At 41.0% G+C, this 52,596-nt stretch carries 42 protein-coding genes and 2 pseudogenes; 27 read left to right on the top strand and 17 right to left on the bottom strand.

The window, feature by feature from the left end:
- The 4 genes from CKY02_RS16385 to rlmD all read right to left on the bottom strand — a co-directional run.
- On the bottom strand, nucleotides 1–325 hold a 325-nt coding region (locus CKY02_RS16385), incomplete at its 3' end, for a helix-turn-helix domain-containing protein (RefSeq protein ID WP_146747463.1).
- 804 nt (nucleotides 326–1,129) lie between these two features.
- A complete protein-coding gene (mazG, locus tag CKY02_RS16380) occupies nucleotides 1,130–1,915 on the bottom strand; it encodes a nucleoside triphosphate pyrophosphohydrolase (protein ID WP_112896126.1) in 786 nt (261 codons plus the stop codon).
- Between the two features lie 23 nt (nucleotides 1,916–1,938).
- Complete coding sequence (gene relA / locus CKY02_RS16375) at nucleotides 1,939–4,170, bottom strand: GTP diphosphokinase (RefSeq protein ID WP_112896125.1); 2,232 nt, start codon at nucleotides 4,168–4,170, stop codon at nucleotides 1,939–1,941.
- A 41-nt stretch (nucleotides 4,171–4,211) separates the two neighbouring features.
- Nucleotides 4,212–5,543 carry a 23S rRNA (uracil(1939)-C(5))-methyltransferase RlmD gene (gene rlmD / locus CKY02_RS16370; protein ID WP_112896124.1) on the bottom strand — a complete coding sequence of 444 codons (1,332 nt, stop codon included), beginning with the start codon at nucleotides 5,541–5,543 and terminating at the stop codon, nucleotides 4,212–4,214.
- A 53-nt stretch (nucleotides 5,544–5,596) separates the two neighbouring features.
- Here rlmD and CKY02_RS16365 point away from each other — a divergent pair, with 53 nt between their 5' ends.
- Nucleotides 5,597–7,948, top strand: a complete 2,352-nt coding sequence (locus tag CKY02_RS16365) for an ATP-binding protein (RefSeq protein WP_112896123.1) — start codon at nucleotides 5,597–5,599, stop codon at nucleotides 7,946–7,948.
- Here the strand turns inward: CKY02_RS16365 and dgt are convergent.
- Complete coding sequence (dgt, locus tag CKY02_RS16360) at nucleotides 7,932–9,458, bottom strand: dGTPase (RefSeq protein WP_112896122.1); 1,527 nt, start codon at nucleotides 9,456–9,458, stop codon at nucleotides 7,932–7,934. The two genes, CKY02_RS16365 and dgt, sit on opposite strands and share 17 nt — an antisense overlap.
- A 127-nt stretch (nucleotides 9,459–9,585) precedes the next feature.
- On the opposite strand from dgt, the gene mtnN reads away from it, so the two are divergent.
- Together mtnN and btuF are read left to right on the top strand one after the other, a co-directional pair.
- Nucleotides 9,586–10,287 carry a 5'-methylthioadenosine/S-adenosylhomocysteine nucleosidase gene (mtnN, locus tag CKY02_RS16355; RefSeq protein WP_112896121.1) on the top strand — a complete coding sequence of 234 codons (702 nt, stop codon included), beginning with the start codon at nucleotides 9,586–9,588 and terminating at the stop codon, nucleotides 10,285–10,287.
- Between the two features lie 80 nt (nucleotides 10,288–10,367).
- Nucleotides 10,368–11,195 (top strand): vitamin B12 ABC transporter substrate-binding protein BtuF, encoded by an 828-nt coding sequence (gene btuF / locus CKY02_RS16350; RefSeq protein ID WP_112896120.1) that lies wholly within the window; start codon nucleotides 10,368–10,370, stop codon nucleotides 11,193–11,195.
- Nucleotides 11,196–11,281: 86 nt separating this feature from the next.
- On the opposite strand, the gene erpA is transcribed toward btuF, so the two are convergent.
- On the bottom strand, nucleotides 11,282–11,626 hold the full coding sequence (gene erpA, locus CKY02_RS16345; protein ID WP_036781943.1) for an iron-sulfur cluster insertion protein ErpA: 345 nt from the start codon (nucleotides 11,624–11,626) through the stop codon (nucleotides 11,282–11,284).
- A 341-nt stretch (nucleotides 11,627–11,967) separates the two neighbouring features.
- On the opposite strand from erpA, the gene CKY02_RS16340 reads away from it, so the two are divergent.
- Together CKY02_RS16340 and hemL are read left to right on the top strand one after the other, a co-directional pair.
- Nucleotides 11,968–12,753 carry a DUF1460 domain-containing protein gene (locus tag CKY02_RS16340; RefSeq protein ID WP_112896119.1) on the top strand — a complete coding sequence of 262 codons (786 nt, stop codon included), beginning with the start codon at nucleotides 11,968–11,970 and terminating at the stop codon, nucleotides 12,751–12,753.
- Nucleotides 12,754–12,803: 50 nt separating this feature from the next.
- Entirely contained in the window at nucleotides 12,804–14,087 is a 1,284-nt protein-coding gene (hemL, locus tag CKY02_RS16335; protein ID WP_112896118.1) for a glutamate-1-semialdehyde 2,1-aminomutase, read from the top strand.
- A gap of 75 nt (nucleotides 14,088–14,162) precedes the next feature.
- On the opposite strand, the gene CKY02_RS16330 is transcribed toward hemL, so the two are convergent.
- Both CKY02_RS16330 and CKY02_RS16325 read right to left on the bottom strand, forming a co-directional pair.
- Nucleotides 14,163–14,561: a type II toxin-antitoxin system VapC family toxin gene (locus tag CKY02_RS16330; RefSeq protein ID WP_112896117.1), complete on the bottom strand. Its 399-nt coding sequence runs from the start codon at nucleotides 14,559–14,561 to the stop codon at nucleotides 14,163–14,165.
- A complete protein-coding gene (locus tag CKY02_RS16325; protein ID WP_112896116.1) occupies nucleotides 14,558–14,818 on the bottom strand; it encodes an antitoxin in 261 nt (86 codons plus the stop codon). Before CKY02_RS16325 ends, CKY02_RS16330 begins: the two co-directional genes overlap by 4 nt.
- 86 nt (nucleotides 14,819–14,904) lie before the next feature.
- Between CKY02_RS16325 and CKY02_RS16320 the strand changes: the two are divergent.
- Nucleotides 14,905–15,087, top strand: a pseudogene (locus tag CKY02_RS16320) (type II toxin-antitoxin system RelE/ParE family toxin); the annotation flags it as partial.
- Nucleotides 15,077–15,277 carry a transcriptional regulator gene (locus CKY02_RS16315; protein WP_112896114.1) on the top strand — a complete coding sequence of 67 codons (201 nt, stop codon included), beginning with the start codon at nucleotides 15,077–15,079 and terminating at the stop codon, nucleotides 15,275–15,277. The pseudogene CKY02_RS16320 and the gene CKY02_RS16315, both read left to right, overlap by 11 nt.
- 264 nt (nucleotides 15,278–15,541) lie before the next feature.
- On the opposite strand, the gene CKY02_RS16310 is transcribed toward CKY02_RS16315, so the two are convergent.
- The 4 genes from CKY02_RS16310 to CKY02_RS16295 form a co-directional block, all read right to left on the bottom strand.
- On the bottom strand, nucleotides 15,542–20,398 hold the full coding sequence (locus CKY02_RS16310) for a non-ribosomal peptide synthetase (protein ID WP_112896113.1): 4,857 nt from the start codon (nucleotides 20,396–20,398) through the stop codon (nucleotides 15,542–15,544).
- Nucleotides 20,395–25,116 carry a non-ribosomal peptide synthetase gene (locus CKY02_RS16305; protein WP_112896112.1) on the bottom strand — a complete coding sequence of 1,574 codons (4,722 nt, stop codon included), beginning with the start codon at nucleotides 25,114–25,116 and terminating at the stop codon, nucleotides 20,395–20,397. The genes CKY02_RS16310 and CKY02_RS16305 overlap by 4 nt, the downstream gene beginning before the upstream one ends.
- A complete protein-coding gene (locus CKY02_RS16300) occupies nucleotides 25,113–28,619 on the bottom strand; it encodes a non-ribosomal peptide synthetase (RefSeq protein WP_112896111.1) in 3,507 nt (1,168 codons plus the stop codon). The genes CKY02_RS16305 and CKY02_RS16300 overlap by 4 nt, the downstream gene beginning before the upstream one ends.
- A 937-nt stretch (nucleotides 28,620–29,556) precedes the next feature.
- On the bottom strand, nucleotides 29,557–29,784 hold the full coding sequence (locus CKY02_RS16295; RefSeq protein WP_193493145.1) for a hypothetical protein: 228 nt from the start codon (nucleotides 29,782–29,784) through the stop codon (nucleotides 29,557–29,559).
- On the opposite strand from CKY02_RS16295, the gene CKY02_RS24790 reads away from it, so the two are divergent.
- Nucleotides 29,774–29,944, top strand: a complete 171-nt coding sequence (locus CKY02_RS24790) for a hypothetical protein (protein WP_162119835.1) — start codon at nucleotides 29,774–29,776, stop codon at nucleotides 29,942–29,944. The two genes, CKY02_RS16295 and CKY02_RS24790, sit on opposite strands and share 11 nt — an antisense overlap.
- Nucleotides 29,945–30,332: 388 nt before the next feature.
- On the opposite strand, the gene mrcB is transcribed toward CKY02_RS24790, so the two are convergent.
- Nucleotides 30,333–32,786 carry a bifunctional glycosyl transferase/transpeptidase gene (mrcB, locus tag CKY02_RS16290; protein ID WP_112896110.1) on the bottom strand — a complete coding sequence of 818 codons (2,454 nt, stop codon included), beginning with the start codon at nucleotides 32,784–32,786 and terminating at the stop codon, nucleotides 30,333–30,335.
- A 93-nt stretch (nucleotides 32,787–32,879) separates the two neighbouring features.
- Nucleotides 32,880–35,318, bottom strand: coding sequence for an ATP-dependent helicase HrpB (hrpB, locus tag CKY02_RS16285; protein WP_112896109.1), 2,439 nt, complete (start codon nucleotides 35,316–35,318; stop codon nucleotides 32,880–32,882).
- A gap of 323 nt (nucleotides 35,319–35,641) precedes the next feature.
- On the opposite strand from hrpB, the gene cpmA reads away from it, so the two are divergent.
- The 18 genes and pseudogenes from cpmA to panD all read left to right on the top strand — a co-directional run bounded on the left by cpmA (nucleotide 35,642) and on the right by panD (nucleotide 49,382).
- On the top strand, nucleotides 35,642–37,147 hold the full coding sequence (gene cpmA, locus CKY02_RS16280; RefSeq protein WP_112896108.1) for a carbapenam-3-carboxylate synthase: 1,506 nt from the start codon (nucleotides 35,642–35,644) through the stop codon (nucleotides 37,145–37,147).
- Nucleotides 37,148–37,149: 2 nt separating this feature from the next.
- Complete coding sequence (gene cpmB / locus CKY02_RS16275) at nucleotides 37,150–37,911, top strand: carboxymethylproline synthase (protein ID WP_112877014.1); 762 nt, start codon at nucleotides 37,150–37,152, stop codon at nucleotides 37,909–37,911.
- Nucleotides 37,912–38,733, top strand: a complete 822-nt coding sequence (gene cpmC, locus CKY02_RS16270; RefSeq protein WP_112896107.1) for a (5R)-carbapenem-3-carboxylate synthase — start codon at nucleotides 37,912–37,914, stop codon at nucleotides 38,731–38,733.
- Between the two features lie 76 nt (nucleotides 38,734–38,809).
- Nucleotides 38,810–39,995, top strand: a pseudogene (gene cpmD, locus CKY02_RS16265) (carbapenem biosynthesis protein CpmD).
- The gene (gene cpmE / locus CKY02_RS16260) at nucleotides 39,982–40,236 is read left to right on the top strand and encodes a carbapenem biosynthesis protein CpmE (RefSeq protein WP_112896105.1); all 255 of its coding nucleotides are present in this window, start codon (nucleotides 39,982–39,984) and stop codon (nucleotides 40,234–40,236) included. The pseudogene cpmD and the gene cpmE overlap by 14 nt, the downstream one beginning before the upstream one ends.
- Before the next feature lie 8 nt (nucleotides 40,237–40,244).
- Nucleotides 40,245–41,093, top strand: a complete 849-nt coding sequence (gene cpmF / locus CKY02_RS16255; RefSeq protein ID WP_112877017.1) for a carbapenem biosynthesis protein CpmF — start codon at nucleotides 40,245–40,247, stop codon at nucleotides 41,091–41,093.
- Nucleotides 41,083–41,619: a carbapenem biosynthesis protein CpmG gene (gene cpmG, locus CKY02_RS16250; RefSeq protein WP_011145247.1), complete on the top strand. Its 537-nt coding sequence runs from the start codon at nucleotides 41,083–41,085 to the stop codon at nucleotides 41,617–41,619. The genes cpmF and cpmG overlap by 11 nt, the downstream gene beginning before the upstream one ends.
- Entirely contained in the window at nucleotides 41,616–42,170 is a 555-nt protein-coding gene (gene cpmH / locus CKY02_RS16245; protein WP_112896104.1) for a carbapenem biosynthesis protein CpmH, read from the top strand. Before cpmG ends, cpmH begins: the two co-directional genes overlap by 4 nt.
- Before the next feature lie 187 nt (nucleotides 42,171–42,357).
- Entirely contained in the window at nucleotides 42,358–42,513 is a 156-nt protein-coding gene (locus CKY02_RS24785) for a hypothetical protein (protein ID WP_162119833.1), read from the top strand.
- Nucleotides 42,514–42,558: 45 nt separating this feature from the next.
- Entirely contained in the window at nucleotides 42,559–43,266 is a 708-nt protein-coding gene (gene sfsA, locus CKY02_RS16240; protein ID WP_112896103.1) for a DNA/RNA nuclease SfsA, read from the top strand.
- Between the two features lie 195 nt (nucleotides 43,267–43,461).
- Nucleotides 43,462–43,917 (top strand): RNA polymerase-binding protein DksA, encoded by a 456-nt coding sequence (gene dksA / locus CKY02_RS16235; protein ID WP_011145244.1) that lies wholly within the window; start codon nucleotides 43,462–43,464, stop codon nucleotides 43,915–43,917.
- A 62-nt stretch (nucleotides 43,918–43,979) separates the two neighbouring features.
- Nucleotides 43,980–44,930 carry a tRNA glutamyl-Q(34) synthetase GluQRS gene (gluQRS, locus tag CKY02_RS16230; RefSeq protein WP_112896102.1) on the top strand — a complete coding sequence of 317 codons (951 nt, stop codon included), beginning with the start codon at nucleotides 43,980–43,982 and terminating at the stop codon, nucleotides 44,928–44,930.
- 90 nt (nucleotides 44,931–45,020) lie between these two features.
- The gene (pcnB, locus tag CKY02_RS16225; RefSeq protein ID WP_240002069.1) at nucleotides 45,021–46,523 is read left to right on the top strand and encodes a polynucleotide adenylyltransferase PcnB; all 1,503 of its coding nucleotides are present in this window, start codon (nucleotides 45,021–45,023) and stop codon (nucleotides 46,521–46,523) included.
- A gap of 6 nt (nucleotides 46,524–46,529) precedes the next feature.
- A complete protein-coding gene (gene folK, locus CKY02_RS16220) occupies nucleotides 46,530–47,024 on the top strand; it encodes a 2-amino-4-hydroxy-6-hydroxymethyldihydropteridine diphosphokinase (RefSeq protein WP_112896100.1) in 495 nt (164 codons plus the stop codon).
- A gap of 89 nt (nucleotides 47,025–47,113) precedes the next feature.
- Nucleotides 47,114–47,905, top strand: coding sequence for a 3-methyl-2-oxobutanoate hydroxymethyltransferase (gene panB / locus CKY02_RS16215; protein WP_112896099.1), 792 nt, complete (start codon nucleotides 47,114–47,116; stop codon nucleotides 47,903–47,905).
- Complete coding sequence (locus CKY02_RS24780) at nucleotides 47,871–48,041, top strand: hypothetical protein (RefSeq protein WP_162119830.1); 171 nt, start codon at nucleotides 47,871–47,873, stop codon at nucleotides 48,039–48,041. Before panB ends, CKY02_RS24780 begins: the two co-directional genes overlap by 35 nt.
- Nucleotides 48,042–48,079: 38 nt before the next feature.
- The gene (gene panC / locus CKY02_RS16210) at nucleotides 48,080–48,934 is read left to right on the top strand and encodes a pantoate--beta-alanine ligase (protein WP_112896098.1); all 855 of its coding nucleotides are present in this window, start codon (nucleotides 48,080–48,082) and stop codon (nucleotides 48,932–48,934) included.
- Nucleotides 48,935–49,001: 67 nt separating this feature from the next.
- On the top strand, nucleotides 49,002–49,382 hold the full coding sequence (gene panD / locus CKY02_RS16205) for an aspartate 1-decarboxylase (protein WP_112896097.1): 381 nt from the start codon (nucleotides 49,002–49,004) through the stop codon (nucleotides 49,380–49,382).
- Nucleotides 49,383–49,481: 99 nt separating this feature from the next.
- Here the strand turns inward: panD and CKY02_RS16200 are convergent, their stop codons facing one another.
- Both CKY02_RS16200 and CKY02_RS16195 read right to left on the bottom strand, forming a co-directional pair.
- Nucleotides 49,482–50,252: an ABC transporter permease gene (locus CKY02_RS16200; RefSeq protein ID WP_112896096.1), complete on the bottom strand. Its 771-nt coding sequence runs from the start codon at nucleotides 50,250–50,252 to the stop codon at nucleotides 49,482–49,484.
- 11 nt (nucleotides 50,253–50,263) lie between these two features.
- Entirely contained in the window at nucleotides 50,264–51,175 is a 912-nt protein-coding gene (locus CKY02_RS16195; protein ID WP_112877027.1) for an ABC transporter ATP-binding protein, read from the bottom strand.
- A 187-nt stretch (nucleotides 51,176–51,362) separates the two neighbouring features.
- Here CKY02_RS16195 and can point away from each other — a divergent pair, with 187 nt between their 5' ends.
- The gene (gene can / locus CKY02_RS16190; RefSeq protein ID WP_011145235.1) at nucleotides 51,363–52,016 is read left to right on the top strand and encodes a carbonate dehydratase; all 654 of its coding nucleotides are present in this window, start codon (nucleotides 51,363–51,365) and stop codon (nucleotides 52,014–52,016) included.
- 65 nt (nucleotides 52,017–52,081) lie between these two features.
- On the opposite strand, the gene CKY02_RS16185 is transcribed toward can, so the two are convergent.
- Nucleotides 52,082–52,596 (bottom strand): IS630 family transposase (locus CKY02_RS16185; RefSeq protein WP_112896095.1); only part of this gene is annotated, 515 nt, incomplete at its 5' end.

Raw genomic sequence — 52,596 nt, 5'->3', positions numbered from 1 at the left:
GCTGAGCAACATAGGCCACGATTTCATGGGTGTGATGGAAAAGATGTTGAGATAAGTGATTGATTAAAAAATCAGTTTGTTCTCGGGAAAGCAAACTATCAGACCCTCCATTGTCAGATTTAAGTTTACCTTGATTAAGGTAATCACTGATATGGCGGTCAACGGTGGTCTGATGGAGTCGCAATGCCTGGGCTATCATGACAGAACTCCACCCTTCAGAAGCCAGAAGGATAGCTTTTATTCTGTCTCGTACTTGACCATCACGAGTGGTGTCGTGAAGACGTTCAAGTTTGATTTTTTGTTCTGATGTAATAAATATTTTCATAACGAGGATAATGATCTCCATTTCGGATAAAATCAAGCATCTTCAATGATTACGGGTATATATTGGGGAGTGCTCCTTTCAGACCATCCATTCTCTTTATTTTTTGAAAAATTGATGAGTTAACAAATCTTCCGCCATTTTTTCTAAAAAAATTAATCAAGACCTCTCTATTTTCCAGAGCAACATGATATTTATCCATAAACTTATTTGGATTTTCATACATTTTTATTGAATACTTTGGATTTGATATTAATTTTTATAAATATATATTTATTTCTCTTTTATTCATAATTATATGCCTTTCCCCCTAATTCAATAAGGGGGGATTAATTTAGTTATTATGGACAATCAACACTATTACAAAGGACCTCAACTTCTGGTTCAGACTCTTCAATTAATTCGATTTCCATTTTAATCCCCTATTACTGATACATAATTGTTTCAAAAACATTAACTTATAACTAAATGTTAATATTTATAATATTAGATGCATGTTACCATATGTCAAATTTTTATCTAAAAGTGATGATAATAAAACAATAATTTCAACCATATGAAAATAAAAGAATTATAATTTCATATGAATGTTTTGATATTACAACATGAAGAAATTTCATATTACTTTGTAGAGATAATTAGGTTGGGTAAATTCTCATAATGAAGTTAAACAGGTCAGATATGTTTAATAAAAAATTAATTTATCAACGCTTAACACTATCTCAAACAGAGCTCAGGGAAATTTATTCAACACAAATTTCCCTCTCAAAAAAATAAAAATTCCAGCTTTCATGCTACTCTTTGCGATTATTGCTTCTTAACCCGTTGCCACATTTGTTCCATTTCTTCCAATGTCGCCGCTTCCAAGGTCTGGCCTTGGTTTAGGATCAGCTTTTCTACTTCTCTAAATCGGCTCTCAAACTTATTGCATGCTTTTTGCAATGCAATTTCTGGTTTGTAACCCAGATGACGCGACAAATTCACAACAGCAAACAACAAATCGCCAATTTCCTCTTCCAGATGTTGTTGATCAACCACCGCCTGATGAGCTTCATCCATTACTTCGTCGATCTCTTCATAAACTTTGTCCAGCACCGGCCCCAGGGTATCCCAATCAAAACCGACCGCTGCACAACGTTTCTGTATTTTATACGCTTTCATCAACGCCGGCAGACTTGCCGGAATATCATCAAGGAGTGAATGCAGATCTTTTTGTGCTCTTTCCTGTGCTTTATGTTTTTCCCAACCACTGATAGCTCTGTCACTGCTGATATTCTGCTGCTGACCGAAAATATGTGGATGGCGGCGCTCCAGTTTATCGCTAATCGCATGGCAAATATCATCAAAATCAAACAACTGCTGCTCTTTGCCCATTTCAGCATAGAACACCACTTGGAATAACAGATCGCCCAATTCTTCTTTTAGATCAGAAAAATCACCCCGTTCAATGGCGTCAATGACTTCATAACTCTCTTCTAATGTATAAGGTGCGATGGTTTTGAATGTCTGTTGCTTGTCCCAGGGACATCCCTGTTGAGGATGGCGCAATTGCGCCATAATCTCCAATAATCGTTTTATAGCAGATGATTTCATTTTTTATCCAAATTTTCCCGCGGTTAGTTGCCATGAAGGCGCTTGGCTTCAATAACATCCGGTAACTGATTGATTTTCGCCAAGATCCGTCCTAGTACTTGCAGGTTATAAATCTCAATATTCATGTCAATGGTAGCAATCTGCTGTTTTACATCACTACGGCTACTCACCCCAAGTACGTTCACCTTCTCATTCGCCAAAATCGTGGTGATATCACGCAGTAATCCACTGCGATCATTGGCAACGACACGCACAATCAATGAGTAACCGCTGGAGTAACTCTCTCCCCAAACCGCATCGACTACCCTTTCAGGCGCATTTGCCTGCAACTCCGCCAGTTGTTCACAATCAACCCAATGGATAGAGATGCCCCGCCCTCGCGTGATAAAACCGACAATCTCATCGCCGGGAATGGGCTGGCAGCAACGGGCAATGTGATGCATCAAGTTACCCACACCTTCTACCACAATCCGCCCATCATTTTTAGCAGAACTGCGCTGAGGATGTGATTTACTCTCTAAATTGCGAAGCGCTTCCCGATCTGCATCTTCTGCGGTGGTTTTATTAAATTTGCTTTGCAAGAAATTGGTTAACTGGTTAATGCGGATATCACCCACACCAATGCCCGCCAGCACTTCGTCAAGTGTATGGACGTTATAACGCGCAATCAGCAACTTTTCCGCTTCTTTTAGGCTGAGATCCAGATGTGCCAGTTCATTATCCAGCATCTGACGACCCGCGATAATGTTTTTATCCCGATCCTGTTTACGGAACCAGTTGTGGATTTTCGCCCGACCACGGCTTGTGGTGACATAGCCCAAGATTGGATTTAACCAATCACGACTTGGGTTCGGATGTTTCTGTGTGATGATTTCAATCTGATCGCCCATTTGCAATTGATAGCTGAACGGCACAATGCGACCACTAATTTTCGCACCAATACAACGATGTCCCACATCGCTGTGAATATGGTAAGCAAAATCCAGCGGCGTAGAACCTGCTGGGAGATCAATAACATCCCCTTTCGGTGTAAATACATATACCCGATCATCAAACACCTGGCTGCGAACTTCATCCAACATCTCACCAGAATCAGCCATCTCTTCCTGCCATGTGATCAGTTTACGTAGCCATGCAATTCGTCCTTCATATCCCGCACGACTACCCGCCATTGTCCCCTCTTTATATTTCCAGTGGGCGGCTATTCCCAATTCTGCATCTTCATGCATCTGGCGGGTGCGAATCTGGATTTCTAATGTCTTACCACCCGGCCCAAGCACGACGGTATGAATAGATTGGTAGCCATTAGGCTTCGGATTAGCAACATAATCATCGAATTCATCCGGCAAATGACGATAGTGAGTATGTACTATCCCCAGTGCCGCATAACAATCCTGCAAACGTTCAACCACAATCCGTACAGCCCGAACATCAAACAACTCATCAAATGCCAGCGATTTTTTCTGCATTTTGCGCCAGATGCTGTAGATATGTTTAGGACGTCCGTATATCTCCGTGGTGACGCCCTCCTTGAGCGTATGCTTACGTAATGTATTGACAAAGTGATCAATATACTGCTCACGATCAATGCGCCGCTCATGCAGTAATTTAGCAATTTTTTTATATTCATCAGGATGGAGATAACGGAAGCAGTAATCCTCAAGTTCCCATTTAAGTTGACCAATACCTAGTCGGTTAGCGAGCGGCGCATAAATATTGGAACACTCTTTCGCAGCCAGTACACGCTCATCTTCAGTCGCCTCTTTAACTTCCCGCAAATGGGCAATCCGCTCTGCCAATTTGATAATGACACAGCGAAAATCTTCCACCATTGCCAATAGCATCCGGCGAACATTATCAACCTGTACGGAACAAATTGAATCGTTATGAGTGGCTTTCAACTGACGAATAGCATCCATTTCCATAACGCCTTTCACCAGATTGGTAATTCCACTACCAAACGCCTCAGTGACCGTTTGATCGTCAAGTAATTTGGCATCCATCAATGGGAACAGCAACGCCGCACGCATACTGTCATTATCCATACTCAGCGTGGAGAGGATCTCAACCATCTCTACACCACGCCATAACAGAAGTTCTGAATCAGGATGATTTTGCGCTTTTTCGTGACAATAACGCCAGGTTTTGGCTAATTTCTCACCCAATTGAAGATTCGCTATATTTAAACTCGCGATCCACCTGTTTACTGCAAACTCTCCCGCAGGGGTTAAATGAGCACTTCTTACCGCAACCATAATCTCTCCCGACGACTTCATAGCTTTCATCTAGCCATGACCTAACGGCTAAATAGCACCATTGACTCCAAATGGCTTGTATGTGGAAACATGTCCAGCATCCGCACACTGATAATATGATAGCCAGCCTCAAGCAGAATCTTACTGTCCCGTGCCAATGTTGTTGGATTACAAGAGACGTAGACCACTTTTTCAGGGGCCAGCTTGACAATGTGTGACATGACTATTGTCGCACCAGCACGCGCCGGATCTAATAAGACTTTATTAAACCCCAACTTTGCCCAAGGTTGATGACGTATGTCAGCTTCCAAATTTTCATGGCAGAAGGATATGTTATCCAAATTATTTAATCTGGCATTATATTGCCCATTAGCTACCAGTGTGGCAACCCCTTCGACGCCAACCACCGACTGCACTATTTGACCAATAGGTAAAGTGAAATTCCCCATTCCACAGAACAGATCAAGCACGTTGTCATTCGGTTGTAAATCGAGCCACTCTATCGCCTGAGCAACCATTTGTTGATTCACCTGATCGTTAACCTGAATAAAATCTCTTGGACTGAAAACCAGTTTCAGTCCACCTACCTGATACCAGGGTTCCGGCGGTTCATTCAACGACTCAAGTGAAGTTTCATCCGCCGCCAGATAGACCGCGACATTATGTTGCACGGAAAATGTGCATAGTTTCTCTTTATCTTCCCATTTCAAGGGATCAAGGTGGCGCAATAGCATCAATGGACCATTATCTGCCAGCACCAATTCCACATGCCCCAACCGTTTAACCGCTTTCAAATTATTCAGACACTGAGATAATGGCTGCAATAACTGTTCCAATTCAGGCCGCAAAACAGGGCATTCTTTTATAGCAACTAATTCATTGGATTGATTTTGACGAAATCCCATCACCAGTTGGCGCTGTTTTATTTGATGCTGTTTGACTTGATAATGTAAACCAAGCCTTGCCCGGCGCCGATAACCATATTCAGGGCCAAGAATCACCGGCTTGGCAGAAACCGTTACACCAGTTTCCCGCCTGATCAGGTGTTCGAGAACATTGGCTTTACTTTCACGTTGTAAATCGGGTGCAACATGTTGTTGCTGACAACCGCCACATACTCCAAAATGAGGACAACGGGGATTCACACGATATGGACTGTCAGATAAACGCTTAACCAACTTTGCTTTTGCAAACTGTCGCTTCTCTTCCGTTAGTTGTACCTGTGCCTGTTCACCGGGCAATAACCCGGCGACAAAAATAGTTTTACCCTGATGGCGAGCTACGCCCTGCCCCTGGGCATCGAGATTATCAGCAGTAACTGTGATGATATGCCGATTTACTGTTCGGCGATTGGGGGAATAAAATTGCACCATGATTCTTACGGACTATGAATTATTAAGTTCTTATTTTCCCATAATGGACGATTATGACCAAATATAGCTTACGCATCCGCATGATGAGCCTGATCCTAGTTCCAATTTTACTGGTTGGCATGTTTTTCAGTATCTCATTTCTCTGTTATCACTATCGTGAACTGGAAAACCAAATTGTTCGATCTGGGATCAGTATTATTGAACCCCTGTCCATCGCCAGTGAAATTGGCATCAACCTGCATAACCGTGAAAGCGTCAATTCATTGATCACCCGGCTTCATCGCAGACATTCGGAGATAGTCCGAGCGATTGCCATTTTTAATGGTGATAATCAGCTATTTGATATATCAAATTATAAATACAATGCCGTTCAACTACAGATTGCGCCGAGTATGCCACTCCCCACTACCCTGACAAAAACGGAAGTCAAAAACAGTATTATTTTACGCATGCCAATTATCTCAGAGCACCATCTGTCTCATAAGCAACAGAATTCTCACTCCCCATCTCTACATCCGATCGGTTATATTGCCATCGATCTCGATTTACATTCAGCTCACTTACAGCAATATAAAGAGATCGTTATCTTCATATTGCTATTACTGATTTGCCTTGGATGGGCATCACTGTTCGCCTACCATTTGGTGCGTAAGATCACAAAACCTATCAGCGATATTGTCAGTACTGTCGATAGAATTCGCCAAGGACAATTAAACAGCCGTGTCAGTGGGAAATATTTTGGTGAATTAGATACGCTGAAAAATGGCATTAATGCAATGGCAAAATCGCTTTCCCGCTATAAAGAAGATATGCAAAATGATATTGATCAGGCCACGTCGGATCTGCGGGAAACAATGGAGCAATTCGAAATTCAGAACGTTGAACTGGCAATAGCGAAAAAACGCGCGCAGGAAGCGGCCAGAATAAAAACGGAATTTCTGGCAAATATGTCTCATGAATTACGTACTCCACTCAATGGCGTCATTGGCTTTACCCGCCAAACACTGAAAACACCTTTAACAATACAGCAAACTGAATATCTGTATATTATCGAGCGCTCCGCTAATCATCTACTGAATATTATCAATGATATATTGGATTTTTCGCGGCTTGAAGCGGATAAATTGGTATTGGAAAACGTTCCATTCCTTTTACAGGATATGATTGATGAGATCATGGTGTTACTGACACTCAGCGCCAAAAGTAAGAATATTCAGCTAACTCACCATATTGATCCCCAAATACCGAATCTGGTTGTAGGTGACCCTATGCGCCTCCAGCAAATACTCACCAATATCATCGGTAATGCAATTAAATTCACGGACCAAGGTTCTGTGGAGATAAAGATCAATCTGCTACAACAGCAACACCATAAAATCAATTTAGAGATTATTGTCAGCGATACAGGCATCGGTATCAGCCCTGAGCAGCAACCTCATCTATTTCAGGCTTTTCACCAAGCAGATGCCAGTATTTCTCGCCGTTATGGCGGTACCGGCCTCGGTTTGGTCATTACAAGGAAACTGATCCGAGAAATGGGCGGAAATATTAGTTTTACCAGCGAGCCAGAAAAAGGTTCTGTTTTCCATTTTGATTTATGGCTAGGGAAAGATGATTTCATTCTGACCGACTCAGTGGTACCACAAAAAGCACTTATCCACCCACCTCGTTTACCCATGACAGTCATGGCCGTTGACGATAATCCAGCTAACCTCAAACTAATAAGTTCATTACTAGAAGAAATCGTGGAAAAAACCGTGCTATGTAGCAGTGGAGAAGAAGCTTTGCAATCAGCAACCTCTCACCATTTTGATCTTATTTTGATGGATATTCATATGCCAAGTATGGATGGCATCCGTACTTCCAACCGCATCCACCAGCTACCGCAACACCGCAGTACACCGATCATTGCGGTTACAGCTTATACCTGCCGACCAAAGAGCGATACAGATCAATCTCCATTTGAGGATTTCCTGACCAAACCTCTCGATGAAGATCGTCTGAGAGCAGTGTTAGATCGCTACGTTAAGACGACAAAATCACAACATATTAACTGGTCATTAGCGTTACAACAGGCCATCGGAAAAGAACAGTTGGCTATAGATATGCTACAAATGTTAGTAGATTTACTGCCAACAATTAAAACAATCACAGAAAAAGTTTTGTCAGGGGAAACGGTGGAAGATTATCAGCAGCAGATCCATAAACTACACGGTAGCTGCTGTTATAGCGGCGTGCCACAACTTAAAGCTCTCTGCCAATTAATTGAACAACAATTACAACAAGGCGTTCAATTAACCGATATAGAACCTGAATTGTTGGAACTGACAGATGAAATTGATCATGTCCTTACCGCCGCAAAAAAAATATTGAGTCGCGGCGAGAATCTTAACTACACACAATAAACTTACGATACTCTTCATAAGCATAATTATCTGTCATGCCACTGATGTAATCCTGAATAAGACGAGCGCGATAATAGAATTCGAGCAGGTCTTTTTCAGCTTGGTCAGTGGCAACAATTTTCTCTACTGCTTCACCATAAGCGAGACGATGCTTGGTGGAAAGTTTGTGTAGCAGCCGAGTTTCCATAAAATAATCTTTGTGGAAATTGTTCTGGTTCAGTTCCATAAAATCCTGACGGGACATCTTCAATAATGGGCAATAAAAATCTAATAACCCATTAATGACTCGGTATCCCTGCAACTCTAATTTTTCAATCTCTGGATGATTAAACACTCTCTTACAAGCAATGTTTTTCAACGTCCTAAGCAACCGATGCTCCTCGCTCTTATCTTCAAGTAGTGCTTGATTAAATGAGCCCTCAAAAACAGCCGGCAGATGATCAATAAAACGACGAGCAGTATAAGGAACAAGTTTGCCGGTAATATAAACCCGCAAATACATAAAAAATTGATCCTGCTGGCTTCGACGTAATTCGTTACCGTGAGTTCCCTTGTACGCCTTTCTGACCGTTAAGTCGAATAGATCCCCAGCCCGATGACCGCCATTTTCTTGCCACTCCTGTTCCAAATATCCCATCAGTGTATCGACGCTGAAAATCGTTTTTTCAACAGCATCATCCAAATCAGCAATGCAATAAGAGATATCATCTGCTGCTTCCATAATATAAGTCAGTGGGAAGCGACAGAACTCACCCAGTTTAAGCTCACGACGTAATTCGCGAACAAAATGCTCCTCCGACCAATAAAAACCTGGCTTTTTCATCAAATAATTAAATTGATTTGGTGTTTCTTCAAGACGAAAAGCAGGGCAAGTATATTTTAGAATACAACCAACCTGGGCATAAGTCAGATTGAGTTTTAATAAGCTATGCACCATACGGATAGCCTGAGCATTCCCTTCAAACTGACATAAATCTTTACGCAACTGGCGACGAAAGAGATCTTTTTTCACATCACCACATAAACGCAATTCGAAGATTTCGCATCGATCTTCTCGCTTAATATTTTCCAAGGAAAAATTAAGATCGAGCTTTTTGGCAAACCAATCTTTAATTGCCGCTTCACCAAAATGACCAAATGGTGGATTACCAATATCATGCATTAAACAAGCCATTTCAATCAAACTTTCAAATGATAATAGCCGTTTATCCAACCCGTAATCAGCCAGCAAATTACGCGTTTTCAATTCATTAATAATTGTTTTCGAAATATAGCGCCCAACCTGTTGCACTTCCAATGAATGCGTTAAGCGACTGCGGACAGCGGCATTATTTTCCAGCGGAAAAACCTGTGTTTTTTGCTGTAAACGACGAATAGCCGCTGAATTCATAATCCGCCCACGATCGCTTTCAAACTGGCGAATAACCTGCTCTTCATCATTAGAATCAACATGATACTGACGGTATTTACGCTGATAGTTAAGCTTTTGACTAAAGTCTATCCCGGACATTTATCCCCCCGACTTGTGAGATAACACAGTTTTACACTACAGATTATCTGATTGTTCCGTATTAGATGTTAAACTCAAACACGGAATGATTTTATATGATTAATTAATCAACTGCGAGTATGACATCATGAAAGTAGGCGTGATAGGTGCTATGGAGCAAGAAGTGACTTTACTGCGCGATCAAATTGAAGATCGCCAAACATTGTCACGAGGTGGCTGCGAAATCTATACCGGTAAGCTCAACGGCGTGGAGATCGCACTGTTAAAATCTGGTATTGGTAAAGTTTCTGCTGCAATTGGTACAACTTTACTGCTTGAACATTGTCAGCCTGATGTAATTATTAACACCGGATCAGCGGGTGGCCTTGATCCAAAACTGCAAATCGGTGATATCGTGATATCCCGCGAAGTTCGCTATCATGATGCTGATGTTACCGCTTTTGGTTATGAGCCCGGCCAGATGGCGCAATGCCCCCCAGCTTTCGTGGCGGATGACCAGCTAATTGATCTGGCGGAAAAATGTATTCATTCACTAAATCTGAACGCAGTACGTGGGCTGATTTGCAGTGGTGATGCATTTATTAATGGTGCGGAACCACTAGCGCGTATCCGGGAAATTTTCCCACAAGTGACGGCGGTAGAAATGGAAGCCGCAGCAGTAGGGCATGTCTGCCATCAATACAACACCCCATTTGTAGTGGTACGTGCTATCTCTGATGTGGCGGATAAAGAATCTCATATCAGTTTTGATGAATTTCTTGCCGTGGCAGCTCGCCAATCTACATTAATGGTCAACGCAATGCTGACAACTCTGAATAAAGACAAATAATATATTACTGACACGCCCTGATGAATATTTTCGGGCGTGTTTGCGGGCGACATATTTAATGTTTTAAAGAGCACCCTTCAATGAAATGGATAAAAAGCACGGGTTCAATTGGATTATCGCTTTTACTGTTTCTCAGTAGTTTCAGCCATTCTCTGTATGCAGCTCCCTTACGGGTAATCAGTTTATCTCCATCAACGACAGAATTAGCCTATGCCGCCGGGCTAGGTGACAATCTGATTGCCGCCAGCGCCCACTCTGATTATCCCCCTCAGGCCCGTAAACTTGAGCAAGTAGCTAACTGGCAAGGCATCAATCTGGAACGCATTATTACCCTTAAACCTGAGCTGATTCTGGCATGGCGTGGCGGTAATCCCCAACGCCCACTGGAACAACTTGCTACTTTTGGCATTAAAATCTTTTATTCCGATCCCACAACCACCGAACAGATAGCGCAGGATTTAGAACGACTCGCTGAATATAGTCCTCACCCAGAACAAGCAAAAAAATCTGCGACTGAACTTCGTCAACGATTTGCCAATTTGCAACAAAAATATGCCACTACAACCCCCAAACCGGCCTTTTTACAATTCGGCACTTATCCTCTGTTCACTGCTTCAGGACATACACTGCAAAGTGAAGTGCTTTCTATCTGTGGCGGCAGAAATATTTTTGCCAACAGCCCTGTTTCCTGGCCTCAAGTCAGTCGTGAACAAGTACTCATCAGGAAACCTGAAATAATTGTTATCAGTGGTGGACAAGAACAGGTCAAATTAATTGAAAATTTCTGGCATCCACAATTGCGTGCCAAAGTCATTACATTACATGAAGATTGGTTTCACCGCGCGGGACCGCGCATCATTCTGGCAGCCGAACAGCTATGCCAGCAATTGAATGACAAAGATTCTTGATAAAGCAAAATCGTTTAATAGGATTGCAAGAGGACTCCCGAAAATGGGTCATAATATTCAGACCCATTACGGGAAATCGCCTGGAATCAGATACTGAAAGAAGAACCACAACCACAAGTTGTCTTAGCATTAGGGTTCGTGACGATAAAACGTGAACCTTCCAGACCTTCGGTATAATCAACACAACCGCCAACCAAATATTGTAGGCTCATCGGATCAACAACCAACTCCACACCTTGTTTCTCAATGGTCATATCACCTTCATTTATTTGATCATCAAAGGTAAAACCATACTGAAAGCCACTGCATCCACCACCGGTGATATAAACCCGTAAACGCAAGTTCGGGTTTTCTTCATCCGAAACCAAAATTTTCACTTTGTTAGCTGCGGCATCCGTAAACTGCAAAGGTAATGCGATATCATCGCTCATCATTTTTACTCCAGACTGGAACTCGGCAAAAATATTCAGAAGACAACAAAAATTTGCCGATCATTAATAACTCGAATTATCCAATACCTGATTAGTTCGTTCAAGTATTGTCATTTTGACAACACACTAACCGCCAAAAAATTATCACACATTTGTTTACCATCGCGGCTACCTTAGCGACAAACGCTGGCTTTTTACGATAGCTTCAAAGAGCAGTAAACCGTCACGTGTAGTTAAACCCTCCGTCAATCAATTAACAATTAAGAAAGAAAAAATATTGATTTATCATCATGATTAGTTACTTTATTGAATATTTTTCAAAGTAACCATATGGAGTTCCTATGCGAAAAATGTTGCCACTGATGCTTGCTATCACCTTGACAGGTTGTGCCGCTCATAGCAAACAAACCGATATTGACAGCTATACCTCGAAAAAAATTAATGAAATTATAGAAAACCAAGTAAAACCGGGAAACAAAGATAATCCCGGAGAAATAATAAAAAACGTCTCTTATCAATTACTGGGCACACCTTATGCCGCCAACAAACTTATTGGCTCCCCTACTGAACCTGAAAAATTAGTTATAGACTTCAACGGGCTAGACTGTTTTACTTTCCTTGATTATGTAGAATCGCTAAGAAAATCCAACGACCAAAATGATTTTGTAAAAAATCTCATCCAGACAAGATATATCGACGGAAAGATTAGCTTTTTACAAAGAAAACACTTCTTTACAGATTGGTCAATCAGAAAAAAATTAAATGCCAAAGATGTAACGGATGAAATAAGTTCTTCTTACATAAAAATCACAAAAAGCCTGAATAAAAAGGCTGATGGTAGCGAATATATCCCCGGACTGGGTGTTACCAAAAGAGATATCAAATATATTCCAGGCGATAAAGTCAACGATGCCGTTATTAAGAATCTAAAAACGGGCGATTATATAGGAATATATACCCATCTTGCCGGATTGGATGTCACACATACAGGGATTTTTATTATGACAGATCATGGCCCAATGCTGAGGAATGCATCCTCACTTGCTGCGAATAAAAAAGTTGTCGACTCACCATTTCTTGATTACGTAAAGAATAAACCCGGAATTATCGTTCTAAGAGCATTATAATCCGAGGGGCAAACGACAACCCCACTTAAAAATAGATTCAGGAGCCTTTCATGAGCCAATCCGACATCCTCTATTCTCAGGCAAAGCAACTTATTCCCGGCGGCGTCAACTCTCCGGTACGTGCATTTAATGGTGTTGGCGGTACTCCGTTGTTTATCAAACATGCTGATGGCGCTTATCTCTATGATGTTGATGGTAAAGCCTATATCGATTATGTCGGTTCCTGGGGGCCAATGGTACTGGGACATAACCACAGCACTATCCGTAATGCCGTTATCAAAGCCGCAGAACAAGGATTGAGTTTTGGTGCACCAACTGCCGCCGAAGTAGAAATGGCACAGTTGGTGACTGAACTGATGCCATCAATGGATATGGTGCGCATGGTTAACTCAGGCACAGAGGCGACCATGAGTGCTATCCGTCTGGCCCGTGGCTATACCCATCGCGATAAGATCATCAAATTCGAAGGTTGCTATCACGGCCATGCTGATTGCTTGCTGGTGAAAGCCGGTTCTGGCGCATTGACCATCGGCCAACCAAACTCGCCAGGCGTTCCGGTTGATTTCGTCAAACATACGCTGACCTGTACCTATAACGATTTGAGTTCAGTTCGAGAAGCGTTTGAACAATATCCCGAAGAGATCGCCTGTATTATCGTCGAACCGGTTGCGGGCAATATGAACTGCGTACCGCCACAACCAGAATTCCTACCCGGTCTGCGCGCACTGTGTGATGAGTTCGGTGCTCTGTTGATTATCGATGAAGTGATGACAGGTTTCCGGGTCGCCCTCTCCGGCGCACAATCTCATTACGGTGTCGAACCCGATATAACTTGCCTTGGCAAAATCATTGGTGGCGGTATGCCCGTTGGCGCTTTCGGTGGACGCTATGAAGTGATGGAGAAATTAGCCCCAATTGGCCCTGTTTATCAGGCAGGAACCCTATCCGGTAACCCGATTGCAATGGCTGCCGGCCTTGCTTGCCTGAAAGAAGTTTCTCAACCTGGCGTTCATCAACGTTTAACCGAGCTAACAGATAATCTGGCTGCCGGCTTGACGAAAGCAGCAAAAGCGGCTGGTATTCCTCTGGTGGTTAACCATGTCGGCGGGATGTTTGGCATTTTCTTTACTGATGCAGAAACCGTCACTTGCTATCAGGATGTGATGAATTGCGATATTGAGCGTTTTAAACATTTCTTCCACCTGATGCTTGATGAAGGGGTTTATTTAGCGCCTTCCGCATTTGAAGCGGGTTTTATGTCTATTGCTCATACTGATGAAGATATTCAGCGTACTGTTGATGCTGCCGCTCGCTGCTTTGCCAAGCTAAAATAATTTCTTTTTTTTCAAATAATAGCGCCGTATTTTTACGGCGCTCATAACATCAGGTAACTACTCGGTTTACTCAATTTAAACAGTCCAATCTTCGATATGCAATCCCGGTACATATTGAAAAGCACGATCATTTGTAACCAATATCATCTTCATATTTAGCGAGTGTGCTGCAATAAGTAAATCAAGTGGTGCTAATATCTTACCCTGTTTTTGCATCTCAGCCTTGATCATACCATAGTGTTCAGCAACAGAATTATCCCAAGGTAAAACATCAATACGCATGAGAAACTCTTTTACTGCTATACGGAGTCGCTTTGCTTCTGGGCGACGCGCCAACCCAAACAATAATTCACCTTCTGTAATAGCTGAAATACAAAGTGACGACATTGGCACAGACAGAACATGCTGCACGACTGAATAGCGCCCTCTGATAAAATGCCCTACTACATTTGTATCAAGCATATAATGCTTCATTCTTCCCATCCCTCGAACGGATCACGAGATTGCTCTTGCTGGTACCGTTCTCCTTCACTCAGAAAATCATCGGGGATAGCTGTTCCCTTCAATGCCGCAAAAAATCCATCCCAGTTGTGTGGCTTACGGGACAGTATTACATCTCCTGTCTCAGGATCCTTTCGGATAAAAACTTCATCAGAATCAAATCGATAAGCCGCTGGCAGACGTACCGCTTGACTCCTCCCATTCATAAACAATTTAGCTATATGCCCCATACAACCTCCTAATATTGATTGGTATATATCAAAGCATATTACAAGTATGGATACATATCAAGATATAGATCAAATATATAGAGCCGCTAAGAGACGGGCTATTTCAACTGATAGTAGGCAACAAAGACATCACCAGAACAATTTTTGCTTATGCTAAGGGAAAAAGAATTTATATACTTCGCACATTGATAAAGAAAACCCCGAAGACTCCACCGACAGAAATCAAACTGGCATTACAAAGATTAGAGGAAATGACAGATGAAAGTTAAGGGTATTCCATTTTCAGAAGTGAAGGCGCAAGCCCTCTCATCCCCCAAAGCTCAGGCCGCTTATGAAGCAGCTAAACAGGAAGAAGAATTCTACAAACTCATTCAAAACATGAAACAGAAAGCAGGTATTGCAACACTTGAACGCTATGCAACAGCCTGTGGAGTAAATCTCAAAATTACTATCGCATAATACGTTAATCCCAATACCTGATATCTTAATCAAACTTCATGGTAAAGATATCGGGTAATCTGACCAAAGTTATAAACGTTATCTGGGGATTGCTCAGGCACAACAGATAAAAGTACCTATGCCAGCTTTATTAATATTGCTTTCTATGTGAGAAACTATCAGCAACTTAACTCCTATATATTCCGCCACTTGAATGCGTGTGATGATAATCTTATATGTATTAGCCTCATCCCTGAAGCCAATCTCTTCATGTCTCAGAAAAATTTAGTCATAAAACTGACTAATACTCTCTTTTTCTTGGCCGGATACGATGACATTTAACAACCGTTCATAATATGTAGCCATCCTATCAATGACTGATTCTGTATACAGTTCAGGATTGTAATTGAGTTCACAACTGATATTTTGTGGCATATATAAGAAATTCATCCCAAGTGATTCAAAAGGAATTATTTCGGTCTCTATCACTTCCACATCAAGATTTGGCAGTGATAATTTTTCATCTTTAGACATGTCGATAAAATCATAGAAACTTTGTGCATCCAAATAGTTAAACAGAACGTTAAATATATTATCCCTCGCCTTTTCTCCCACCGCGTCAATCACGACAGACATGTGGATATTAGAATTCTCTATGGCGCGATGAATAGACTGACTAACCTGCTTAATGATTCCTTGTAGGCCCATTTCCTTACTGATATTTGATTTTACTATCAAGTCACCCAAGAATAATCCTATTGTTTGATGGCTTTCTATGCGAGTTCGGTCAGCTTTTGGTGAGGTAACAATATGTTGTGATTCACCAGAGTGCATAAAAAGACAAGTGTGGAACAAAGCCATAAATAACATATAAGGTGTGATCTTCTGGGTTTCACAATATTGCAAAACAGCTTTATCCAGCGAATCTGGTATTTTGATATGACGGGCGTGAGACCGATATTTTGAAGCCAGATGTTTTCTGAAAGAAACAGGAAAGTCGCGTTCTGGATTAACATCAGCAAATTGTTGTTGCCAGAATTTAATTTGTTTTTTAGCTGCCTCAGTCGCATGGATTTCTTGTAAGTCATAAACATAACCAGAATATTGCATGGCAACGGGTGGCAACGTGTTTTCTTGCTCTTGTGAATAAGCCGTATATAACTGTTTAAACTCATTCATAATGATATTGACAGACCACCCATCGGAAATAATATGGTGCACATCAATAAATAATACCGTGATTGTTTCCGAAACAGGCAACAGGAATGTCTTAATTAGCGGGCCATTATAAACATCAAAAGGTGTTCTTAATTTCTCTTCCCAGAGCTTATTAATTTCAATAATGATTTGTTCTCTCTCGATTCCTCTTGGTAACGCTTCAATAACTTGAAGATTAATTTTCATACTATTATCAGGCTGCATGAAAATTTGCCCATTTTCTTTATAAAACTTAAAACGCAAACTTTCATGTCGCGCTAAGATGGTATTTAAACTTTTTTCCAACGCACTGTGATTCAACTCTCCTTCCATCAGCAAAGTAATGGGTACGTGGAAACTGTCCTCCAACAGCGCTTCTTGAATAAAATACCAATACATTTTCTGACAATAAGAAATAGGCATTTTTCCATCAAATGTATTGTGATCAGATATATTGTGTGTTGTCTTCGGTGCGGATATTTCATGCTTATGACTATGACGAATTACACTGGCAATCTGAGCAATGGTTGGATTTGCAAATAACTCATGCATACTGAAATTATTGGCCAAAGTATTTCTTATGGAAGCGGTTATTTTAACGGCCAAAAGTGAGTGACCACCGAGTGAGAAGAAATTATCATAAATACCAATTTGATTGATTTTTAGATGTTCTTGCCATAACTGACAGAGTTTTTCCTCAATTTCATCTCTCGGTGCGATATAAGCCTGACGACGTAAGTCATTTTCATCTGGAATAGGTAACGCTTTTTTATCCACTTTATTGTTAAAATTCAGTGGAATACGTTCCAATGGGATATAGAGACTGGGCACCATATAGTCAGGCAGTTGTTTTTTCAAGGCGGATTCCAGTAGCTCCGCAAGTTCTCCACTAATAGCAGGAAGTCGCAGGTAATCAGCTAAATGCGTTTGGCTGTAATCTGCATTAAAAGCGGTTGCTTTCTCCGCCAGCCAATGCGTACTCGGGCAAACATAAGCAATGAGTTTCCTATCCTCACTGTCATCACCATCAGCGATCACCACAGCATTACTTAAAATCTCCTGCCCCGCCAGCACCGATTCGATTTCCCCCAATTCAATACGATGGCTGCGAATTTTAACCTGCGAATCCAGGCGGCCAATGAATTCCAACTCACCTTCTGGCGTCCAGCGTACTAAATCACCAGTACAGTAAAGTCGGTCTGCCGGGTTGGTACTGAAGGGGTCTCGGATAAATTGTTTTTCCGTGATATCCGGTGCATTCCGGTAACCGCGTGCCAGTTGAATGCCACCGATATGCAGTTCCCCGACAGCCCCAAGAGGCACCAGATTACCGTCGGAATTCAGGATACGCATCACAGTATTCGGCAGCGGTTTTCCAATCGTCACTCGCTTATCTGCTGTTAATAAGGCGGAGGTCACAATCGAAGTACACTCTGTTGGGCCATAAACGTTAAACAGCTTTCTGCCCTGTGACCACTGCGCAGCGATATGCGGTGCCACCGCTTCCCCTGCCAACAACAAGGTTGAAACTGTACGCCATTTGTTGAAATCCAAATAAGGCAACAGCGCCGGCGGGAGTACGGCATGGGTAATTTGGTGTTTTTCAACCATCTCATCCAACCATTCAGGCGAACGGCGGTGTGTTTCTGAAATCAAATACAATGTGGCACCATAGGCCAAGGTCATTGCCATTTCCAACACTGCGGCGTCGAAGCTCCAGGAAGCAAACTGCAACCCGCGAATATCAGCATCCGCACCAAATAACGTGGCTTGTGCTTGTACCAGATTCACCCAACCCTTGTGCTCCAGCATCGCTCCTTTTGGTCGGCCAGTAGAACCAGAGGTATAAATGACATAGGCCAGATGATTTTCTGTCAGGGGCACTGAACGATGAACGATATTGCCAGTGGGCAGGTTTTGCACATGTGACTGTACCGTTCCGGCATCCAGACAGATAACGTGTTGCTGACTGATAGGCAATTTATCAACCAGCGGTGTTTCGGTCAGGATAAATTCAGCACCGCTGTGCGCCAACATGTATTGCAGGCGGGCTTGCGGATAACTGGCATCCAAAGGCACATAAGCTCCACCCGCTTTGAGGATGCTCAGCAGTGCAATCACCGTTTGCAATGACCGGGGAAGGCAAATTGCCACCAGAATATCTGGCTGGATACCCTGCTCAATCAGGTAATACGCCAACTGATTGGCCTGAGCATTAACAGCTTGATAACTTAAAGCCTCTTCACCAAAAACCAGCGCGGTTTTTTCAGGATTCAGTGCTACTTGTTCTTCAAACAACTCATGAAAGCAGCGCCCTTGTGGGTAATGGTTCTGTGGCCCATTTAATTCATACAGTAAAGTATGCTTTTCAGCCTCTGCCAATAATGGAAGTTCATGAACGGAGGGCTCTTTATTGACTGAATCATCTGTCATCACCTCAACAATGCCAGAAAGCAAGGTTGCGTAATTGGCGATAAATCTTTCAATGGTACTGCTATAGAACAGACTGGTATTTGAAATCCATACTATAGATAATTCTCCTGTCTGTTCTTCTTCAAAAACATGGATTTCCAAATCAAACCGAGTTGTTCTAAGTAAATTATCCCCGAGTTCAATAACATCATCCTGTCCCAGTATTGCGTCACGTCGGTTATTCTGTACTGCAAACATGATCTGAAATATCGGATTATAATTTAAGCTTCGTTCTGGGCTGAGCTTTTCCACTAACATCTCAAACGGCAAAGCTTGATGTTCATAAGCATCCAGAATGGTACGGCTGTTTTGTTTTAATAATTCACTGAACGTCGGCTGACCAGATAAATCTGTTCTGATAACCAATGAATTAACAAAAAAACCGATCAGCGGTTCAATATCAGGATGTTGTCTGCCGGCAATGACGGTTCCAACCAGAATATCTTTTTCATTACTATAGCGGCTCAACAATACGGCAAAAGCCGTTTCCAGGAACATAAATAGTGTAACGTTATGTTTGGTGCATAATGCTCTGATTGCCTGAGTAAGATGTGCTGAAATGCGCTGTAGATGAATCCGCCCTTCGATATTTTGTTTCTCTGGCCGTGGATTATCCAGCGGCACACGGTGGACGGGTGAAATTCCGGCTAACTGCTTCTGCCAATATGTCAGCTGTTTTTTCAGCACATCACCTTGCAGCCAGCCCTGTTGCCACTGGGCATAATCGGCATATTGAATTCTCAGCGGCGGTAGCGGATTTGTCTCACCCTGACAATAAGCTTTGTATAACGTGAAAAATTCATGGAGAAATATTGCCATCGACCAGCCATCGAAGGCGATATGATGTATCGTATAAATGATGAGGTAATCATTTTCTGCCAATTTTATTAACCTAATGCGTAGCATCAGATCGGTATTAAGGTTGAAAATTAGATTTTCTTCTTTCTTGCTAATTTGTTTTACCTGTTCGTTTTTCTTAATTTCAGACAACGCAGATAAATCATGATGTGTAATTGGTAAATCGAAATCCGTGGCAATAAATTGCCTCGGTTCGTTATTGATGATTTTGAAATGGGTCCGCAAGATTTCATGGCGTTCAAGTAATAATTTAACGGCCGCCTCAAACGCTGCTATGTTAATGGATTCCCGCAGTCTGAAATCCCCCATACAGTTATATTGGCGACTGCCTCCATCCAGTTGATCAATAAACCATAGTCGTTGTTGGGCAAATGAAAGCGGATAATGTTCCGCTTTGCCATCACGCTGAATATCTTGCAAAAAGTGATGAGTTTGCTCTTCTGAATCGAGCTGGTTCAGAAAATCAATCAACTCTTGTTTATGCCGTTTCCATTCACTGAACAAAGCTGGTGGAATACTGCCGCGGCTAGTCTCGTATTGTAAACGGTTATCAGTCACGAACAGAGTAATTCCCTGATCTAAAGACTCATTGATAATTCGCGCGGCATTTTTCATATATCACCTTTCAATAGTTCTTGCGCTGTTTCTTTCCCGGCCTGGAAATGTTTTCTTTTTTCTTTGATAAGATGAATAGTGACAATCTGTGATAGCTGCTCAAGTGTCGGGTGTTCAAAAACACTTCTCAACGGAACTTCTATTTCTAATTCGTTACGTATTGAACTAATAAGGCGCGTTGCCTGAAGTGAATGTCCACCCAATGTGAAGAAATTGTCATAGATACCTACTTGACTGACATTCAATAATCGTTTCCATAACTGACCGATCTTAATTTCTATTTCATTTCTTGGCACCACATAGTTTTGTCGGCGTAAATCGTCTTCATTTGGGATCGGTAACGCTTTTTTGTCCACTTTGTTATTTAATGTGAGTGGCATTCGTTCCAAAGGAATATAAAGACCTGGAACCATATATTCTGGCAATTGTTGTTTCAGTACGGATTCGAGTAATTCTGAAAGTTCCCCACTAATGGCCGAAATTTGCGGATAATTAGCTAAATGGGTTTGATTATAGTCAGTACGTGCTTGTACAGGTGGTAACTCACCACGACTAAAAACTACATCCAGCAAATCAAGTTGCTGTTGTGACCATGTAATGCCGCATTGATAACCACATTGTTCAGCATATTGCAGTAAGGATTCGAATTCCTGAACCTGTTGTAATGCCTGTGGGGAGAAACTGCCGACATTTGCTGGTGGCGTTATCATCTGATTGGCTGACCAGTGACGCAGCCCTTCTGCCAAAGTGAGGTCATCTTTAATTCTGGCATTGGGGATACCTGAAATACCCAATATATCCTCCGTGCCCATCTGTAACAAATTACGCAGGCTTTCAAAAGAATCGAAATTATGCCAATTTGAAAGCAATTCATTACAAGATTTGGTATTTTCACCTCTTTTGTGCAATATGACATCGTAACGATAACGCAACATTTCATTGTCGCCGATGCCACGTTTAACCAGAATATCAACCCGACCAATTTCGGGGTAACGCTCCGGTAATTGGGCAAAATAAGTTGGACTGAGTAAAAACTCGGGTTCTTGTTGTAAACGCCGCTGAATACGGTTCGCCAGCGTCCCTACCTGAATACGCTGCCCGTTAAGATGACTTTGCTCTATTGCTGTAGCATGGGCGGTTAATAGATCCAAATTGCGGATATCTCCCAGCAAAATTTTCCCACCCGCTTCCACCGCCGGTATTAACTGTTCAAGTACTTTTTCCAGATATTGAACATTGGGGAAATATTGGATAACAGAGTTAATCACGACAGTATCAAATTCATCAGCGCTCAATGTTCCTAAGTTGAGCGCATCGCCTCTTCTGAGCTGCACATGTGACCAGCCACGTTGTTGCAGAATATGTTGATGCCGATTTAAAACCTCAGCCGAAATATCGGTCGCCACCACTGATTCGCACTGTTCAGCATAGCGATACAACAATAATCCGGTACCACAACCAATTTCCAGTAAGCGATGAGGATTCAGGGCTTTAATCCTGTGCATGATTCCTGCTAACCATTCCTCCATTTGCTCAAGGGCAATCGGCTGTTCAGTATAGCTGTTCATCCAGCCGCCGAAATCACTGTCTAATGCAACTACATCACCTTTCTGAGTGCTCTCTTTTTGAGTACTATTCGTTGTAGGCTTCGTTGTGGTTTGACGGTACTGATCATCAAAAATTTCTGTCCAGTTCTCAACGCTACTTGCGTTAAATTCAACCGCTTTTTCACCTAACCACCCTGTACTTGGGCAGACATACGCAATGAGTTTTTTATCTTCATCTTGACCATAAGCGATCACAACAGCACTACTTAAAGCATCATGCCCGGACAAAACTGTCTCGATTTCACCCAACTCTATGCGGTGACTACGGATCTTAACCTGAGAGTCAACACGGCCGATAAATTCCAACTGACCATCCGGTGTCCAGCGTACTAAATCGCCGGTTCGATAAAGCCTGTTTTCCCAACCATCCGTTGAGTGTGAGCTGAATGGATCACGGATAAACTGCCTTGCTGTGATTTCCGGTGAGTTTCGGTAACCGCGTGCTAATTGAACACCGCCAATATACAGTTCCCCGATAACGCCTATCGGAGCCAAATTACCTTCCGGATCAAGAATACGCATCACAACGTTAGGCAAAGGTTTTCCAATCGTAATCTTCTCGTCAGTGAGTAAAGCTGTGGTGACAATGGATGTACATTCTGTCGGGCCATATACGTTAAACAGTTTTCTATTCTGTGACCAACGAACAGCAATCTGTGGTGGTACTGCTTCACCCGCCAAAAGCAAAGTTGAGACAGAACGCCATTTGTTAAAATTCAGATGAGGAAGCAGCGCCGGAGGTAGTACAGCATGGGTTATCTGATGTTTTTCAACGACCTCATCCAACAACTCAGGGGAGCGTCGTTGGGTTTCGGAAATCAAATACAGTGTTGCGCCATAGGCCAATGTCATCGACATCTCTAAGATCATGGCGTCAAAACTCCAAGAGGCAAACTGCAACCCCCAGCAATGTGAGTCAATACCAAATAAATCTGCTTGCGAGAATGCCAGATTAACCCACCCTCTATGTTCCAGCATCACCCCTTTCGGTTTACCGGTAGAGCCAGAAGTATAAATCACATAAGCCAGATGATTTTCCGTGAGCGGAAGTGGGCGCTCAGTAATATTATCCGTAGGCATATGTTGTAGCTGAGACTGTACTATCTCTGTATCCAGACAAATCACTTTCTGTTGGTTAACTGGCAGTTTTTCAACCAGGTGAGTTTCAGTCAGGATGAATTCGACTTCACTGTGATCCAACATATATTGGAGGCGGGCTTTCGGATAACTGGGGTCTAACGGTACATAAGCGCCACCCGCTTTAAGAATACCCAATAATGCCACAACAGCTTGCAATGACCTTGGTATGCAAAATGCAACCAACGTGTCCGGTATGATCCCCTGTTCGAGCAGATAGTGAGCCAATTGGTTAGCTTGCTCATTTAATGACTGATAACTCAGGGTGTCATCGCCCAAAATCAGTGCATTTTTTTCAGGGTGTTGTGATACCCGCTCTTCGAAGAGTTCATGGAAACATTTCCCGGTCGGATAAGGAATTTGTGGCCCGCTCCATTCATGCAGTAAGGTATTCCGTTCAGCATCCGCCAATAATGGAAGGTCATGAACGGACGGCTCGCTGATACCCGCATGATGCTTCATCACATCAACAATATTGGTCAGCAAAATTTCGTAATTGGCGATTAATCTGTTAATGGTCGCATTTCTGAACAGGCTGGTGTCAGAGATCCATCCAATGGATAACTCACCTTCGTCTTCTTCATAGATATGAACTTCCAAATCAAATCGGGTGGTCAGCAGGGAACGTTCTTTGGATGTAACAATACTATCCTGCTCCAGCGTTGTATCCCGTTGATTATTCTGTACTGCAAACATGATCTGGAAAATAGGATTATAATTTAAATTCCGTTCTGGACTGATTTTCTCCACCAGCATCTCAAAAGGCAGGTCTTGATGTGCATAAGCATCTAGGATCGTACGACTATTTTGTTTTAATAGTTCACTGAATGTAGGCTGACCGGATAAATCCGTTCTGATCACCAGTGAATTGACGAAAAATCCAATCAAAGACTCAGTGTCACGGTGTCTTCGCCCTGCAAGTGGCATTCCAACCAAAATATCCTTTTCACTACTGTAACGACTCAACAACACAGCAAAAGCCGTTTCCAAAAACATAAATAACGTCACTTCATGTTTGGCGCACAGTGCTCGTATTTCTTGGGTCAACGCTTTTGAAATACGTTGTGGATGAACATTTCCTTCAAAATTTTGTTTTTCTGGCCGTGGATTATCCAGTGGAAAACGGTGAAGTGGAGAAATACCTGATAATTGGTTTTGCCAGTAATCCAGTTGTTTTTGCAGAATATCACCTTGCAGCCAGTCCCGTTGCCATTGGGCATAATCAGTATATTGAACTTGTAATGGCGGCAGAGGATTACCCTCGCCTCGGCAATAAGCACGATATAATGTCAGCAGCTCACTGATAAAGATTGCCAGCGACCAGCCATCACAGGCGATATGATGAATCGTATAGAGAATGAAATAATCATCATCTGTTAATTTCAGCAACCGAATACGCAGCATCAGGTCGGTGCTGAGATTAACAGCTTGTTTCCACTCCTGCTCACCGAGTTGTTTAAACTGTTGTTCCTGCTCAAATTCTGAAAGTGTGGACAGATCATGTATGGTAATCGGCAAATCATAATAAGTCGCGATAACCTGCCGGGGCTCATTATCAATAATTTTGAAATAAGTACGCAGCGATTCATGGCGTTCAAGCAATGTTGCTATAGCCGCCTCAAAAGCGTTGAGATTAAGCGACTCTCTCAACCTGAAATCACCTGTGCAGTTATACTGCGGACTGCCTTCGGTAAGTTGATCGATTAACCACAAACGCTGTTGAGCAAATGAAAGTGGGTAATGTTCCGCACGCTCATAACGCGGAATACCTTGCAGTCGGTGAGTGTCCGAATCCTCTTCTGAATCGATTTGCTTCAGGAAATCAATCAATTCTTGTTTATGTTGTTTCCATTCACTGAGCAGTTCCGGAGGAATGCTATCTCGGCTGGTTTTATATTTCAGTTTGTTATCAATAATAAACAGAGTAATCCCTTGATTTAAAGCTTCATTGATAATTTGTGCTGCATTTTTCATATATCACCTTCCAATAGTTCTTGTATTGTCTCTTGCCCAGCCTGGAAATGCTTTCTTTTTTCTTTAACCTGATGAATCGTGGCGATTCGTGCTAATCGCTCAAGTGTTGGATGCTCAAAGACACTGCTCAACGGTATTTCAATGTTTAGATCATTGCGTATTAAGCTGATAAGGCGGGTTGCCTGAAGAGAGTGACCACCCAGCACAAAAAAGTTGTCATAAATGCCGACTTGGCTAACGCCCAACACTTCTTGCCATAACTGGCTAATTTTTCTCTCCACTTCATTTCTTGGCGCAATATAACTTTGTTGGCGGAAATCATTTTCATTTGGAATAGGCAACGCTTTTTTGTCCACTTTGTTATTTAACGTGAGTGGCATTCGCTCCAGCGGAATATAAAGGCTTGGAACCATGTATTCTGGTAATTGTTTTTTCAGTGCTGATTCAAGTAGCTCCGAAAGTTCAGTTTTAATATCGGAAGACTGAGATGCGTTGTCGGCATTAAATTTCAGCCCTTTTTTATCCAGCCAATCTTTGGTTGGACAAACATAGGCAATCAATCTCTTATCGTTCCCATAAGTAATAACCGCAGCATTGCTTAAGGCGTCATGTCCGACCAGTGCAATTTCGATTTCTCCCAACTCAATCCTAAATCCTCTAATCTTGACTTGAGAGTCAATCCGGCCAATAAATTCCACACTACCATCAGGCAACCAACGGGCTAAATCTCCCGTTCGGTATAAACGTAGGGATTGGGCTTTGTCCGTTAAATCAGTAATAAATTTCGTTGCGTTTGTTTCAGGGGCATTCAAGTACCCGCGCGCCAGTTGGATGCCACCAATACATAATTCCCCGGCAACACCAATAGGTACTAGATTGCCTGATGGATCAAGAATACGGATAACGGTATTGGGCAATGGTTTCCCAATTGTAATTTTGTCATCAGTTAATAAGCCCGAAGTCACAATGGCAGTACACTCTGTCGGGCCATATACGTTGAACAGTTTTCTGCCCTGTGACCAACGAACAGCGCTCTGTGGTGGTACAGCTTCCCCTGCTAAAAGTAAGGTTGAAACGGAACGCCATTTATTAAAGTCCAGGTAAGGCAGCAAAGCAGGTGGTAATACAGCATGGGTAATCTGATGTTTATCAACTAACTCATCCAAATATTCAGGGGTATGCTGTTGGGTTTCTGAAATTAAATAAAGTGCTGCTCCATACGCCAGTGTCATAGATATTTCTAAGATCATGGCATCAAAACTCCAGGAAGCGAACTGCAATCCCCGGCTATATGAATCAACACCAAATAAACCCGCCTGTGAAAGGGCCAAATTTACCCACCCCTTATGTTCCAACATAACCCCTTTCGGCTTACCCGTAGAACCAGAGGTATAAATGACGTAAGCCAGGTTATTTTCCGTGAGTGGGAATGGGCGTTCAGCGATATTATCCGTAGGCATGTGCTGCAATTGTGATTGCATTATCTCCGTATCCAAACAGACGACTTTCTGCTGGCTGATTGGGAGTTTTTCTATCAAATCTGTTTCGGTCAGAATGAATTCAGCTTCGCTGTGTTCCAACATATATTGAAGACGAGGTTTCGGATAACTGGGATCTAACGGCAAATAAGCTCCCCCTGCTTTAATAATCCCCAGTAGCGCTACTACAGCGCGTATTGAACGAGGAATACAGAGCGCGACCAATGCTTCTGGTTTGATCTTTTGCTCTGTCAAGTAATGAGCGAGTTGGTTAGCTTGTTTATTTAGTTCCTGATAGCTTAATGAATTGCCGTCAAAAATAACTGCTGTTCTTTCAGGATATCGGGCAACTTGCTCCTCAAACAGTTCATGAAAACAGCCTCCATGCTGGCTACGATCCTGTAGGCCATTCCATTCATGTAATAAAGTGTGTATTTCAGCTTCTGCTAATAGTGGAATCTCATGGACAGAAGGTTCCCTGTGTATCAGATCGGAGCCAATACATGGCTTCATGACACTAACAATATTAGCAAGCAAGGTTTCATAATTAGCGAGTAATCTTCCAATAGTCATATTTTTGAATAAGCTGCTGTCATAAACCCATAAAAGGGATAATCCTCCCTCCTCTTCTTCATAAATATGAATTTCCAAATCAAATCGGACTTTTAAAAGAAGACGTTCTTCAAACTCAATATTATTATCCCGCGCCAGTATCGTATCACGTTGAGTATTCTCCAGAGTAAAAGCGATTTGGAATATAGGGTTATAATTTAAGTTTCGTCCCGGACTCATTTTTTCCACCAGCATTTGAAATGGCAGATCTTGATGTGCATACGCATCCAGGATAGTGCGACTATTCTGCTTTAATAACTCACTGAAAGTAGGCTGGCCAGATAAATCCGTTCTGATCACCAGAGAGTTAACAAAAAAGCCAATCAGCGGCTCAATATCATGGTGTCTTCTCCCTGCAAGTGGTGTTCCGACCAGAATGTCTTTTTCATTACTGTAACGACTCAACAATACGGCAAAGGCTGTCTCCAGAAACATGAATAATGTGACTTCATGTTGGTGACATAATGCTCTTATTTCTTGTGTTAAATCCCTTGAAATACGTTGATCATTAAGATGCCCCTCAAAACTCTGTTTCTCTGGTCGTGGGTTATCCAGTGGAAGACGGTGAAGTGGAGAAATACCTGATAACTGGGTTTGCCAATAATCCAATTGTTTTTTGAGAATATCACCTTGCAGCCAATTTCGTTGCCATTGAGCATAATCGGTATATTGGATTTTAAGTGGCGGTAATGGGGCTATTTCTCCTTTATTATACGCGCGATATAAGGTGATAAGTTCATTGATAAAGATTTCTATTGACCAACTATCACAGGCAATATGGTGAATGGTATAGATAATCACATAATCATTTTCAGCCAGCTTTATCAGGCGAATACGCAACATCAAATCAGTACTGAGGTTAAAAACCAAGTTATCTTCTTCTTTACTGAATCTTTTGACTTGAGATTCTTGCTCAGTTTCAGAGAATGCAGTCAGATCATGTAGTGTAATGGGTAAATCATAGGAATGTGTTATGACTTGCCGTGGCTCATTATCAATAATTTTAATATGGGTACGTAACGCTTCATGGCGCTCAAGCAACGTTTCTACAGCAGCCTTAAAAGCATTGAAATTCAGTTGTTCCCGTAATCTCAAATATCCGGGACAATTATATTGGGGGCTACCTTCGGTAAGTTGGTCGATAAACCACAGGCGTTGTTGAGCAAATGAGAGTGGATAATGTTCTGCATGGCCATCACGTTGGATATTCTGTAATTGATATGTTTGAATTTCTTCTTCTGCATCGATCTGGCTTAAGAAGTCGATCAACTCTTGTTTATAATTTTTCCATTCACTAAACAATTCCGCAGGAATACTATCACGGCTAGTTTCGTATTGTAATCGGTTATCAGCAACAAACAGAGTAATTCCTTGATTTAAAGCCTCATTTACAATTTGCGCTGCATTTTTCATATATCTCCTTGAAAATATAATATCAAATTATTTACACACGTGATTATTTATTATGTCCATAATTATAAAGTAACAAATTTTTAATCATGTTAGCATATGGGCATCGAAAATCATTAATAACGTTGTTTGATTTTGTTATCAAAACAGCGATAAAATATGAAAATTTTTTAATTGATGAGCAATATAAAATCATATAAAATTAACAGCCATTTAAGCAGATAATGAGCTTCATCCATAAAGCTTATTCATTAACTATTTACCTGTTATTCGTCTAAATCTATACCTTATGGATTTCAAGATGCATCGCGGCGGCAAGGGAGCGAATCCCCGGGAGCATAGATAACTATGTGACCGGGGTGAGTGAGTGCAGCCAACAAAGAGGCAACTTGAAGGATGACAGGTATATATCTAAAAAATCTTAATCATAAAAATAACCGATATTCTCTTTTTCCTAACCAGATACAATGGCATCATTAATCGCTCATAATATCTGATGACGCTATCAATAGCTTATTTGGAATAGAGTTCTGGATTATATGAAAATTCACATAGGATATTTTAGGGCTTATTGATAAAAATCACCCCAAATGACTAGAAAGGAGTTGGAGTAATCTATATAGGTTCTATGCTCAGGTTAGTAAATAATTCTTCTTCATCACTTTCTATATCGATATAATTAAATAGTCCAATTTCTTGCAAAATGGCATCCACGTTGGGGCGTCAGCCAAAGAGTTGAACGAAAGTAATGCTCAGGCCGCTGAACAGGAAGCCGAAGAGCCGGAAACAGGCTCAAGCTGATAAATCAGCATCGGCAAACACATAATCCCCATCTGCATCAAGCCTCTCACACAAACGTCCTGTAATGCAGGGCTTTTTTAACAACAACTCCTAAGCTGCCTATATTTATAGCTTGTTTTTGAAAATAAGAATTTCAATATTAGATATTCAATCTCAAATTTGTATCAACTAGATCAATCAACGATTTTGGTACACCAAAATCAGCGGCTATCTTACTCCAAGCAGAGACTTTTTCTATGGTTTCCTCAATAATCCCATTGGCCATTTTTTTGGTGAACAGCGGGCTTAGTTTTTCCAATGAATAAAAATCTTGCCGAGTGAATAAGATTTTTAGGCTATTTATTAACGCTTCAATATTGATTGCCATTATTTATACCCTACGGATTTCAAGATGCATCGCGACGGCAAGGGAGCGAATCCCCGGGAGCATAGAGAACTATGTGACTGGGGTGAGTGAGTGCAGCCAACAAAGAGGCAACTTGAAAGATAACGGATATATAACCTCTTTATTCATATCTGACCTCTAGTATATAAACACGGATAACGGTTTATTAACCTCTATCCAATAAAGGTAGAAAATTAGAAAAAATATTCCAGAAAACGTCTATACAACTTGTTCAAATGCTAATACATCTACTCGCAAATCAGCTAAATAAATTCATCATATTTCACTTAAAAAACATATAGGAATATTATGAAAATTGCTGATTTTATTGTCTCCAACAGGTGTAAAACATCACATTTTGCAAAAACTTACATGCAATTACACAACAAATGTAGGTATCACCGCTATTGCGATAATAATGTAAAGTCGAAAAGATAATGGCGCGGTATGTTTAGGAAGCCGGTAAACTCAGAAAATCAAAACGCTGACCAGAAGATCAGCGCTTTGTCATTCATCTCATCAAATAGTTATTATTGACCAAACATCTCTCGCAACCAGCCCGGTGCTTGTTCTTGCTGTTGAACAGGTGCTGATACCGCTGTTTGCTGGCACAAACTCTGTGGGTCATAAGTCCAAACCGGTAATGTTCTCCAGCCACTGCCACTACAGCTAAAGCTGCCATCCTGATTAACCGCCATATCGACAATGCCTTCCGGTGGAATGTTATTCAACATCAGCGGCGTCTGATTTTCCAGATAACGGCGATATACATTCAACGCCCCTGTAGCGCCTGTCAGATTGGTCGGTCCGTTGTTATCGCGGCCAACCCATGCGATCACCACTTCTTTACCATCGATTCCGGCAAACCAGCTATCACGCAGATCATTGGTAGTGCCCGTTTTACCCGCCAGATTATAGCGACCAAACTTAGCATTCAGAGAACGAGAAGTTCCATTCGCCACCACCTGCTGCATACCATATAGCGTCAGATAAGCCGCCTGAGCTGGTACAGCCCGTTCAGCCTGTGGGTAACTCTGATATATCACGGTACCATCCTCCGCGATGACAGAACGTAACGCGGAAAGCGTCGCACGATTGCCGCCACTCGTCATCGTCTGGTATTCCTGCGCCACTTCTAAAGGTGTCAAGCTAAGAGAACCCAGTAACATGGCTGGAACCTGTTGAATCACTTCCTCCGGTACGCCAAGCCGGATCAATGTGTTGCTGACATGATCAAGGCCAACCGCCAATCCAAGATTCACCGTAGGAATATTCAATGAATTTGCCAGCCCATCTATCAACAGGACACGTCCACGGAAACGACGGTCATAATTTCTCGGTTCCCAAACCTTGCTGTTCGGCTGTTTTACCGCAAGAGGTTCATCCGACAGCCAAGTATTCAGTCGAAATTGATCAGGCTCACTCAATGCCGCCAAATAAGTCGAAGGTTTTGCCAGTGAACCAATTGAACGACGCGCCATCATTGCTCGGTTAAATCCAGCATACTGCGGTTGAGAACCACCAACCATCGCCCTGATTTCACCACTGATGCGATCGACAATTACCATTGCTCCTTCAAGGTCAGCAATTTTGCGAGTTTTTCTCAGGCTGGCAATCCCCTCTTCTACTGCGTTTTCAGCCGCATCTTGAGATACCGGGTCCAAAGTAGTGAAGATTTTCACGCCGGACAGATCATTCACTCTATCCCCCAGTTTGTCCTGCAACTCCTTACGAACGAGCTGCATAAACGCCGGTTGCGGGGTAATAACACCACCTTTCGGTTTTACCCCCAGTGGACGAGCACTCAATAATTTATAAAGATCTTCATCAATAATTTGCTGGTTTTGTAACAGCTTGAGCACCACATTACGACGCTGGAGAGTGAGTTTAGGATTACGCCACGGATTATAGAGTGAAGCCCCTTTCACCATACCGACCAGCAACGCCTGTTGATCTAAACTCAATTCATCCACGGGACGACCAAAATAATAGAGGCTCGCCAGCGGGAATCCTCGGATCTCCCCATCACCACTTCGGCCTAAATAAACTTCGTTCAGATACAGTTCGAGAATCCGATCTTTGCTGTAACGATAATCCATCAGCACAGCCATATAAGCTTCATTGGCTTTGCGCACCAAAGTGCGCTCATTGGTCAGGAACAAGTTTCTCACCAATTGCTGCGTCAGGGTACTTCCCCCCTGAACGGTACGCCCGGCAGTCAAGTTAGCCAGTGCTGCACGCCCAATGGAAAGAATACGAATACCATCATGTTGATAAAAATGGCGATCTTCGGTCGCCAGCAAGGTGTTAACCAGTAAATCAGGGAAACCAGAACGCGGCACAAATAGCCGCTGCTCCCCATTGGGAGACTGCAACATGGTAATCAGCTTCGGATCAAGGCGGAAGAACCCAAACTGACGTTGATTTTCCAGATTTTCGATCCCCGCCAAACGGTTATCACTGAAAGTTAGCAGAGCGTGGATCTGCCCCTCTTTGCTGTCTGGGAAATCAAACGGACGACGCAACATTTCAATGGTTTCACCTCTGACAGAAAACTCTCCGGGACGGGTAATTTTCGTCACCTGGCGATACTGCATCCCTTCCAGCAGATGTACCATCTCTTTCTTACTGTAGTTCATACCCGGTTCAAGATTGACCATGCGGCCATAGACTGCCGCAGGTAATTCCCAAACTCTCCCATCAATGCGATCGCGGATTTTGGCATCCAGATAGACACCATAAGCCGCCAATAATACGGCAAAAATAATGAATATCTTGAATAACAACCAGAACCAACGCCACTTTTTCTTAGGTGGACGGGAATACATTCCTTTCTTTGTCATGGGTTGATCCTCTTCATCATCGTAGTCCTCATCTTCATAGCCATTATCATCCAACAGATACCGTCTTTTTATTGACCGTTTACGGCGGGATACCCATTTTTTGCCTTTACGTCCGATTGGTTGACGATCTTCACCAGACATTCCAAAATTCTCCGAAACCGTTTAGATGCTATTATTGGGTTTTCATATTTTTTAATGAATTTATTCGCCGGCAAAAACAAGGGTTAAACTCTATTACGAATATCTTTTTGTCCGCCGAGTCGGTACCGTATTCGCCGGATCATCCGGCCATAAATGTTTTGGATAACGCCCTTTCATCTCTTTTTGCACTTCACGATAGGATCCTTGCCAAAAAGCAGCCAAATCCTGTGTGATCTGCAATGGCCTTTGGGCAGGTGATAGTAGTTCAAGCACCAGTGTTACCCGCCCTTTTGCCAGAGATGGGCTTTGCCGCTCACCATACATTTCCTGTATCCGAACTGATAATACCGGTGGTTTATCACTGAAATAACAGATTGCTATCCGACTGCCGGTAGGGACAGTGTAATAAATAGGCAATTCATTATCCAGACACTGTTGTTGCTGCCAATCCAGCAAATTTTCCAGTGCCGGCAATAAATCAATCTGTTTCAGCCCTTTCAAATCACGCACACCAGTGAGGAACGGCATTAACCAATCATCAAGAGAAGCCATTAATGCATCATTATTGACTGGCGGCCACGGCATTTCAGGCAACCATTTGGCCGCACATTGGATACGGATGCACAACTGAACCGCCGCAGGTGACCAATTCAGCTCATGTAATCCCTCACTGCGTAACCAGTTTAGCAGAGCCTGTTGTAATTGCTCATCGGAAGGCTTTGCCAATCGTTGGGCTTTTACTGTCAGGCTGCCACATTGCAGCCGCTTCCAAGCCTGCAACGTCCCTTTGTTATCATCCCATTCAACGACACTCTGTTCACTGAATAAATTCGGCTGTTGCTGTATCAGTCGTTCAATATCCAGAGGACAAGCCAGCAAAATACGCGCGTCAGGATTTCTACTGTTTTGTAATAATGAAGGAGCCACCAGCCACGATTCGCCAGATAACGTTTCTTCATCATCGATTATCGTTCCCAGACCGTTCGACAGTTGAAAACGCCCTCCCTTATCCCGATTTTTGGCTATTCTGTCAGGGAAACCTTGGGCTAATAGCATTGCAGCAAATCCACCGTCTGGCTCACCAAAATGATCACCCATATTTCTAACTAACTGCTTTGCCCGCCGTAACCAATGAGCTTGTCGCTGCTCAACCCAATAAGTGATGTCCGGCTGACCATCACGGGGCGGCTCCTCCAGAATCGCGGTCAGCATAGCGGCGGTTGCCAGCATATCGGCCCCTTGTTCCAACCCTGCACATAACATCGCTGCCAGACGCGGATCACTACCGGATTCCGCCATTTTTCTGCCTCTGGACGTTAACTGACCATTGTTACTGATTGCACCTAACTGTAATAACAGTGATTTGGCTACTGCCAGAGCGGCGGCAGGTGGCCTATCTAGCCAGCACAATTGGGAAATATCATGACATCCCCACTGCAATAAGGAGAACCATAAGCCACTGAGATCAGCATTCAGAATTTCGGGCTCACTATGCTCTGCCGCTCTTTCTGCCTGTTCTTGGCTGAATAGATGCCAACACACACCGGCTTCCAACCGTCCTGCCCGACCCGCTCGTTGTGTCATAGAGGCTTGACTGATGCGTTGAGTGATCAGGCGAGTCAGACCATTTTTGGGTTCAAAACGCGTCGTGCGTTCAAGACCACTATCAATCACCAACCGAATACCTTCAATCGTTAAACTGGTTTCTGCAATGTTAGTCGCCAAAACAACTTTACGGCGTCCAGATGGTGAAGGTTCGATCGCTTTTTGTTGCTCAGCTAATGACAACGCACCGTATAACGGGCACAAATCGGTATCCTCAGCAACTCTCCCGCTAAGCAGTCCAAACACCCGTTGAATTTCCCCGCTACCCGGCAAAAACAACAGCACAGAACCTTGCTCCTGTTGGAGTAACCGCAATACAACGGTGGCTATACTCTGTTCAAAAGGTTGGTGAGCAGACAAAGGACAATAATGTCTGGTCACAGGAAAGCTTCTCCCGTCAGAAATGATTACCGGCGCATCAGGTAATAAAGAACAGAGCCGCTGATTATCCAGCGTCGCTGACATGATCAAAATTCGCAGATCATCCCGCAGCCCTGCCTGTACATCCAGCAACAATGCCAACGCCAAATCAGCTTGCAAGCTGCGCTCATGGAATTCATCCAGAATCACCAGAGAAACCCCGATTAGCATGGGATCTTGCTGCAACATACGGGTTAAAATGCCTTCTGTTACCACTTCAAGGCGAGTAGTTGTACTCACTTTTGTTTCTGAACGCATTCGGTAACCCACGGTCTGCCCGATATTTTCATTCAGTTGAGCGGCAAGGCGATTAGCAACACTGCGAGCGGCAATCCGCCGTGGTTCTAACATGATGATACGCCCAGAGAAATCAGCTTTTTTCAGAATTTCCAATGGTAAAGCCGTCGACTTCCCGGCACCGGCCGGAGCATGAAGCAGGACCTGTTGTGAATTTTTCAACGCACTCAGGACAGGTTCGACGATCTCATATACAGGCAATAAAGACACAAACACTCCATACAAAGAAAGTTAACTTTCAACCGCCGGCATTGTAGCATTGCCTGCTTCAATCTTATGCCATCCGTCATTCAGGAGTTTTTATGAAATTCTATCCACTGTGCCAATACAGAGTACAGAGAGAATATAATCATACATAATTGCCATTGATACGGTAATATTGCGGTTTCTGTTTTAAAAACAAATAATTAGATTAGATATATAAATAATTTTAATTTTAATGTCAAATACATTGATAAATTCATTTAATGTGCTAATCTTTTAATTATCTAGATTCTTAATTGTTTTTACAAAGTTATGAAAGGAGTTTAAAATTGGGCTCTGAATTTTGCTTTGTCAAATATAGTTTTGATAAAAATTTAAATGAATTAACAAATGAGTTTCAATTTGATGAGTTATCTACCGGAAGAATACTCTTCCGTAATACAACAAATGTATCTAAATTTAAAAGTGAAAGATATACTGCTTTTTTAATTGGTAATATATATAACATATCTACCATCAGATCCATTCTTGGAAAAATAGAAGGAAGAGCTGGTGTGCTTAGCGATGTGGAGGTTTTATTATTAATTAGAGAAAAATTTGGTAATTCCATTATTTCTATAGCAGAAGGGGATTATTGCCTTTTTATTGAGGATAAAAAAGGAAATATAGAAGTAACAACGGAGTCTAGAGGATTAAATTTAGTAAATTTAGTACAGACAGATTTGATTTGGATTACTAATAGCTTGAAGATTGTTGGTAAGGTAGAGGGAGATAAAGCTTTTGATTTCAAATCTGAAAGCGAAGTTATTAAAAGCTCACTAAAACCAGATAATTTTTCACCAATAAGAAATGTGTCCAGATTAAAGCCTGGTACAATAAATAAATTAACATTTGATGAACAAAGATATCCTCATTTAGGAGTTGAATATGTAATACCTCCTGTAGAGGAAAATCTTTTTGATATAAAAGAAAGTGACCTTCTTGAAATAATTGATTCTGATTTGAGAAATTCTATTTCCCGGTTATCTAAAAATAATGAAACTATAGGTGTTCCACTATCAGGAGGATTAGATTCAAGTTTAGTTACTGCTTTAGCATCAAAGTATTTTGATAAAGTAAAAACATGGTCTATAGGAACAGAATTAAGCAATGAATTTGAATTTTCTAAAATTGTTTCTGATTATCTCGGTACAGAACACGAAGTTAAAATTCTTAGTGAAGATGAAGTTATATCAGGTGTAGTAAAAGCTATTTATCATAATGAAATATTTGACGGATTATCTTCTGAGATTCAATCAGGATTATTTAATGTTTATGAATTAGCAAAAGGAAAAGTTAACTCATTGATAACAGGATATGGTTCTGATCTATTATTTGGAGGGATATTAGAACCCGGAAAATCCTATATTGAACCAAATAAAATATTATCTGAGCAAGTTTATAGAACTAAATGGACAGGAGAATTTTCAACTCATGGAGCAGGAAATTATGGGTTGAACGTTTATCACCCATTTTGGACTAATAATCTTATATCTTTATGTCATAATTTGGACCCATACTTTAAAATAAGAGATAATGAAGTTAAAAATATTTTACGGGAATATGCAAGCAGTATAAATATCCTCCCAAAAGAAATAATATGGAGAAAAAAAATAGGTATTCATGAAGGATCATCTGTCAATAAGTTTTTTGCAACAATGATAGGAACTGAAGTAAATAACTATCAAGATAAAACAAGGTTTAGTTATTCTATATATAAAGAGTTTTTGACAGGAAAATTGTCAATTGAAGAAGCAAATTCAACCAAGTTGCGTGAAATTATAAAAAGGAGTTAGATATGGTAATAGAAAGAGATTTTAGCTCAATTAGAGTAATTATACTTAACCATGAAAATAAGCATAATCCATTTAGTGAAAGCTTAGAAAATTCAATTAAAAAATCTTTAATTAAAGCTGATCAAGATGACAATGTTAAAGCCATTGTTGTTTATGGTGGAGAGAATCGTTCTTTTTCTTCTGGGGGAGATTTCAATGAAGTTAAAAATCTATCAGGAGAAAATGTGGAACGTTGGATAGATAGAGTGATTGATCTATATTGTGCTGTTTTAAACGTAAACAAACCAACAGTAGCTGCGGTAGATGGTTATGCTGTAGGAATGGGATTTCAATTTGCTCTAATGTTTGACCAAAGAATTATATCAAGCGAAGCTAAATTTATAATGCCTGAATTAAAACACGGTATTGGCTGTTCTGTAGGTGCAGCTATACTTAGTTTTACACATGGACATAATATAATGAGAAAAATTGTATTTGAATGCGAAGAACTTTCATCAGAAATGTGTATTAAATACAACATTGCAAATCAGGTAATAGATAAAGAAATTCTTTTAGAAACAGCTATAGAACGCGCTAATTTACTAGCAAAATATCCGAAAACAGCATACTCGAACACAAAAAAATTTATGAACAAAAAATTCGTTGATATCTTGGAAGATAGCAGAAAAGAATCAAAATTAGTTCATAAAAATTCGTTTGGCTCTAGAGATTCTCAAAAGCACTTTAAAAAAGTACTTGGTGATAAATATTATGAGGATAATTAAATGAATAAAAATTTACAATGGTCACCAATAATGCAGTCAGGTTTTGGTGCTAACATTAGTACAGATGATTTTTTGAAAGCTTCTGCTAAAGAAATTAAAAATCTTCTAATGAGACAAGGCTTTATTGTAGTCAATAAAATAAACCTTAATGCTGATGAATTTCGCGATATATACAGCAAATATGGAACAATAGTTGAGTATGCAGATGAAAAAATAGATGTTGGTTTTGGGTATCGTGATACATTAAAACTTGAAGGCGAAAAAGGAAAAATTGTCACTGGGCGTGGACAACTCCCATTTCATGCTGATGGTGGGTTATTATTATCGCAAGTAGATCAAGTTTTTTTATATGCTGCTGAAATAAAAAACATGAAGTTTCGAGGAGCAACTACCGTTTGTGACCATGTTCTTGCATGCAAAGAAATGCCTAAACATTTATTAAATATTTTAGAAAATGAAATTTTTGAAGTAAGAGTTCTAGAATATGGCTACTACGTAGATGTATCTCCTGCTGGATGGTTTCAGGTTCCTGTATTTACTGACCTTGGATGGGTGAGAAAAATGCTAATATATTTTCCATTCGATGAGGGACAACCAGCCAGCTGGGAGCCAAGAATTGTTGGGTTCACAGATGAAGAAACAAAGAGATTTTTTGCTGAGCTTACTGAATTTATGAAAAATCCCCGCTATTATTATAAGCATTATTGGGAAAGAGGTGATTTAATTATAATGGATAACAGAAGAGTTATTCATGAAAGGGAAGAATTTGATGACGATAATATCGTTCGTCGTCTTTACCGTGGGCAAACTGCTGATATTTAAATTCCTCCCCCTTCATAGAAGGGGAGGTAAAAATAAAGTGACATATGAGTTGTTATAACTATAGAAATTACAAATAATGGCTAATAAAAAATCAAACAACAATAAAGTTTTTAAAGACGAAACATCACTGTATTCTAGATATAGTATATCAACCCTTTTTCTTAAGTTTTTTGTAACTTTATTGTTAACAAATAAAATCACAAAAAAAATTTCTTTATGGATGATGAGATTTATTTTAAATAAAAAAAATAAGTTTTTTATTAGGTTTTTAAATGGGGTTTATTTTGGTGGTGAAAGTATAGATGAAGCAAAGGCTAATGTGATTTTTCTATCAAAAAATAATATTCATAGCATATTAGATTATGCAATTGAAGGGAAAAACGACGAAATTTTCTTTGATAATGCGCTAGAGTCAACATTAAAATTAATTGATCTCGCTAGCAAAGAGTCCAATATACCATATGTTGCCATTAAGCCTTCATCACTAGGAGATATTCATCTTTATGAAGAAAAAATGAGAGGTTGGAATTTTTTTGGAGAAAAAATTAATTCTTGGAGTAGGATATTAGAACGTTATGAAAAAATATTTCATTATGCAGAAATTAAATCAGTTAAAGTTATGATTGATGCAGAGCAATCTTGGATTCAGGCGGCAGTAGACAAGATTGTCATAGATAGCATTATTAAACACAATAAAATATTACCTATTATAACATTAACAATACAATCCTACAAAAAAGAATCCATTGATCTTCTGATGTTACTACATAAAATTGCTATTGATAATAACATTAAAGTTGGTATTAAGATTGTTAGAGGAGCTTATTTAGAAGAAGAGATTAAACATAAAGAAAAATCAATTGGAACATTTTTTTTAAAAAAAGAAGAGACTGATTTAAATTATAATTATTTAGTTGAATACATATCAAAAAGAATTGAGTATTTTTATCCTTTTTTTGCAACTCATAATGAAAATAGTATATCAATCATATTAAATAAGAATGAATTAAAAAACAAATCATTTTGGATTGGACAATTGTACGGGATTGGAGATCATATTTCATCAAAACTAGCTTACAATGGTATTAGGACGTGTAAATATTTGCCATATGGGCCAATTGATAAATCATTGCCATATTTATTAAGAAGGATAAATGAAAATGCAGTGGCTTCAGATACCTTTGTTACAGAAAACAAAAAGATAATGAAAGAGATTATTTTAAGATTAAAAAAATACGGGAGATAAAAATGGATGTCTTTAAATTAAAAATTGGAAATGATTCTTTTGATATATCATCGAATGAAACGATTTTGAAATGTGCTTATAATAATGGAGTTAAATTAAAATATCATTGCGCTTCTGGATATTGTGGCAAATGTAAAGTAAAGCTTATTTCTGGTGAAGTTAATTTAGATCATTCTGGTGGAATATCTAGAGATAAAATATCTTCTGGATATATATTGACTTGCTGCTCATACCCGAAAAGCAACATTGAAATATAGGAAAAAAAATGAAATATATTTATTTGTTTTTATCTATAATAATGTCATCAAAAGCATATTCATTTGATAACATGAAACTCAGCTTTGTTGAAGGCGGTGATTTTTACGTTGGTAGTGTGTTTGGCGCTCAAAATTATGAATCTCATTCTAATGTTACATTAAATTCTTTTTATATCATGAAGAATGAAGTTACTTATTCAGAATATAAAGAGGTATATGAATGGGCTATATTAAATGGTTATGATTTTGATGATGGATGTAATGGGGCATATTATGAAGATTGTCTTCCTCCTGAGCAGGATGAAGGCAGGCATCCTGTGACTAGTATTAAATGGTTAGATACCATTCTTTTTTCAAATGCATTAAGTGAGAAATTAAAACTCACTCCAGTATATTTTCAAAAAGGAAATAAAATTATTAGAAAAAAAGACAAAAACTTAGAGATCTTTATAAATACAAACGCTAATGGCTATCGTTTACCTACCTTAAATGAATGGCATGTTGCAGCAAGGGGCGGAAAACCTGCCTTACGATTAGGAAGATATGGATACTATCACTCTGGAAGCAATGATTCTAAGAAGGTGGCATGGTATCCAGAGTTTAATACAAGTAATTTTGGAACACAGGTTGTAGGTAAATTATCTCCAAACGACTTAGATTTATACGATATGAGTGGAAATGTTTCTGAATGGGTCTATGATAGTTATGAACTTGGTACAGTTAAGTTGTACTATTTTTGTGGTGGAAGTTATCTTTCCCATGCAAACAGCTTATCCAGTTGTGATAACCATAGTTCAGGATATATTATGCCAGATGTTGGATTTAGATTAGTTAGGAGCTATTTAAATGAAAAATAAATTTTACCTTATTTTTATTTTACTTTTCTCGTTTGAGGCATTTTCTCATTGCGGAAATAAGGTAAATCTAAAGGATGGAATCAATCTTATAGATTTGAATGGTGATGGAAAAAAAGATGTAATTTTTTATGCCAAATTTGAAAACAATACATCTCATCCAAGTAACACATTAACTGTTTTTATAAAAAATAAAAATGGGAAATTTAATATAGTTCCACTCCCAAATGATACTGGTTTTACTTGGTTTGATTTTAAATTATCTGCTTCTGAAATAAAAATACAAGATTACGAGCTAAGGGTAAAAAATGGGGTTTATTATATTATTTTTTTTCGCAAAAAAAATAATGATGATGACATATTTGGAGAATACCCAGTAGAATTTATTAAATATGATATAAAATATAACAATGAAGTGCCTGGTATTTCAAATTATTATTGGGATTATACTAAATCCTATCTTACAAAGAAAAAATATAAAAATGTTAGTGATGCCATGACAGAATATAATATGGAGTGTAGTTTATGAAATTTTTTTTATTTTTTTTATTTTTTTTATTTTTTTTATCTTTTTTTTGTCATTCAGGAGAAAATGAATCTTTTAGAAAAAAAATACAAAAAAAAATTGACGATAAAATATTATTATGCCTAGGTGAAACTGAATGGCCAGTATCAATTAATGAAAATTCTATATGGGTTAATGCGAACATGGAATCTCTTGTTGATGCTGGATTAGTGAAATTGGATTTTAAAAGAGGAAAAAATAAATTATGGAACTTAACCAAGTTAGGAAAAAAAGAATTTAATAAAAATGGTGATTTTTGTTACGGTAGAATGATGTTAAAAGACATTCTAAGTATAACTTACATAAATAAAAAAAGAGGGTTTATAGTTTTTAACTACTATGTGCATTTATTACCTGAATGGGCTAAAAGCAAATCAATAAGATTCGCATATTCTTATCTAGATAATATTATTACAGGCATTGACAATGAAAAATATCAAATTGAATTTGAAAAATCTGACACTGGGGTTATTAAAATAATAAGTGACCCTGTTCAACTTGAAATTCTTTACTAATTTTAAGCGATAATAGGGGTTTCAAAAGCAACGGAATAGTACACTCCGTTAAATAACTATTTAATGACAGATTCGACTAATATACATTACACCTGCTGGATAGTCTTGGTATTCAGCATATACCCTAAAGATTTCAAGATGCATCGCGACGGCAAGGGAGTGAATCCCCGGGAGCATAGAGAACGATGTGACCGGGGTGAGCGAGTGCAGCCAACAAAGAGGCAACTTGAAAGATGACGGATATAAATCAAACGAAAAATCCCGGTCAGATAGACGGGTAAAATTCGACCATAAGACGAAATGTTGTGGAAAGATGTTTTGGTCGACTGAAAGAACATTGTAGCATTGCCCGCTTCAATCTTATGCCATCCGTCATTCAGGAGTTTTTATGGAATTCCATCCACCTTTACAACCTGCCACGCTAATTCGTCGCTATAAACGCTTCCTGGCTGATGTCATCACACCGGAAGGTGAAACACTGACTATCCACTGTGCCAATACGGGCGCAATGACTGGCTGTGCGACACCGGGAGATACGGTTTGGTATTCCACCTCCGATAATCCAAAACGTAAATACCCCAACAGTTGGGAATTGACAGAAACACCGGCTGGTCACTGGATTTGTGTCAATACGCTCAGAGCAAATGATTTAGTCGCCGAGGCTATTGCACAAAATGCCATTCCAGAATTTTCTGAATATAAAAAAATCAGTCGGGAAGTGAAATATGGCGAAGAGAACAGCCGGATAGATCTGCTATTACAGGCAGAACAGCAAGTTAATTGCTACATTGAAGTGAAATCAGTGACTCTTCTCCAGGAAAATTGTGGCTATTTCCCTGACGCTGTCACGACTCGCGGGCAAAAACACCTACGGGAATTGCAACACATAGCAGAACAAGGGCAAAGGGCTGTTTTATTTTTTGCGGTCTTGCATTCTGGCATCAGGCAGGTCGCGGCGGCTGCACATATTGATCATAATTATTCATCTCTTTTGGAACAAGCGCAAAATTCTGGGGTCGAAGTTATCTGTTACCAGGCCAACATGACAGGAAAAGGGATGGTTTTAGGCGATAAGTTAACTTTTGTACTAAAATGATTAACTTACCGATTCACCTAATATTTGCAGCCAAGTTGTACAAGGTGTAAAGGCATGCAATACATTTGCTTCCACACCATTGTGAAACTAATGGCAGGAACAATTGCCAACCTTTGCTCCATCTGCTATTTATAACGGCCTATTTTTTTCCCCGCTAGGGGTTCGTTTGATAGTGCGTGTGTTAGGAGAAGTATTATGCAAGAAGGGCAAAAACGTAAAACCTCGTCCTTAAGCATTCTCGCCATCGCTGGGGTAGAACCTTACCAAGAGAAGCCAGGTGAAGAATACATGAACGATGCCCAGTTGGCGCATTTCAAGCTAATTCTTGAAGCATGGCGCAATCAACTCAGGGATGAAGTAGATCGTACTGTATCTCATATGCAGGATGAGGCAGCGAACTTCCCTGATCCAGTTGACCGTGCGGCGCAGGAAGAAGAATTCAGTCTTGAATTACGTAACCGCGATCGTGAGCGTAAATTGATTAAGAAGATCGAGAAAACCCTGAAAAAAGTCGAAGATGACGATTTCGGTTTTTGTGAATCCTGCGGCATTGAGATCGGCATCCGTCGTTTGGAAGCCCGTCCAACCGCAGATTTGTGTATTGATTGTAAGACGCTGGCCGAAATCCGTGAAAAACAGATGGCTGGCTAATTAATGGTGTTCCGAATACGGCGTCTTTATGACGCCGTATAAACAACCCCACTGATCTCCATATGATAAAATCTGAACGTCCCCAAGCTTATATTGGGCGTTTCGCCCCATCACCTTCTGGTGACCTGCATTTTGGTTCATTAATCACTGCCATTGGCAGCTATTTGCAAGCCCGTGCTTGTCAGGGAAAGTGGCTGATACGTATTGATGATATTGATCCGCCCAGAGAAGTTCCCGGTGCTGCCAGCCGTATTCTTCACGCACTTGAACATTATGGTTTACATTGGGATGGTGAAATTCTCTATCAGTCTCAACGCCATGAGGCTTATCGCCATGTCCTTAATCAATTGCAACAACAAGGTTTAAGTTATTACTGCACCTGTACCCGTCAACGCATTCATCAGATTAATGGTTTTTATGATAGAAACTGTCGTGAATTAAATTTGCCCATTGATCATGCAGCAATTCGATTCAAACAGCGTCATCCGGTTTACGGTTTTGAAGATAAATTACAAGGATATCTGAACGCCGATCCGGTCATGGCTGAAGAAGATTTTATTATTCACCGTCGTGACGGTTTATTTGCCTATAATTTAGTGGTTGTTATTGATGATGATTACCAAGGGGTGACTGAGGTGGTAAGAGGGGCAGATTTGATTGAACCAACTGTCCGCCAGATTGCGCTTTATCAGCAGTTAAATCTCAAAATACCTGACTATATTCATTTACCACTCGCTCTGAATAAGGACGGCAATAAACTTTCCAAACAGAATCATGCTCAGCCGATTCCATTGGATGATCCCCGGCCATTACTGATTGAGGCATTATCTTTCCTTAATCAATCTGTTATAGAAAACTGGCAAGATCTTTCTCGTGATCAATTGTTGCAAAAAGCAACAGCACGTTGGGATCTGGATCGAATTCCACGACAAGGTAAAATGCACATAGATAACATGAATAAAGTTACGGTTAGTCATAACAACCATTCTCAAAAAATACACAGTAGGCTATGATTAGCCGCTGTTTTTTATTTGTTTTATATGATTAGTTACTTATCGAGGTGTACCATTTTTAACCGAGTAGCAAATTTCTGCCGTAACTTATTGATCCGCGAAGGGAAAAATAACCGCGAACTACAGGCAGCCAGTGAAAGGCCAGTCACCAGATCTGACCGTTCTGCTCAGGAAGAGTACATAACTCTTCACTCTAATCGCCAAAACCCTTATCAACTCTTATCCAATGTGGAGACACCAAGGAAGGTTGAACAGGAGAATCCTCATTCGAATTTATCGATAACGATAATTCCACGGGAACAACATTGTATTTCCCGCAGGGATATCAGTGAAAATGCACTGAAAGTCCTTTACCGTTTGAATAAATCCGGTTTTGAAGCCTATTTGGTTGGCGGTGGTGTCCGTGACTTATTACTCGGTACAAAACCGAAAGATTTTGATATTGCCACCAATGCCACACCAGAACAGGTGCGTAAATTATTTCGTAACTGCCGTCTGGTTGGACGCCGCTTTCGCTTAGCTCATATTATGTTTGGTCAGGAAGTGATTGAAGTCGCAACATTCCGTGGTCCACATGAACAAACGGGTTCTGATGATAAAAATCAATCACAACAAGCACAAAGCGGCATGCTACTGCGGGATAACATCTTCGGCTCAATTGAAGAAGATGCTATGCGCCGCGATTTCACCATAAACAGCCTCTATTACGGTATCAATGATTTCTCTCTGCGTGATTATGCCGGTGGCCTTCATGATCTGGAAACCGGTATTATCCGCTTGATTGGCGATCCTGAAACCCGCTATCGGGAAGATCCAGTAAGAATGCTGCGTGCGATCCGTTTCGCTAGCAAACTGAATATGACCATCAGCGAAGGTACCGCCGAACCTATTTCTCGTTTGGCTTTTCTGCTGAGTAATATTCCACCTGCCCGTCTGTTTGAAGAATCTTTAAAACTTTTACAAACTGGTCAAGGTTACAGCACTTATAAACTTCTGCGCGAATACCGCCTATTTCAACCACTTTTCCCATTGGTTCAACGCTATTTCACCGAAAATAACGATTCGCCAATGGAACGTATACTCAATCAGGTTTTGAAGAATACCGATTACCGGTTACAAAATGATAAACGGGTTAACCCGGCGTTTTTGTTCGCCGCAATGCTCTGGTATCCACTGGTTGAACATGCGGAAAAGCTGTCTCAAGAAGGTGGCCTGGCTTACTACGATGCTTTTGCATTGGCGATGAATGACATTCTGGATGAGCAATGCCACTCCATTGCCATTCCTAAGCGCCTGACAACCATCATGCGTGATATCTGGCAATTACAGTTACGTCTGCCACGCCGTCATGGTAAGCGGGCAAATAAACTGATGGAACACCCTAAATTCCGTGCTGCCTATGATTTGCTGGAACTGAGAGCCAATGTTGAAAATCGCAATGAGCTAAAAGATCTTGTCGATTGGTGGGGAGAATTTCAGCAAGTCAATGCATCACAGCAACGGAGTATGATTTCTGAACTGGGCAGTGAGATTGTTCGTCGTCGTACACGGCCTCGCCGTCACTATAAACCAAGACTGAGCAGGAACAGCTAATAAATTATGGCTCGTGTTTATATCGCTGTTGGTAGCAATCTGGCAGAACCTATGCAGCAAGTAAAAAATGCACTTGCTGCATTAAAAGATTTACCGGAAACAGAATGTATTGCCTGCTCCTCACTGTATCGGACTAAACCGATGGGGCCGCAGAATCAACCTGATTTTCTGAATACGGCAGTCGCGCTGGAAACCACGCTAACACCGGAAGAATTACTCAATCACACTCAGGCGATTGAACTGGCCCAGGGACGGGTAAGAAAAGATGAACGCTGGGGGCCAAGAACCCTCGATCTGGATATCATGCTATTTGGTGATCAGGTGATTACTACCGAACGATTGACAGTGCCTCACTACGGACTAAAACAGCGCGAATTTATGCTCTACCCGTTAGCTGAAATTGCCCCTGATCTTATATTTCCTGATGGGGAAGCTTTATCTGAAAGACTGAAACACATCCCAGAAAACGGCCTGACACTCTGGCTGCAACCGCAGCTCTGATTCTAATCATTACATATAGGGATCTCAGTTCAGTCCGTGGCCGATTTCTGTACATAACAAGAAAAATTGCAGGAGAAGGAAGATAAATAATGAAACCAATAACCATGACTGATCTGAATCAGCTCAAAAAAGAAAAACGTAAATTCGCAACTATTACCGCTTATGACGCCAGCTTTGCCCACCTGTTTGCCGAGCAAGGTATCGATGTCATGCTGGTTGGTGACTCACTGGGTATGACTGTGCAAGGGGCTGATACCACCATTCCAGTGACAGTTGAAGATATTGTCTATCATACTCGTTGCGTCCGTGCCGGAGCACCTTATACTTTTATCATTGCCGATATGCCCTTCATGAGTTATGCCACACCAGAGCAAAGTTGTGAAAACGCAGCCAAGCTTATGCGTGCTGGCGCTAACATGGTGAAACTTGAAGGCGGTGGCTGGTTATACGATACCATTAGCATGCTTACCGAGCGTTCTGTACCCGTTTGCGCTCATTTAGGGCTAACTCCTCAATCAGTCCATATTCTTGGCGGTTATAAAGTTCAAGGACGTGATGAAATATCAGCGAATCAATTGATAAAAGATGCCATTACCTTAGAAAAAGCAGGCATACAACTACTGGTGCTAGAATGCGTACCTGTTGATTTAGCTAAACGTATCACCGATGAATTACAGATCCCGGTAATTGGTATTGGTGCCGGTAATGTGACTGATGGGCAAGTTTTAGTGATGCATGACGCACTAGGCATTACCGTAAGCCCCCCTAAATTTGTGAAAAACTTCCTTGAAGAAGCAGGAAATATACGTGATGCCATCCGCTTATATAAAGAACAAGTGGAAAGCGGTGCCTACCCAGGTAAAGAACACTCATTTTATTAATAAATTACCCTTGTTAGCCCGAAGGCTGTATACCCTATGGATTTCAAGATGCATCGCGACGGCAAGGGAACGAATCCCCGGGAGCATAGATAACTATGTGACCGGGGTGAGTGCAGCCAACAAAGAGGCAGCTTGAAAGATGACGGGTATAAACACATGAAGGAGTATTAAGCAATGTTGATTGTCGAAACTGTACCGATTCTACGCCGTGAAATCCGCCGCTGGCGTCAGGAAGGAAAACGCATTGCACTGGTGCCAACAATGGGTAACTTGCACGACGGCCATATGACGTTAGTCGATACAGCCAAAGGGCAAGCAGATATTGTGATCGTCTCTATTTTCGTCAACCCGATGCAGTTTAATCGTCAGGATGATCTGGCAAAATATCCCCGCACTTTACAGGAAGATTGCGAAAAACTTCATCAACACGGTGTCGATCTGGTATTTGCTCCTGCTGATAAGGAAATATACCCTGATGGTATGGAACATCAGACTTATGTTGAAGTTCCTGGGCTTTCTACCATGCTGGAAGGGGCCAGTCGTCCCGGTCATTTCCGTGGTGTTTCAACCGTGGTGAGCAAACTATTCAATCTAGTGCAACCAGATTTAACCTACTTTGGCGAAAAAGATTTTCAACAATTACAACTTATTCGCAAAATGATCGCCGACCTGGCTTATGATATTACGCTGGTTTCAGTACCTACTGTGCGCGACAAAAATGGCCTGGCTCTCAGTTCGCGTAATAACAATTTAACAGCCGATGAACGTCGAATCGCCCCAGAATTCAGCAAGATCATGCGATCTATCGCTGAAAAAATGGCACAGGGTGAATGCCACACAGAACAATTGCTCATTCAAGCTTCCGCACAACTACACGAAACGGGTTTTGTACCTGATGAGTTGTTTATCCGTGACGCCGAAACATTGGCACCGTTAAATACCGAAAGCAAAAAAGCCGTTATTCTAATGGCTGCCTGGTTAGGTCAAACCCGTTTGATCGATAATCAGCAAGTAGATTTAACGCAATAATCGCCGTTGTATCAGGCGTTATTGATGCAAAAAAGTTCTAAGTTGTCATCGAATCAGGAGAAAAACCATGTTGCGTACGATGCTACAGGGGAAATTGCACCGGGTGAAAGTCACTCAGGCAGATTTGCATTATGAAGGTTCCTGTGCAATTGATCAGAATTTCATGGATGCAGCCGGTATTCTGGAATATGAAGCTATTGATATCTATAACGTGGATAACGGCGAGCGTTTTTCCACTTATGCTATCGCCGCTGAACGTGGTTCTAGAATAATTTCAGTTAACGGAGCAGCAGCACGCCGTGCCGCGGTAGGTGATAAGCTAATTATTTGCTCATATGTACAAATCCCTAACGAAGATGCCCGTCATCATAAGCCTAATATCGCTTACTTCGACAGTGATAATATTATGAGCCGTATAGCTAAAGCCGTGCCAGTTCAGGTAGCTTAAATATTAATTTAAGCGCTCAATAATGGGTAGGTTGTGAAGACATTGCAAGTAAACTTCCCCTACCCATTCACCACCACTTAATAACAAAATAATCTACAATTAAGTTCTCAATCCCCGCCCTGTTTCAATTAAATACCAAGCAACAAGATAAAAAACCACAATAAATGCAGTCAAAACACCCAACGTAATTATCAAAGAAACATCAGTAATCCCCAAGAAACCATAACGGAAACCACTAATCATATAAACGATCGGGTTCAACTTGGAAACCGCTTGCCAAAATGGGGGTAATAATGTCAATGAATAAAATACCCCACCAAGATAAGTCAGTGGCGTTAATACGAAGGTCGGAATAATGCTGATATCATCAAATGTTTTAGCAAAAATCGAATTCAGCAACCCCCCTAGTGAGAACAAAATGGAGGTCATCAACAACGTGACAACAATCATCCACCACGCATGAATATGAAGCGGCACAAAAAATAGAGAAACCAATGTCACCAGAATACCGACGCTGACACCACGGGCAACACCACCACCAACAAACCCCACAATCACTATGTGTGTCGGAACCGGCGCCACCAATAATTCCTCAATACTGCGCTGAAATTTCGCACCAAAGAAGGAGGAAGAAACATTGGCATAAGAGTTAGTAATCACTGCCATCATAATAAGGCCAGGGACAATAAACTGCATATAATCGACACCGCCCATTTCTCCAATACGCGAACCAATCAAGCTACCGAAGATAATAAAATAGAGCGACATGGTAATAACCGGCGGTAATAAAGTCTGTACCCAGATACGACCAAAACGGGTAATTTCTTTAATCCAGATAGTTTTTAGCGCCACCCAGTACAACTGAATCATTTACTATCTCCTTATTTGTTGCTCACCAAGCTGACAAATAACTCTTCCAGACGGTTCGCTTTATTACGCATACTCAAAATATGAATACCCTGAGCACTTAATTGGGTAAATACGCTATTTATTCCCTGACCACGTTGAACATCCACTTCCAAAGTAGAGGCATCCAGCAGTCGATAATCATATCCTACTAGTTCAAGAATTGGGTTTTGTGTTGCCAGATCGAAGAAGAATGTTTCAGATTCCACCCGACTGAGTAAATTTTTCATACTGGTGTTTTCCACCAATTCACCATGCTGAATAATACCAATATTACGGCACAGCATTTCTGCTTCTTCCAGATAGTGAGTCGTTAGAATAATTGTCGTTCCCTGAGCATTCAGCTCTTGCAAAAAATTCCACATAGAGCGACGAAGTTCAATATCAACACCGGCAGTCGGTTCATCAAGGATCAATAATTTAGGCTGATGCATCAACGCACGTACAATCATCAGACGTCGTTTCATCCCACCAGACAAACGAATCGCCCGTTGATTGCGTTTTTCCCACAGATCTAACTGCGACAGATAAGTTTTCGCTCTGGCTTGAGCCACTTTTCGCGGTACACCATAGTAACCGGCCTGATTGAGAACAATCTGCAACACCGTCTCAAACGGATTAAAGTTAAATTCTTGCGGAACAAGACCTAATTGACGTTTAGCATTCACAATATCAGTATCGATATCATAGCCAAACACCTTAACCTTACCGCTGCTTTTGTTTACCAGAGAGCTAATAATACCGATTGTGGTGGATTTCCCTGCACCATTCGGGCCTAATAATGCGTAGAAGTCTCCAACTTCCACATTCAGGTCTATCCCACGCAGCGCCTTAACGCCATCAGTGTAAGTCTTAGTAAGCTGCGTTAACTCCAATGCATAAGTCATAAATTACAAAACACCTTTATTATCTGGTCGCCTTTGCGTGTAATGTGGAAACATAATGCCCCTTTTCTGCCTGACTTGCTTTGCAAAAACAGCAGAAAGATTAAAAACAAACAGCAATAAAATATTAAAATTTCAATTGATGTTGTATATGATTCTATCTTAAAGAAACACTACCAGGCTATGAATCATGATGAAAAAAATAGAAGAGCTGCTTGCCAATAACAAGCAGTGGTCAGAATCGGTTAACGAAGAAAATCCAATTTTTTTCAAAGAATTAGCAAAATCACAAAAACCTCATTTCTTATGGATTGGTTGTTCAGACAGCCGGGTACCAGCAGAAAAACTAATTGATGCCGCCCCCGGTGACTTATTTGTTCACAGAAACGTTGCAAACCTGGTTATTCATACTGACTTAAATTGTCTTTCAGTTATTCAATATGCGGTAGATGTACTGGAAGTTGAACATATCATTATCTGCGGACACTACGGTTGCGGTGGTATCGAAGCGGCGATTGATGGCACCGAACTGGGGTTGATTAACAACTGGCTGCTACATATTCGTGATCTTTGGTATAAACACAGTTCTATGCTAGGTGAATTACCCCCTAATGAGCGTCTGAACCGTCTGTGCGAAATTAACGTTGTTGAGCAAGTATATAACCTTGGTCACTCAACCATTATGCAAGCAGCATGGAAACGAGGCCAAAAAGTGATGATCCACGGTTGGGTTTACGGTATTCATAACGGTCAATTGCAGGATCTTGAAGTGACGGCTGACAGTCGTGAAAAGCTGGAACTTGCTTATCGCCAGACAATATCCAAACTGACGCATAAGAAGTGATTTTTTAGATCATTCATAAAATACGCTGTAGAAAAGGTTATATTTAACTTTTTCAATATACCCGTTTAACTTGAAGATGCAGGATTCAGAACCTGGAAGTTGTCATTAATACGGCACGACAGGTTCCCGGCAAGTTCCGGTAATATTTCCGTAAAAAAGCGATGTATTGCCTGCCTGAACAAGGTCGTCGAGGCGAAATAATGGTTATTTCTGACCTGTTCATTCATCACTTTCCACAGCCTTTCTATCAGGTTCAGATTCGGGCTGTATGGCGGTAAGTAATGAAGGTCGATATTCATCACATAAGCCCAGTCTTTCACCAGCTTACTCCGGTGGTAACCGGCTCCGTCAAGGATAATATGAACCTTCTGACTGACCGGATAGGTTTCACGCAGGGCAATGAAGAACTCGGCGATATGATAACTGTCGATACGGTCATATTCGCGTACCACTGTTTTACTGATATCGGCCAGATTCAGGGCACCCATCAGGTTCAGACGGGTACGGCTGCCCGTGGTTTTCACCGCGGTTTTCTGGCCTTTGCGCATCCAGCCATAAGCGAGTTTCGTCCCCTGCGTGG

Origin of the sequence: Photorhabdus bodei (assembly GCF_003287735.1) — a bacterium.
GTDB classification, from domain to species: domain Bacteria; phylum Pseudomonadota; class Gammaproteobacteria; order Enterobacterales; family Enterobacteriaceae; genus Photorhabdus; species Photorhabdus kayaii.
The sequence above is the reverse complement of the archived record's forward strand: the minus strand, read 5'-3'. Positions and strand labels throughout refer to the sequence as shown.

Excerpts from the sequence above, each read along its gene's own strand:
- mazG (WP_112896126.1), bottom strand. The coding sequence starts at position 1,915 with ATGAAATCATCTGCTATAAAACGATTATTGGAGATTATGGCGCAATTG.
- relA (WP_112896125.1), bottom strand. The coding sequence starts at position 4,170 with ATGGTTGCGGTAAGAAGTGCTCATTTAACCCCTGCGGGAGAGTTTGCA.
- rlmD (WP_112896124.1), bottom strand. The coding sequence starts at position 5,543 with ATGGTGCAATTTTATTCCCCCAATCGCCGAACAGTAAATCGGCATATC.
- CKY02_RS16365 (WP_112896123.1), top strand. The coding sequence starts at position 5,597 with ATGACCAAATATAGCTTACGCATCCGCATGATGAGCCTGATCCTAGTT.
- dgt (WP_112896122.1), bottom strand. The coding sequence starts at position 9,458 with ATGTCCGGGATAGACTTTAGTCAAAAGCTTAACTATCAGCGTAAATAC.
- mtnN (WP_112896121.1), top strand. The coding sequence starts at position 9,586 with ATGAAAGTAGGCGTGATAGGTGCTATGGAGCAAGAAGTGACTTTACTG.
- btuF (WP_112896120.1), top strand. The coding sequence starts at position 10,368 with ATGAAATGGATAAAAAGCACGGGTTCAATTGGATTATCGCTTTTACTG.
- erpA (WP_036781943.1), bottom strand. The coding sequence starts at position 11,626 with ATGAGCGATGATATCGCATTACCTTTGCAGTTTACGGATGCCGCAGCT.
- CKY02_RS16340 (WP_112896119.1), top strand. The coding sequence starts at position 11,968 with ATGCGAAAAATGTTGCCACTGATGCTTGCTATCACCTTGACAGGTTGT.
- hemL (WP_112896118.1), top strand. The coding sequence starts at position 12,804 with ATGAGCCAATCCGACATCCTCTATTCTCAGGCAAAGCAACTTATTCCC.
- CKY02_RS16330 (WP_112896117.1), bottom strand. The coding sequence starts at position 14,561 with ATGAAGCATTATATGCTTGATACAAATGTAGTAGGGCATTTTATCAGA.
- CKY02_RS16325 (WP_112896116.1), bottom strand. The coding sequence starts at position 14,818 with ATGGGGCATATAGCTAAATTGTTTATGAATGGGAGGAGTCAAGCGGTA.
- CKY02_RS16315 (WP_112896114.1), top strand. The coding sequence starts at position 15,077 with ATGAAAGTTAAGGGTATTCCATTTTCAGAAGTGAAGGCGCAAGCCCTC.
- CKY02_RS16310 (WP_112896113.1), bottom strand. The coding sequence starts at position 20,398 with ATGAAAAATGCCGCGCGAATTATCAATGAGTCTTTAGATCAGGGAATT.
- CKY02_RS16305 (WP_112896112.1), bottom strand. The coding sequence starts at position 25,116 with ATGAAAAATGCAGCACAAATTATCAATGAAGCTTTAAATCAAGGGATT.
- CKY02_RS16300 (WP_112896111.1), bottom strand. The coding sequence starts at position 28,619 with ATGAAAAATGCAGCGCAAATTGTAAATGAGGCTTTAAATCAAGGAATT.
- CKY02_RS16295 (WP_193493145.1), bottom strand. The coding sequence starts at position 29,784 with ATGGCAATCAATATTGAAGCGTTAATAAATAGCCTAAAAATCTTATTC.
- mrcB (WP_112896110.1), bottom strand. The coding sequence starts at position 32,786 with ATGTCTGGTGAAGATCGTCAACCAATCGGACGTAAAGGCAAAAAATGG.
- cpmB (WP_112877014.1), top strand. The coding sequence starts at position 37,150 with ATGGTAATAGAAAGAGATTTTAGCTCAATTAGAGTAATTATACTTAAC.
- cpmC (WP_112896107.1), top strand. The coding sequence starts at position 37,912 with ATGAATAAAAATTTACAATGGTCACCAATAATGCAGTCAGGTTTTGGT.
- cpmE (WP_112896105.1), top strand. The coding sequence starts at position 39,982 with ATGGATGTCTTTAAATTAAAAATTGGAAATGATTCTTTTGATATATCA.
- cpmF (WP_112877017.1), top strand. The coding sequence starts at position 40,245 with ATGAAATATATTTATTTGTTTTTATCTATAATAATGTCATCAAAAGCA.
- cpmG (WP_011145247.1), top strand. The coding sequence starts at position 41,083 with ATGAAAAATAAATTTTACCTTATTTTTATTTTACTTTTCTCGTTTGAG.
- cpmH (WP_112896104.1), top strand. The coding sequence starts at position 41,616 with ATGAAATTTTTTTTATTTTTTTTATTTTTTTTATTTTTTTTATCTTTT.
- sfsA (WP_112896103.1), top strand. The coding sequence starts at position 42,559 with ATGGAATTCCATCCACCTTTACAACCTGCCACGCTAATTCGTCGCTAT.
- dksA (WP_011145244.1), top strand. The coding sequence starts at position 43,462 with ATGCAAGAAGGGCAAAAACGTAAAACCTCGTCCTTAAGCATTCTCGCC.
- gluQRS (WP_112896102.1), top strand. The coding sequence starts at position 43,980 with ATGATAAAATCTGAACGTCCCCAAGCTTATATTGGGCGTTTCGCCCCA.
- folK (WP_112896100.1), top strand. The coding sequence starts at position 46,530 with ATGGCTCGTGTTTATATCGCTGTTGGTAGCAATCTGGCAGAACCTATG.
- panB (WP_112896099.1), top strand. The coding sequence starts at position 47,114 with ATGAAACCAATAACCATGACTGATCTGAATCAGCTCAAAAAAGAAAAA.
- panC (WP_112896098.1), top strand. The coding sequence starts at position 48,080 with ATGTTGATTGTCGAAACTGTACCGATTCTACGCCGTGAAATCCGCCGC.
- panD (WP_112896097.1), top strand. The coding sequence starts at position 49,002 with ATGTTGCGTACGATGCTACAGGGGAAATTGCACCGGGTGAAAGTCACT.
- CKY02_RS16200 (WP_112896096.1), bottom strand. The coding sequence starts at position 50,252 with ATGATTCAGTTGTACTGGGTGGCGCTAAAAACTATCTGGATTAAAGAA.
- CKY02_RS16195 (WP_112877027.1), bottom strand. The coding sequence starts at position 51,175 with ATGACTTATGCATTGGAGTTAACGCAGCTTACTAAGACTTACACTGAT.
- can (WP_011145235.1), top strand. The coding sequence starts at position 51,363 with ATGATGAAAAAAATAGAAGAGCTGCTTGCCAATAACAAGCAGTGGTCA.